Below are 57,671 nucleotides of genomic sequence, written 5' to 3'. Positions count from 1 at the left end.
GGCCGTCAGCAGCGGTGTGATTGCTGATACCAAAATCGGTCACCGAGATTGCTTCATGCAGTCCGCTGGCCATTCCCAGCAGCATGCAGGGTGACTGGGTGGGTTCAGCAAAGAAACAATGGACATGATCGCCAAAGGCCAGTTTCAGCCCGAAAGCGATACCGCCAGGGCCACCACCCACACCGCAAGGCAGGTAAACACATAATGGGTGTTGTGCATCGATGGTGATTTGCAGAGCATCCAGTTGAGCTTTCAACCTCTCTCCGGCGACTGCATAACCCAGGAACAGTGTGGATGAGTTTTCATCGTCAATAAAATGGCAGCGAGGATCGGCTTCTGCCTGTCGGCGTCCTTCCTCAACGGCCAGCCCATAATCCCCTGCATATTCAATGACGGTGACGCCATGGCTGCGGAGTTTGTCTTTCTTCCACTGCCGGGCATCTGCAGACATATGCACGGTGGTCGCAAATCCCAGTCTGGCAGCAGCAATGCCAATAGACAGCCCCAGATTTCCGGTACTGCCAACGGCAATTTTATGCTGGCTGAACAACTGGCGGCACGTTTCATCGGCCAGTCGCCGGTAGTCATCCGTCACGCTAAGCAGACCATGCCGGATAGCCAGCTGTTCAGCATTGAATAATACTTCATAGATACCACCACGCGCCTTCACTGAGCCGGAAATGGGTAAATGGCTGTCTTTTTTCAGCCACAGTTGTGGGATATCTGCCAGTGAATAGCGTTGGGTCAATGCGGCGGCGAATTCCGGTACCCTGACCAGTTCAGATTCAATAATTCCCTGCGCAGCAGCAACTTCAGGAAACAGTTGCGCCAGCAGGGGAGCAAAACGTTTCAGCCGGGCGCTGGCCGCTTCCACATCACTCGCCGTAAGTGGTATATCGGCGAGAGCCTCCCTGAACGGGGCCAGGGCAGGGTTGGCCCAGACCACCGGCTCTCCTGCCATCAATGGGGTAAGTAACGGCAGGCTTTGCTGCCAGTCAGCCAGAGTTTTACCGTACAGCGTTTTTTCCACAACCATCTCCTTTTCCCGGGGGGATTAAACTGCCGGGGCACTGTCCGTGACTGTAGCATAATGGGCATCACTCAGTGGTGGATGTGTCACCGGGCTGAGTAAATTGACCTGGCTGGATAGCAGAGCCTGCAAATCCGCCCGCGGGCGTTTAAGTTCCGGGTGGGCCTCACAGTAATTCTCAATTTCCTGCGCAGCCAGCATTAGTTCCAGATCGCCACGGAACCGACCAATCACCTGCATGCCGAAAGGCATTCCCTGATGATCCATTCCCATAGGTAACGACAGCGCCGGATTCGTCGCCAGGGTAACCACATAAGTCAGTGCCAGCCAGCGATAATAATTATCCAGCGGCACGCCGTTTACCGACTCCAGATAAGGCTGTTCCCAGGGAAACGCGGACACCGGCGTGACCGGGGACAAAATCAGGTCATAGCGGCTAAACAGTTTCTGGAAGTCCCGAAAAATCCGGGTCTGCTCTGCATTTCCCTGCACACAATCTTTGAGGGTCATTTTGATGCCCATTTCATAATTGGCCCGTGGATTCGGACCCAGTAATTCCGGATCTTTGTCGTAGGCGGCCTGCAGGCTGGCAACAAATGCTTCGGCACGCAGCACATCAAAACAGTGGTGCGCTTTTTCCATACTGACTTCCACTTCCTCGCAGCAGGCAAAGACTCCTTTCAGTTTCTCTATTTTGCTTCTGAACACCTGGCGGATATTGTCGTCCACTTCGCAGACGCCAAAATCTTCGGTATAGCCAATGCGCAGGGAAGATAAGCTGACCGGCGGCTGACCGGTAAGGCTGGATGGAAATGCTGTCTCATAGCTTAACGGGTCATTACTGGCAAGCCCGGTAGTGGCTGCCAGTTGCAACCAGGTGTCTGCAACCGTCCTGCCCATAGGACCCACCACCGAAATCGGGGTCCAGCCCAGTAACTTTCGTTCACTGGGCACCAGTCCGGGAGAGGTTCTCAGCCCGACAACACCACATTTTGCGGCAGGGATGCGTAATGACCCACCGGTATCTGATCCACTACACAGCGGAACCATGTTCGTCGCCAGCGCAGCGGCTGAACCCCCGGACGAGCCTCCTGCGTTGAGTAACGGATTAAACGGATTACCGGTGGCTCCCCATACAGGATTACGGGTATTTGCTCCGGCTCCCATTTCAGGCACATTCGTTTTGCCGACCATAATTGCTCCGGCTCCCCGTAAGCGGCGAACCAGCTCATTATCCTTGTCTGGCAGATTATTACGGAACAAAGGGGAACCGTAGGTCGTCAGTAAACCACCGGTTTCTTCCAGATCTTTGATTCCGATAGGTAAACCACGTAACAATCCTCCCTGCTCGCCCCGCATTATCGATTTTTCTGCCTGACGAGCTTCTTCGCGGGCCTGACTGAAGGAGGTGGCGCAAAATGCGTTCACCTTCGGGTTCAGCATCTCTATACGCCGGATGCAGGATTCAAGGACTTCCGTCGGTGCCACCTGACGGGTATCCATCAGTTGCTTCAGCTCGGTAGCGCTTTTATCTGCCAGTTCGTCAAAATCGGACATAATGGGTTCTCCCTGATACGTAGCGTTGATGCTCACAGTCACGGGCAAAGCTGCCCTCTGAGCGTTAAAAATGCGGTTCAGCCGCTGGCAATGACTTTACTGATATGCTGAATAAACCGGCTGATTGCCTCGGGCAACGGCCTGCTGGCCAGCGTCTGAATTTCAATGATGCGGTGATTTTCTTTAAGCTCCGGAACGTTGAGTTCTGCCAGAGCGCCGCTTTTCAATAAATGGCGGACAAATAATTCGCCACCAAAGGTCACGGCAGCACCGGAGATGGCAAACTGAGCCAGAGTGTCCAGATTATCGGAGTCCAGAACACTGCGGTAATTAAGCCCCTGGCGACTGCAGTAAATGTCCAGCAACTGACGTAGCGTTGCATTAAATCCGGGTAATGCCAGTGGGTAGCTGACCAGTTCACGCAACGAGATTTCAGATCGTCCTGCCAGGGCGTGATCGGGCGCGACCAAGGCCAGCAAAGGAGCGGGCTGGCTGTAAACCACATTAATATCCCGTGTTGCGCCCAGGCTAAAACTGAAACCAATATCGACTTCACCCTCCCGCACCTGTCGGGTGACTTCGCGGGCAGAAGCAACCTGCAGCAGGAAAGTGCTTTGCGGTACTGTCTGGCGAAATCCGGCGATGGCAAACGGCAGAAAATGTGAGGCAAACCCCTGAGTACAGGCCAGTTTTATCCGTAGTTCAGAGGCATGGCGTAGCGACTGTATCTCATTGGTGACCTGTGCGGCGTCCAGTAATGTCCGGCGGGCGTACCCCGCCAGTAACTCCCCGGCCGCAGTCAGTGTCACACCACGTGGCTGGCGATCAAATAACGGTGTCGCCAGCTGATTTTCCAGCCGGCTAATTTGCCGGCTGACCGCAGAAGGAACCACGTGCATCCGCGCGGCAGCTTCGCTGATCGATCCGCTGTTCACTACCTGCATAAAGTACAGTACGGCAGTGTCACTAAGAATTCTGGCATTCATAAGTGAGAGGCTCTCCTGATGAGGAAAACGACAGTGTAACGGAACGGACGGTGTAATATTCATCTCAGTATTGCCTGTATGCATCAGGCTTCATGGGCATTAGCCAGCTGTACTTCACGGATTTTGCTCCCGCTCAGGGTCATGCCAGTAGCTATCGCAATAGCAATTGCCCCCAGCAGGAACAGGAATACATTCTGATAACTGTGGGTGGCTGAGACTATTAACCCGATGACCAGTGGAGAGACAAATCCTGCCGCCTGTCCGCCAAAGTTAACCATGCCGATGCCGGTGCCGATTAAGCGTTGTGAAAGAATTTTGGCTGGCAGGGCAAAAGCGACTGAGAACACAAAAGATTTAAAGAAGTAAGCAATGGTCTGGAAAACAATGACTTCGGTAGTGGTATGAGCCTGGTACATACCGAAAATAAAGATGCCGGTAAGTACACAGCTCAGTGTCATCAGTACCTTTTCCCGCCCGTCAAACCAGCGAGTCATCAGCCAGCCGCCCATCGCAGTGGCAATACTGGCCGAGATAAACGGCAGTGGTAACAGAAAGCCAACGGTCTTTAAGTCCAGCCCTCGCGCAGTCAGCAGATACATTGGCATCCAGGCGTCCAGGCCTTTATTCACCATGCTCAGACAGAACCAGACAATCACAATCTTCCATAGCAATGGCATACGCAGTAGCTCTGCGGCTCCGACCCGCTGGCGGGCGATGGCCGGTTGAGCGGATGTCGCACTGCGCGGGACAGCCAGCAGGTAGATGACTGCAAATACAATGCCTGCGATACCGATGGCAAAAAATGCATTCCTCCATCCCAGGCCAATAATCAGTGGCGCGATAATCAGAGGGGCAACAAAACTTCCCACATAATTTGACGACATCAGAAAACCCGACATTTTAGGCCGGCCATCACGTGGGAACAGCTCTGCAATGCCTTTCATTGCTGAAGAGGGATATCCACCTTCTCCCAGACCAAACAGGAAACGAATCAACAACAGTGAGGTAAGCGACCAGGCAAAGCCAGTCATCACGGTAAACAGTGACCATAAACCAATGGAAATAATAATGACGGCTTTACTGCCGAAACGATCAGCCAGCCAGCCCCCCGGAATCTGCATGACCGCATATCCCAGATAAAATGCACTCAGTACCACCCCCAGCTCCGCCGGGCCCATATGAAAATCTTTACCAATGTGCGCCAGTGATAAAGAGATGGCGCTACGATCAACATAGGAGATCATAAAACCAAGGTAGAGCAGGATAAATGCGAACAGCGGATGATTCAGGAATGTTCTGTGCTTCATCTGTTTAGCCTCCGGGTGATTGACCGTCTCAGGGCATCCTGTGCGGCGCAGACCGGGGCAACAAGTGATTAATTCAGAGTGCTGATTTGCCGGAAAATCATAGCACTAAGGTAGTGCGGGTGCGCTGAGACGGGGCGCAGCTGATCCCAGTCTCCACGTAGGTTTTGTCGTGGATTGGTGCAAAATTTGGCAGCAGGTGGCGGACATTGAGTATCGCCAGTCGGTTAAGACATTTTTCTTATTACCGCCCTGAATCTGAGGATCAACCTCGTTTCTGGCCTTGATCCTCAGTTATGCTCAGGATCAGTATTCAGAGTCGGTGATCACTTCTTCTCCAAGATCACCTGCTTTCGGCAACGGCAAATAAGAAGAATTACTGGCACGTAACACACGGATACCACGCGCACCGGCTTCGCGGGCCGCAGTGATATCGCTGTCAGCATCACCGTAGTAAATCCGGATGTTTTTCTGTTTAATCCAGCTGACTTTGGTATTTTGCCCCGGGCGGAATCCACTAAAAATAACCGGATTCATTTTGTCCTGCGGGATAGTAAAGTCCTGTTGCAGAATCCGGCTGACGGTTTCGGTTTTGGTCGGCGTGCGGGCGGTAATAAAGTACACCTGGTCTCCCCGCTGCAAATGCATAGAAATCAGTTGTCGGGCTACCTGTTTCGGTATGCTGAATTCATCCCAGCCATTGTTCATTTTTTCCCAAAACTGCGGGTTGTTCAGATAATCGTCGCTGCCGGGAGAGAACATTTTCTGGCCGCGATAAAATCCCGGGGTGGAATAGAGCACGGTGTCATCAATATCAAAGCCAACTGCGATCGGCGGGCGGCCTTGCAGGCTGTTTTTGATCTGAGCCACCGAGACCCAGTGAACAGGTTGCTGATGAGATAATTCAGCAGCAGTAATTCCCTGATACAACGTTGTGGCGGGAACCGTATCCTTAGCCTGTGCTATAGGCTGAAGTGCTACTACAGATGCAATACAGAGCGATAAGGCTAACAAGCGTAATTTCATTACAGAGACCCCGGTAGGTTATTTCGTCCATTAAAAAGATAAGTACCTGATACCATTAGGGTAATCTGTTGTAAAATAAATATTTGATTTTTATGACCTGACACGGGTCTGACCGACTGGCTCTGCCGGGTTAGCCAATCAGATAGGTTGCGGTTGCCGTAGCAATATAGTCCTGTTGCAGGTTATGCAATTCTACCCGGCCAACTGCGACTTTATTGCCTGCCCGCAGTAATCTGGCAGTGGCAATAAATTTGTCACCGCGTCCGGGGCGCAGGTAATCCACTCGCATATCAATGGTACCCATCCGCGAGATACGCTGGCGCAACTCTTCTTCACTGATCATATCCTGACGGGTCAGTGCATGATTGACGCATACCAGCCCTGCAGCAACATCCAGTACCGAAGCGATGACTCCGCCGTGCAGGATTTTTTGCAATGCATTACCCACCAGTGCCGGTTTATTCACCAGGGTCAGAATGGCCTCCTGATCATCAAGATGTTCAAGTTCGAGGCCCAGCGCCTGATTAAACGGCATACTGTTCACGAAAATATCGCTCACCAGGGCTCGAGCCTGGTGCTGTGTCAGATAACGGATGCTCATAATTTCCCTGTGGCAGATAATTCAGCAAGACCGGTTGGATAATAATCTAATATTATGCTGTTCTTAACTGGCTTTCCAGGTGAAGATTGGCGGCTATTTTCGGTGTTTTGCTGTGTGAATACATGGCTTTTTCTGGTGTTTTGCTACTTTGGGGTGAAGGTTATGCGTTTGTTTGGCTATGGGGCACTGGTGGCCCTGCTGTTACCTGCGCTGGCACAGGCAGATGAAGCGAAGATGGGTGATGTTCACGACTCACCTGAGGTCCGTGGCAGTATTATCGCTAACCTGCTGGAAAAACACGATAATGCGTTTCTGCTGTATCCCTATGAAAGCAATTACGTGCTTTATACCGATACCAGTAATATGAACACCTCAGCGATCTCCAGCTACAGTTGGGCTGACAGAGCAAAAAAAGATGAACTAAAATTTCAGTTGAGCCTGGCGTTTCCTATCTGGCGTGGAATTGCCGGTGATAACTCAGTGCTGGCTATGTCTTACACTCAGCGTTCCTGGTGGCAGATTTCCAATACCCGGGAATCTTCACCGTTTCGTGAAACTAACTACGAACCTCAGCTATTTATCGGCTGGGCCACAGATTACAGCCTGGGTGGCTGGACATTACGTGACGTTGAAACCGGTTTTAACCACCAGTCAAACGGTCGCAGCGATCCTACATCCCGTAGCTGGAACCGGCTGTATGCCCGCCTGATGGCAAAAAATGGTAATATGCTGGCTGAGATAAAACCCTGGTACCGGATACCTGAAAGTGCGAGCAGTGACGATAATCCGGATATTACTAAGTACATGGGCTATTACCAGGCGAAACTCGGGTATATGCTGGGCGACAGTGTGTACAGTGTGGAGTGGAACTATAACTGGAACAGTGGTTATGGCGGCGCAACATTGGGCTGGAGCTACCCGGTAACAGAGCATGTGCGTTTCTACACTCAGCTATTTAGCGGATATGGTGAATCGCTGATTGATTATAATCATCGTCAGACCAGAATCGGCGTCGGCTTTACTTTAAATGATTTAATGTGATTAAGAGCGCAGGACATTTGTGACAACATCGGCAGTGATTCCGCAGCAGGAACTGGCTCAACAGATCCTGCGGGATATTTTTGGTTATCAGCAGTTTCGCCCCGGCCAGCAGGCCATTATTCAGGCCGCGCTTGACGGACGGGACTGCCTGGTCGTCATGCCAACCGGCGGCGGAAAATCGCTGTGCTACCAGATCCCGGCACTGCTAAGTGACGGGCTGACGCTGGTGGTCTCTCCGTTGATTTCACTGATGAAAGATCAGGTAGATCAACTGCTGGCTAACGGCGTGGCGGCAGCCAGTCTGAATTCATCGCAGAGTCGTGAACAGCAACAGCAGATTTACAGTGACTGTCGGCAAGGCCGAATCAAGTTGCTGTATGTTGCTCCGGAACGCCTGATGATGGAAAGTTTTCTGGATGCGCTCAGCCAGTGGCAACCGGCGATGTTGGCGGTAGATGAAGCCCACTGTATTTCTCAGTGGGGTCATGATTTCCGCCCGGAATATGGTGCACTGGGTGCATTGCGCCTGCGCTTTCCTGACCTGAAAATGATGGCTCTGACCGCGACTGCAGATAACGCCACCCGCCACGACATCCTGCAGCAGTTGCAATTACACGATCCGCTAATTCAAATCAGTAGTTTTGACCGGCCAAATATTCGCTATACCCTGCTGGAAAAGTATAAACCCACCGAGCAATTACTGCGCTATGTTCAGGACCAACGGGGAAAAAGCGGCATTATCTATTGTAACAGTCGGGCCAAAGTAGAAGATACGGCAGCCCGGTTGCAGAGCCGTGGTATCAGTGCCGGGGCCTATCATGCAGGGCTGGATGTTCAACAGCGTGCACACGTGCAGGAAGCTTTTCAGCGTGATGACCTGCAACTGGTCGTGGCGACAGTGGCTTTTGGTATGGGAATCAATAAGCCTAATGTCCGCTTTGTGGTGCATTTTGATATTCCTCGTAATATCGAATCCTATTACCAGGAAACCGGTCGTGCCGGGCGTGACGGGTTACCTGCTGAAGCGATGATGTTGTATGACCCTGCCGATATGGCCTGGTTACGGCGTTGTCTGGAAGAGAAATCGCCGGGAGCGATGTTGGACATCGAACGGCATAAACTGAATGCCATGGGAGCATTTGCTGAAGCCCAAACCTGCCGCCGGCTGGTGTTACTTAACTATTTTGATGAAGGGCGGCAACAGCCGTGCGGTAACTGTGATATCTGTCTGGATCCGCCACGGCGTTATGACGGACTGGTGGATGCTCAGAAAGCACTGTCCGCAATTTACCGTGTTGGTCAACGCTTCGGCATGGGATATATCGTCGAAGTGATCCGTGGATCAGCTAATCAGAGAATCAAAGAGCTGGGGCACGATAAATTACCGGTATATGGTATCGGCCGTGATAACTCACATGAGCATTGGGTGAGTGTATTGCGTCAGTTAATTCATCTGGGGCTGGTTACCCAGAATATCAGTCAGCATTCAGCCTTGCAGCTGACAGAAGCGGCAAGACCAGTCTTACGTAGTGAGCACCCGTTAATGCTGGCAGTACCACGTGTCACAGCACTGAAACCTCGCCAGGCGATGAGTCGTTTGCCGGGCGGTAATTATGACCGGAAATTATTTGCCAAACTCAGAAAGTTGCGCAAAACGATTGCTGACGAAGAGAGTATTCCTCCTTACGTGGTATTTAATGATGCAACCCTGATTGAGCTGGCAGAGTTGTTGCCGGTGACGGCTTCTGAAATGCTCAGTGTTAACGGTATCGGGCAGCGCAAGCTGGAACGTTTTGGTCAACCGTTTATGCTGATGATAAAAGAGCACCTGAGCGACCTCTGATTGTTCCGGGTATTTTCAGTTTTTTGAGGAGTTACCGGCATGTTAATGTCATTTCTGACGCTGGCACTGGTGCATTTACTGGCACTGATGAGCCCGGGGCCTGATTTTTTCTTTATTTCCCAGACCGCTATCAGCCGTTCTTCCCGGGAAGCGCTAATGGGCGTGCTGGGTGTCACCCTGGGCGTTGCTGTGTGGGCTGCAGTCGCGTTACTTGGCCTGAATCTGTTACTGGAGAAAATGGCCTGGCTGCATCAGGTGATTATGCTGGGCGGCGGATTGTACCTGTTATGGATGGGGTACCAGTTGCTGCGTGCTGCAAGACGCCAACATTTGCAGCCACAAGAGCAGCAGATTCAGCCAGAGACCGGGCTGGCAAAGCAAGGGCGGACATTCCTGAAAGGATTGCTGACTAACCTGTCGAACCCGAAAGTGGTTATTTACTTCGGGAGTGTGTTTTCGCTGTTTGTTGGCAATGATGTCAGCAGCCTGCAACGCTGGGGGATTTATCTGTTGATCCTGCTCGAAACCCTGGGGTGGTTTATGCTGGTGGCGACGGTGTTTGCATTACCCTGGATGCGCAGGAAATATCAGCGGCTGGGAAAATGGCTGGATGGTGTGGGAGGTGTTCTGTTTACTGCTTTTGGTCTGCATCTTATTCTGTCGCGCTAAACCGAAGGGTCCGGCGTTATGGCCGGACCTTAGCCTTAGTGGCTATGTCGGGCGCTGGCTAAAACCACGCCAATAGCCATAAACACACCGCCAAAAATGCGATTCAGTAACTGCATTTGATGCGGACCGCGGATCCAGCGGGCAATGCGCGTCGAAAGCAAGGCATACCCCTGCATCACCAGAATATCAACAGTGATGGTGGTCAGGCCGAGTACCAGATACTGTGCCATCTGTGGCTGATGCGGGATGACGAATTGCGGGAACAGTGCAGCGAGAAATACGATGCTTTTCGGATTGGTCAGATTTACCAGCACCGCGCGTTTAAATACCCTGCCACGGGAAGTGGCTTTCGCGACAGCATTCAGGTCGATAGCACCTTTGGTTCTCCATTGCTGGATCCCTAACCAGATAAGATAAGCAGCACCGGCCCATTTGAGTATTTCAAAGGCCATTAATGAATGGGAAAACAAGGCGCCTAGTCCGATACCGACTAACACGATATGTGTGGCCAGGCCCACCTGCAATCCGGCGATAGAAATCTGGGCGCCACGGATGCCATGGCTGATTCCGGTACTCATGGTGTTAATAGCGCCAGAGCCAGGTGAAAGGCTCAGCAGGGTAGTGGTCAGCAGGTAAGTGATCCACCATTCAAAGGTCATTGATGTTGCTCCAGTCATCAGCAGATGAGCGACAGAATACGTTATAATTCTGGCTGACGATACCGGGATTTTAGTCGTTTTTCGGGTGACGAAAAATGCCGAAGGAAGAGTGATGAAACAGTTTACGCAACGCTGGTTGCACCGTGAAAAAGAATTTTCGGCGTTTGTTACCGGGCCTCTGCTCCATTTCTGGCGCAGACGCCAGGAAAAATCATTTACCGGCACTGACGGGCTCAGGATCCGTTATGTCAGTTTCACTTCATCGCAGCACACCAAAGCCGTCCTGATTGCTCCAGGACGTATCGAAAGTTATGTGAAATATCCTGAAGTTGCCTACGATCTGTTTCAGTGTGGATATGATGTTTTTATCATTGATCACCGGGGGCAGGGCTTATCTGACCGGATGCTGGAAGATACCCATCTCGGTCACGTTGAGCATTTTTCTGACTATGTGGATGATCTCTACCGCTTCTGGCAGATCACTTTATCCGGCGATCGTTATCAGCAAAAGTTTGCTTTAGCGCATTCAATGGGTGGTGCAATTCTTACATTGTTGTTGCGGCGGGAGCCCTGGTTGGTGGATGCGGCAGCTCTACTGGCGCCGATGTTTGGGATTGTCCTGCCGATGCCTGAGTGGATGGCCGAGCGGATACTTAACTGGACTGAAACCCGTTCCGGACTGCGGGAAGGGTTTGCTTTAGGTACCGGACGATGGCATGCGCCGCCGTTTGCGGTAAATACGCTGACTCACAGTCGTGTACGTTATCAGCGTAATCTGCGGTTCTATGCCGATGATCCTGCTTTGCAGGTTGGGGGGCCGACAGCCCACTGGGTACGGGAGAGTCTTAACGCAGGGCATGAGATTCTGCGTGATGCTGCTCAGGTGTCCACCCCCATGCTTATCCTGCAGGCTGAAGACGATCAGGTTGTTGAAAATCAGGCCCAGGACCAGTTTTGTGAATTACGACAACAGGCGGGAATCGCCTGTGAAGGAGGAAAACCACAGGTTATCCCGGGTGCACGCCACGAAATATTATTCGAAAAAGACGAAATGCGGGCGCAGGCACTTAATTTAGTGGTCAGCTATTTTGGCCGCTTTGAAGTTCAGGAACATTTATCAACTTTTACCTTACCTCCGGAATTTCCGGTCTGACGTTAAATAAAGAGGTTTTCATGTATCATATCGTCGCCTCCGACCTGGATGGAACGTTACTTTTACCCGACCACTCTTTGTCTGCTTATACCCGTGAAACCCTGCAGAAACTCACCCGTAAAGGGATCAGTTTTGTATTTGCGACCGGCCGCCACCATATCGATGTGGCGCAAATGCGGCAGTCTCTGGGTATCGAAGCCTATATGATCACCTCTAACGGTGCCCGGGTTCATGACTTTTCCGGTAAGCTGATTTTCGAACATAATCTTGACGCGGACATCGCGGCAGAACTGTATGAGATAAAGTATACCTCGAAGCAGATTCTGACTCAGGTATACCGTAATGATGACTGGTACGTCAGCCGCCATAGTGAACGGGAAGCGGAATTCTTCCGTGAGTCTGATTTTCAGTATCAGGTTTTTCAGCCTGGCGGGCTGGCGACTGATGGTATCAGTAAAGTGTTTTTCACCTGCGATGATCATCAGGTTCTGGCCGAACTGGAACTGGCGATAGTTGCTCGCTGGGGTGACCGGGTAAATGTCAGTTTCTCATTACCCACTTGCCTGGAAGTGATGGCGGGTGGTGTTTCCAAAGGACATGCGCTGGATGAAGTTGCCCGTCGTCTGGGTTATTCCCTGCAGGACTGTATTGCTTTTGGTGACGGGATGAATGACAAAGAGATGCTGAGTATGGCCGGCAAAGGCTGCATTATGAAAAATGCCCATCAGCGCCTGACCGCTTTACTGCCGGAACTGGAAGTGATTGGCAGTAATGCAGAGGACGCCGTTCCCCATTATCTGCAAAAACTGTTTGGCTGAATGTAGCAACAACCAGCACAGAGTGTTGCTGTGCTGGTGTTGTGGGTCGGGAGAAGAAGATTATGACTGCAGGCTGAGTTGCTGCTTATGTTTCTTTTCACTGAAGGTAGTCAACAGAAGCAGTACTACCGCCAGCACACAACCGACAAGCATCACAATAAATCCGCCATCCCAGCCAAAGAAGTCAACGGTATATCCGACAATGGCGCTGGCGGCAACCGAACCGCCCAGATACCCAAACAGCCCTGTAAAGCCTGCAGCAGTTCCGGCGGCTTTCTTCGGGGCCAGTTCCAACGCATGCAGACCTATTAGCATTACCGGGCCATAGATAAGAAAACCAATTACCACCATGCAGGCCATATCAATGCCGGGATGGCCTGGCGGGTTCATCCAGTAAATCAGGGTGGCAATGGTGACCAGTGTCATGAAAAATACCCCGGTCAGTCCCCGATTGCCGCGAAACACTTTGTCGGACATCCAGCCACACAATAACGTGCCCGGAATCCCCGCATATTCATACAAGAAATAGGCCCAGGACGATTTATCCAGAGCAAAGTGTTTCACTTCTTTCAGGTAGGTTGGTGACCAGTCAAGAATCCCGTAACGCAGCAAATAGACGAACACATTGGCCAGAGCGATGTACCACAGTAAGCGATTGGGCAGAATGTACTGCATAAAGATTTGCCGCGCAGTTAACTCGACCTCATGTTGTTCATCGTAATCTACCGGATAATCATTTTTCCAGGCTTCAATCGGCGGTAACCCGCAGGATTGTGGGGTATCACGCATCAATCCATAGGCCAGTAATGCCACGAGAATAGCAACAATGGCTGGCATATAGAGTGCAGCTTTCCAGTCGTTGAACCAGGCCATGCCGAGTAAAAATAGCAGTGGTGGAATTCCACCTCCGACGTTATGTGCACAGTTCCACACCGACACAATTCCGCCGCGCTCTTTCTGTGACCACCAGTGGACCATAGTCCGTCCGCACGGCGGCCAGCCCATTCCCTGGAACCAGCCGCAGAGAAAGAGCAGTACAAACATCACCATAATTCCTGAGGTAGCCAGCGGGACAAAGCCCATTACCAGCATGACCAGCGCCGCCATAATCAGCCCGACGGGCAGAAAGACCCGGGGGTTAGAACGGTCAGAGACCGATCCCATAATAAATTTAGAAAACCCGTAAGCAATCGAAATTCCGGATAACGCAAAGCCCAGGTCTCCACGGGAAAATCCCTGCTCAATCAGATAGGGCATAGCCAGGGTAAAGTTTTTGCGCACCAGATAATAGGCGGCATAGCCGAAGAAGATTCCGATAAAGATTTGCCAGCGCAGGCGGCGATATAATGCATCTGCCTTTGCCGGATCGGCAGGCGAGATATGGGGCGCGGGTTTAAAAATACTCAGCATGAAAGTCCCTCCGGGAGATGATTTCCTTTAAATGCGTCACCGGGACTGAATGCCGGATCAGCTCCCGGGGCTTGATACCGGGCATAGAGTAGCGTTCATGAGAGTAATTACTTTGACTGAGTGCACATATGTTACAAATTTATGACAATTTATGTTTATTTATGAATTTTACGCAGGAAGAGTGTTGCCGGTGCAGAACTGTCAGCAGGCTCTGCGACAGAACAGAAGAAACCGCAGACCCGCGGCTGTCAGTAATTGTCGTGTCGCAGTAAGAACGGAGCAGTTAACCGGAAATATTTTTCTGAGCCGCTGGCCGTGAAGCATCGCGGACAAACGGTAGCTGATCACAGGCATGCTGGCGTGCAGAGCGGATAAAGGCATCAATCACCGGCTGGCGTTGTTCACCGTCACGCACGGCTGCATACAACCGGGACCATAATCCTTCGCCGGGGGTTTTGGTCACAATAAGCTGCTGACGCTCAAAACTTTCCACTACCCAGTGCGGCAGGGCAGCAATACCCATTTTCGCGGCCACCATCTGTATCAACAACAGCGTATTATCCACACTCTTCAGTTCCGGGTTGATACCCGCAGGCTGTAAAAAATGCCGCCATATATCAAGGCGTTGTCTCTGAACGGGATAAATCAACAGTGTTTCGCCAGCCAGATCTTCCGGAGTAATCAGCGCTTTTGTTGCCAACGGATGATCTGGTGCCATCACCAGCCGCACCTCAAAATCGAAGAGTGGTGAGTAATGTAAACCGCTACGTGGCAGGATATCGGAAGTTAAAACAATATCCAGTTCACCTTGCTGCAGTCCTGGCTGAGGATCAAACGTCACTCCGGATTTAAAATCAACCGACACCTGAGGCCAGTTGCTGCGGAAAATATTCAGTGCCGGGGTCAGCCACTGAATACAGCTATGGCATTCAATGGCAATCCGCAGATTGGTCTGATGAGGTTCATGGCAGGACTGTAATGCCTGTTGGATCTGCGGCAGGATCTGTTCGGCCAGTTGCAATAAAATTTCACCCTGCGGAGTAAATTGCAGTGGCTGGCTTTTACGGACAAATAAGCGGAAACCTAGGCGCTGCTCAAGATCACTGAACTGATGAGAGAGCGCGGATTGCGTCTGATGTAATTGTGCTGCTGCACCTGCCAGTGATCCCGTAGTCCTGAGAGCCTGTAGCGTCTTCAGGTGCTTAATCTCGATCATGAGAGACCTTCATAGTGATATTGAATAATTTGCGCTTGTGGATAGTACACTACCTGCTGAATATAGATGTGTAAACATCTGGACGGCTAAACATCTGAAAAAACCTTTTCAGAAAGCCGTGAGTGCTGGCAGGCCACATGATGATTTTCCCCGTTGCACGCCAGGATTGAGGCAGATGTCCCTTAGGTCTTTTTACTGAAAGGAATTGAATGCCATGACCATTCTGAATCATACATTAGGATTTCCTCGTGTCGGTCTGCAGCGTGAACTGAAGAAGGCTCTGGAAAGTTACTGGGCAGGTAAGTGCGGGGTGCAGGAATTGCTGGATACTGGCCGCCGGTTACGTGCCAGGCACTGGCAACAGCAGAAAGAAGCAGGAGTCGACCTGGTGCCGGTCGGTGATTTCGCCTGGTATGACCATATACTGACTACCAGCCTGATGCTTGGAAATATCCCCGCCCGGCATCGTAATGCCGATGATTCAGTAGACCTGGATACTCTGTTTCGGATTGGCAGGGGACGCGCACCCACCGGAGAGCCTGCTGCGGCAGCGGAAATGACCAAGTGGTTTAATACCAATTATCACTATATTGTACCCGAATTCAGCCAGGGTCAGACCTTCAGCCTGGCCTGGACACAGTTGCTTGATGAGGTGGATGAAGCGCTGGCACTGGGTCATCGCGTCAAACCGGTGCTGACGGGACCGGTGACTTATCTGTGGCTCGGGAAAGTCAAAGGGGCGACCTTTGACCGGTTAACTCTGCTTCCGGAAATAGTGCCTGTGTATCAGCAACTGCTGGCTGAGCTGGCAAAACGGGGTATTGAATGGGTGCAGATTGATGAGCCGGTTTTGTCTCTGGAGCTGCCTGCAGAGTGGCTGAATGCCTTTAAGTTCACCTACCAGGCTCTGCAGGGAGCTCCGCGACTGTTACTCACCAGCTATTTTGACAGCATTGGTCAGAATTTGTCGGTAATCAGGGAGTTGCCGGTCCAGGGGCTGCATGTCGATCTGGTCCACGGGCATGATGATATTTTGCGACTGAATGAGCAATTACCTGAGGAGTGGTTACTGTCAGTCGGGGTGATTAATGGTCGCAATGTATGGCGGGCTGATCTCAGTCGTTGGTATCAAAGGTTGCAGCCGTTGGTAGCGCAGCGTCAGCAGCTATGGATTGGGACATCCTGCTCTTTACTGCATAGCCCGATAGATTTGTGCAGTGAAACCCGGCTGGATGATGAAGTAAAAAGCTGGTTCTCGTTTGCTTTGCAAAAATGTGGCGAGTTGTCACTGTTGCGCGACGCGCTGAATCATCAGGATCCGGCTTCTCTGGAAGCATGGAGTGCGCCAATCCGCGCCCGTGAGCAATCTTCCCGCGTTCATAACAGTCAGGTCTCTGCCAGACTCAGGGCGGTCACGGCGAATGACAGCCAGCGGCAGCATGACTACCTGACACGTGCCAAAGCACAACAGGCCAGGTTTTCTCTCCCAGCCTGGCCAACCACAACCATTGGCTCCTTCCCGCAGACCAGTGAAATTCGTGGGTTGCGTCTGAACTTTAAACAGGGGCGGCTGGACGGAACCAGCTATCGCACAGGGATTGCTGGCCATATCCGCCAGGCTATCGCTGAGCAGGAACGGCTGGGGCTGGATGTCCTGGTGCATGGCGAAGCTGAACGCAACGATATGGTGGAATATTTTGGCGAGCATCTGGATGGATTTGTTTTTACTCAGAACGGCTGGGTACAGAGCTACGGTTCGAGATGTGTGAAGCCTCCGGTTATTATCGGGGACATTAGTCGTCCACAACCCATTACGGTCGAATGGGCAAAGTACGCGCAATCGCTGACCGACAAGCCGGTGAAAGGAATGTTGACCGGCCCGGTAACTATTCTTTGCTGGTCATTCCCGCGTGAAGATGTGAGCCGCGAGACAATTGCGCGACAGATAGCACTGGCACTGCGCGACGAAGTGTCTGACCTGGAAAATGCCGGTATTGGCATCATCCAGATAGATGAACCAGCGTTGCGCGAAGGTTTGCCACTCCATCAGTCGGAGTGGGATGAGTATCTGGCGTGGGCGGTAGAAGCATTCCGTCTGAATGCCGCCATTGCCAGTGATGCCACCCAGATTCATACCCATATGTGTTACTGCGAATTCAACGATATTATGGATGCTATCGCAGCACTGGACGCAGATGTTATTACCATCGAAACTTCACGTTCAGATATGGAGTTGCTGGAATCATTTGAACAGTTTGAATATCCGAATGAGATAGGCCCGGGGGTTTATGATATTCATTCTCCGAATGTCCCTGCGGTCGCTGATATCGAGCACCTGCTACGTAAGGCAGCCCGACATATCCCTGCCAGCCGGCTATGGGTCAACCCTGACTGTGGTCTGAAAACCCGGGGCTGGAGTGAAACCCGACAGGCTCTGGCGAATATGGTGGAAGCGGCGAAAAAACTCCGGACAGAGACAGTATAAATCTGAAGATATCGGTGATAACTGCGAGGCGGGGAGTATGATGCACCCCGCCTCGCAGGCAGAACAGGACGATCAGCGTCCCTTTTTCTTTCTGCCTGGCTGGTTAAAGCGCTTACGTGCCGGCGGCGGCGTAGCTGGTTTATCTGCCGGTCTGTTTGCTGACGGGCTTTTCTTCGCTGCGGTTTTAGGTTTATTTTTTTTCTCGGCCGGGTCCAGTGATGTAGAGTTTTCCAGTAGCCGGAATAATTCGATCAACTCATCGTCGGTAAAATCACGCCATTCGCCAGGAGGTAACCCTTTCAGGCTGACATTCATGATACGAACCCGTTCGAGTTTTGTGACTTCAAATCCAAAGTGCTGACACATACGTCGAATTTGACGGTTTAGCCCCTGTACCAGAGTAATGCGAAACACCATCGGTGCTTCTTTCTTTACCTTGCACTTTTTCGTCACTGTACCCAGCATGGGTACTCCGGCAGACATTCCCTGGATGAACTCATCGGTGATCGGTTTATTTACCGTAACCACGTACTCTTTTTCGTGGTCATTCCCGGCCCGCAGGATCTTATTGACCAGATCACCATGATTGGTCAGAAAAATCAGTCCCTGTGAGTCTTTATCCAGACGACCAATCGGGAACACACGTTTGCTGTGATTGACGAAATCAACAATATTGTCTTTTTCGCTGTCTTCGGTGGTACTGATAATTCCAACTGGTTTATTCAGGGCAATAAGTACTAAGTCTTCTTCATTCCTTGGCTCAATCAGCTGGCCATTGACCTTTACCACATCACCGGCATACACCTGATCACCGACGGCAGCACGTTTGCCATTAATAAACACGTTGCCTTGTTCGATATAGCGATCAGCATCACGGCGGGAGCAAATACCGCTTTCACTAATGTATTTGTTCAGGCGGGTCGATGAATTGGTCAGCATGAATTCTCCGGAAAAAAGCGGACTATACCTCAGCAGGACGATGCTTAAAACTGTCTGTTAATCTATTACCAGCCCCCGGAAGCCATTCAGGGGCTTCCGGAACAGCAATGACTCAGGAATGTGCCGCATTTACTCCGGCTTTCATACTGGCGAACGGGAGTAAATTTTATTTTTTTGCTGCGGGTTTCAGCAGCTGTTTTTGTGCGGCACAGGCCAGAATATTACCTTTTTTGCATCCCATCCGTGCATATTCAAGTGCTTTGCGTCGGTCTTTGCTGACTCCATAACCGTAGCGGTACATGTTCGACAGATACAGCATCGCATTACCATCTCCGGCATCTGCCCCTTGCTGATACCATTTGCGAGCCTCAGTGTAATTTTGTGTCACACCGTAGCCATTCTCAAACAGGTGGCCTATTGCCTGATAAGCATCGGGTGAATGCAGGGCCAGGCCTTTTTGATAAAAATCCATGGCCAGACCATAGTTGTCACCGCCGCGCAGTTCATACATCGACCCTGCAGCAATACAATCATCGGCGACCTTAGCGGTATCACACTGTTCAACATGGGCCTGCAGGACTTTCTCATCGCCACGAACCGGAGTGTTATCACTTCCGGAGAACATGCCACCGAAGAAATTGTTTATCGAACTACACCCGCTAAGGGTGAGAGAGATGACTACAAGACTCACAGAGAGCGTTTTTTTCATAAGGCTTTTCCTGTCCATGACCGAAACTAACAGCCCCTGGCTGCTGTATCACAGGGGCCGGGTCTGTGCTCAGTAAAGCCTGATTTTATCCCGGATAATTTTTTGTGCCTTCGGAGTCCGTCTGAATTTTCACCGCAACAGGACAGAACAGGCAGAACTATGCTAAGGCTTTGGGGTGTCGGGAATCACCCCGTGGCGGCTGAACCATTCCAGCATACGCTGCCAGCCATCCTGTGCTGACTCTGCGTGATAATTTGGCCGATAATCAGCATGAAAAGCGTGCCCTGCATCAGGGTACGTAATAATTTCAGAGTCAGAATTGGCTGCTCGTAATGCCTGTTGCATCAGTGCGACGTTGTCTGCGGTAATCATCGGGTCCAGTGCGCCATACAGGCCAAGAACAGGGGCTGTCAGGCTGGCAGCAGCATCAACCGGAGTGACCGGCTGACGCAGAGTAATTTGCGGATGCAGGTGGCCATACCAGGCTACAGCAGCCTGTAATTGCGGATTATGGGCTGCGTACAACCAGGCAATTCGCCCTCCCCAACAGAAACCGGTCAGGCCCAGTCGTCGCAGATCACCTCCATGGGTCGCAGCCCAGTTAGCTGCATGGTCAAGATCGGCCAACACTTCACGGTCAGCGACTTTGCCGACCAGTTCACTTTTGAGTTGTTGCGGGGAGCTGAAACTGGCGGGATCGCCATGACGGAAGAAAAGATCAGGAGCGATCGCCAGATAACCGGCAGCAGCCAGACGGCGGCAGATATCGCGGATATAATCGTTGATACCAAAAATTTCGTGTATCACCAGGATAACAGGAAACGGGGCAGCCGCAGAATGTGAGGGTTTCGCCAGAAAAGCCGGTAATAAATCACCACGGCTCGGGAGCGTTGTTTCTGTGCAGTGAACTGCCTCTCCGGTGTTGCCATGATTGCCGATTGAACTATTCATTAAGGACTCCCGTAAAGTTGTTAATTCCCGAACAGAACGCCGACTTACTAAAAGATCTTATCCCGCTGCCTGCGCATACTCCTGGCTGTTTACAAAATGTGGTTCAGTATTGCCCCGGTGATCGGGAAAAAATCGGCTTTGCCGAAAGATTTGCGATCTACATCTATATTTTGCTGCCGTGGTATGTAATGTCACATTTTAATGTTGATTTTTGTCACATAAAAAACCGGTGCTTAACGTACAATCAAATCATTATTCACTAGCTACTGATTGAGGTACTTATGTCGCAATCCGACGTTTTCCATCTTGGACTGGTTAAAGCCGATCTTCAGGGTGCCACACTGGCGATTGTACCCGGTGACCCGGAGCGGGTGAAAAAAATTGCGGAGCTGATGGATAATCCGCGCCAGCTGGCATCTCATCGTGAGTTTAGCAGCTGTATTGCATTTATTGAGGGTAAACCAGTCATTGTCTGTTCCACCGGGATTGGCGGGCCTTCCACCTCTATTGCGGTAGAAGAGTTAGCTCAACTGGGAGTGAGGACATTTTTAAGGGTTGGAACGACCGGGGCGATACAGCCACACATTAATGTGGGCGATGTGCTGGTGACGACTGCGTCGGTGCGGCTGGACGGAGCCAGTCTGCATTTTGCGCCGCTTGAATTTCCGGCTGTCGCTGATTTTACCTGCACCACTGCTCTGGCAGACGCAGCCCGTCGGGCAGGAGCTACCACTCATATAGGGATAACTGCTTCCTCAGATACGTTTTATCCGGGCCAGGAACGTTATGACACGTTTTCCGGCAGGGTGGTCAAAGCATTCAGAGGCTCTATGGAAGAGTGGCAGTCGATGGGGGTGCTGAATTATGAAATGGAGTCAGCGACTTTGTTGACGATGTGTGCCAGCCAGGGATTACGGGCGGGTATGATAGCGGGAGTGATTGTTAATCGTACCCAGAAAGAGATTCCGGACAGCGCAACCATGAAACAGACCGAAAGCCAGGCTGTGAAAATTGTGGTTGAGGCAGCCAAAGCATTGTTATAACGCCTCTTATATTCCGGCGGAAGAGTTCAGTCGTTACCTCTGCCGGAAAATCCTCTGCAGTAAAAATATCTGGACATCTATACAGTGCCACTCTACCTTTCCTTTGACAAAGTGTTAAGCGGAGAAGCGGGTGGACACGCAATTCATTATTTCAGGATGCCTGTTACTGGGCGGTGCTGTTGTGGGATGGCTGATATCGGCACTGCGTGCCGGTCATCAACTGGCACGTTACCAGGCAGAGCAACAGGCGGGGCAGGCGACGATTGAACGACTGCAACAGGAACTCGATACCGGGTTGCAGAGCGCGCGCCAAAAAGAGAATGAACTGCGCCAGTTGCATGCCGAACTGGCGGCACAGCAAGAGAAACTGCAACAACTGGCCTACTGGCGTGAACAGACGGAGCAACTGAACCAGGAACTGCGCCATCAGGGTGATATCCATCGTGTTCAGGAATCAGAATTACGTGAAGTGACCACCCGGTTAGAAGAAACCCGCCTGGCTGCTGAAGAGAAACAGCGGCTGCTGATTAACAGTGAACAGCGGCTGGCAGCACAATTTGAAAATCTCGCCGGACGGATCTTTGAAAACAGCGGGCGGCGTTTTGACGAGCAAAACCGTCAGAGCATGAACGGGATACTGACGCCGTTACGGGAACAGCTGGAAGGTTTTCGCCGGCAAATCAATGAAAGTTTCAGCAGTGAAGCCCGTGAGCGGCATACGCTTACACATGAAATCCGTCAGTTACAAAAACTGAATAGCCAAATGGCCCGTGAAGCCGTTAACCTCACCCGCGCTCTGAAAGGAGATAATAAAACCCAGGGCAACTGGGGAGAAGTGATCCTTAGCCGGGTGCTGGAAGCCTCGGGGTTACGTGAAGGTTATGAATATGAGACCCAGGTAAGTATTCAGCGCAATGACGGGCGTTATCAGCCGGATGTAATTGTACATTTGCCGCAAAAGAAAGATGTGGTTATTGACGCGAAAATGACGTTGGTTGCTTATGAACGTTATTTTAATGCAGAAGAGGACCTGTTGCGTGAACAGGCAGCCCGGGAGCATATTGCCGCGGTACGCAGCCATCTTCGTTTACTCAGCCGGAAAGATTACCAGCAGTTGCCCGGAGTACGTTCTCTCGATTACGTGCTGATGTTTATTCCGATAGAACCGGCCTTTTTGCTGGCACTCGACAGAGAGCCCGAACTGATAAATGAGGCTTTACAGCAAAATATTATGCTGGTCAGCCCGACGACCCTGCTGGTGGCATTGCGGACTATCAGTAATCTGTGGCGTTATGAACATCAAAGCCAGAATGCCCAGCAAATTGCTGATAAGGCAGGGCGCCTGTATGACAAGATGCGATTATTTGTCGATGATATGCAGACAATGGGAAGCCATCTGGATAAAGCGCGGGACAGTTATCAGCAGTCGATGAAAAAACTGACCGAAGGCCGCGGTAATCTGATTGCCCGCACGGAAGCGTTTCGCCAGTTGGGCGTTGAAGTCCGCCGACCGATTGATCCAAAAATCAGTGAAAAGGCACTCTCTTTTGATTCAGAACTGACGGATTTTGAAAGCGAAAACGAAAGCTCTCTGGTCGCTCCCGGGAATCCGTGGGACAATAGCGAAAACCCCCGGGGAAATGCTGAATAGTGGCGCGGTAACGTGCCTGGCCTCCGGGAGTCTGGTACACTTCAGACAGAATTGATTACATAGCAGGTAATACCGATGGCAGATGAATCTCAGGAAACTCAGGAAACAACTCATTTTGGTTTTCAGACCGTAGCAAAAAATGAAAAGGCTGAAAAAGTCGCCGATGTTTTCCATTCCGTGGCAGCAAAATATGACCTGATGAACGATTTAATGTCGATGGGCATCCATCGCATCTGGAAGCGTTTTACCATTGATTGCAGTGGTGTCCGTCGCGGTCAACGGGTACTTGACCTGGCCGGAGGTACCGGTGATTTGACGGCAAAATTCTCCCGTCTGGTGGGTGAAACAGGTCAGGTCGTGCTGGCCGATATCAACAGCTCTATGCTTAAGATGGGTCGTGAAAAGCTGCGCAACCGCGGTATTTCCGGTAATGTCAGCTATGTCCAGGCAAACGCTGAAGCCCTGCCATTCCCTGATAACTATTTTGACTGCATTACTATCTCTTTTGGTCTGAGAAATGTCACCGAGAAAGAGAAAGCTCTGGCGTCAATGTTCCGGGTACTGAAACCAGGCGGTCGCCTGCTGGTCCTTGAATTTTCCAAACCGCTGCTTGAGCCGCTCAGTAAAGCCTACGATGCTTATTCTTTCCATATTCTGCCGCGGATTGGTCAGATTGTTGCGGGTGATGCTGAAAGCTATCGTTATCTGGCGGAATCTATCCGTATGCACCCGGACCAGGAAACGCTGAAAGGGATGATGAACGATGTCGGGTTCGAAAATACATCGTACTACAACCTGACCGGAGGCATTGTTGCCCTCCATCGCGGATATAAATTCTGATGTCCACAGCGATGACGGCGATGCCACTGCTGACGGCGGCGATTGAGAATGTACTTAACCGCGTTCTCTATCAGGACCGGGGGCTGAAACCGGCGCGTCAGCGACTGAAAGGTAAAGTTCTGACACTGAAATTCAGTGAATTTTCCCGGCCACTGGTGCTGGTTTTCAGTGAGCAGCAACTGGATGTTGTGGGTGACTGGCAGGACAGTAGCGATTGTACTGTCTCGCTGGCCTTAGCGGTGCTGCCAGAGTTGCGGGACCGTCAGAACCTGACTTCACTGATTCGCCAGGGGAAACTGGATGTGCAGGGGGATTTGCAGGTTATTCAGCAGTTCTCGGCACTGATGGACCTGGCAGAACTGGACCCGGCTGAGTATCTGGCACCGTTTGTTGGCGATATTGCGGCCCAGGGAATCAGTCGGGCAGGACAACGATTGTTTTCCTTTGTCCGGCAGGAAATTGGCAGCAGACAGCGGCAACTGGGAGAAATACTGACCGAAGAGTGGCGCGCAGCACCTGGTGCACTTGAGGTTGCGTGGTTTTGTGAAGAAACTACAGCTCTGGACAAACAGCTGGCAGCGCTGGATGCGCGGCTGGCGCAATGGGAGAAGAAATGACTGTTGGAGAAATTCGGCGACTCTATTTCATTATTCGTATTTTCTTGTCTCATGGCCTGGATGAACTGATCCCGAAGACCCGCCTGACTTTGCTGGTCCGTTTCTGGCGGCGATGCATCTTCTGGATCCCTAACCGTTACCCGCAGGAAGAATTAGGTGTGCGTTTGCGGATGGCACTGGAACAACTTGGTCCGGTCTGGATTAAGTTTGGTCAGATGCTGTCAACCCGACGAGATTTATTCCCGCCGGAGATTGCAGATCAACTGTCGGCGTTACAGGATAAGGTTCCTCCTTTCGACGGTGTCAGGGCTAAAGCACAAATTGAAAAGTCCCTCGGCGGCCCCGTGGAACAATGGTTTGACGATTTCGAGATCACTCCACTGGCATCGGCCTCGATTGCTCAGGTCCACACGGCGACCCTGAAAGAGAATGGCCAGCATATTGTTATTAAGGTCATTCGTCCGGATATTCGCCCGGTAATCAAAGCGGATATGCGGCTGATTTACCGGCTGGCGCGTTGGGTTCCGCGATTACTACCTGATGGCAGAAGGTTACGACCGGTCGAAGTGGTCAGAGACTATGAAAAAACGTTGATAGATGAGCTGAATTTATTGCGGGAAGCCGCGAATGCCATTCAGTTACGACGTAATTTCGAAAACAATAAAATGCTGTATGTCCCGTTGATATATTCGGACTATTGCAGCGAAACTATGCTGGTTATGGAACGGATCTACGGCATTCCGATTTCCGACACTGCCACCCTGAAAGCACATGGCGTGAATATGCAACTGCTGGCTGAACGCGGTGTGCAGGTATTTTTCACCCAGGTGTTTCGTGACAGCTTTTTCCATGCGGATATGCATCCCGGTAATATCTTTGTCAGTTATGAGCACCCGGAAGATCCACAATATATCGGTATTGACTGCGGGATTGTGGGCTCCCTGAACAAAGACGATAAACGCTATCTGGCGGAAAACTTTATTGCCTTCTTTAACCGTGATTATCGGCGGGTTGCTGAATTGCATGTCGATTCCGGCTGGGTTCCTCCGGATACCAATGTTGAAGACTTTGAATTTTCTATCCGTACGGTATGCGAGCCTATTTTTGAAAAACCGCTGGCCGAAATCTCGTTTGGCCATGTGTTGCTGAACCTGTTTAATACTGCGCGCCGGTTTAATATGGAAGTTCAGCCACAACTGGTTCTGTTGCAGAAAACATTGTTGTATGTTGAAGGAATAGGTCGTCAGCTTTATCCGCAACTGGACCTGTGGAAAACCGCAAAACCTTTCCTTGAAGACTGGATTAAAGATCAGGTTGGCTTGCCTGCTATCTGGCGGGCAGTAAAATCAAAAGCACCTTCCTGGGCCGAAAAGTTACCTGAGCTGCCTGAGCTATTTTATGACGGAATGCGTCAGCATAAATTACTGAAACACAGTGTTGATAAGCTGGCCAGTGAAATGAATGCTCAGCGCGTCCGGCACAGCCAGGCTCGTTATTTGTTAGGGATTGGCGCAGTATTTATGCTGAGTGGTACAGCGATTGCCATCGGCAGGCCGCTGTGGGATATAACTTCAGCAGTACTGATTGTTGCTGGTGTGTTAACATGGGTCATTGGCTGGCGTAAGACAAACTGATTGTCAGCCTTATCCCAAACGCGCTACTGTCAGGGAAATGAGGTGTTTTTACACGCTGTGTTTTATTGGATCATAGATCTCAGAGGTTAAGAAATGGGCGGCATTAGTATCTGGAAGTTACTTATCATTGTAGTCATTCTGGTGCTGTTGTTTGGTACCAAAAAACTGCGTGGTCTGGGCTCAGATTTAGGTTCTTCTATCAAAGGCTTCAAAAAAGCCATGAGCGATGAAGATAATAAGAAGAGCAATGATGCGGATTTCCCCGCAAAACCACTCTCCGACGAATTACCGACGTCTTCTAAGAAAGAAGAATCCCGTAAAGACAACGATCAGGTATAACCCGTGTTCGATATAGGTTTTAGTGAGCTCGTACTGATATTCGTGATTGGCCTGATTGTTCTCGGACCTCAACGGTTACCTGTGGCAGTGAAAACTGTCGTCGGTTGGATCCGTGCTATGCGTTCTCTGGCAGCCAATGTACAGAATGAACTGGCTCAGGAGTTAAAACTGCAGGAGCTACAGGATAGCCTGAAGAAAGTGGAAGAGGCCGGTAAAGGGACTCTCTCGCCAGAGCTTAAAGAGTCGATGGACGAACTGCGTAAAACTGCCGAATCGATGAAGCGCACTTACCGGGATGCTACAGACCTGGAAGGTGCGGATGATAAGGCAAACGCCGGGACTCCCGCTGAATCGCATACCATTCATCAGCCTGCAACAACTGTGGTCCCGGAACCGGTAAATCCGCCAGCTCCGGTTCAGACAGGGGCTGCGGCCGAAGTGCCTCAGCACCCGACACACTCTTCTGCGGAAACGACAGTGACAGCAGAACATCAGACAGCCAGCAGTGTTAAATCGGATTCTGTGCCCGATACCAAACCTGCCTCATCGGTAAGCGAAGAACGATAACCATGGAAGTACAAGATACTCAACCGCTGATCAGCCATCTGATTGAGCTACGTAAGCGCTTGCTTTATTGCATTGTCTCGGTGCTGGTGATATTCCTCTGTCTGGTGTATTTTTCCAATGACATCTATCAACTGGTCGCTGCACCGCTGATTCGTCAGATGCCTACCGGCGCCAGCATGATTGCTACGGATGTTGCATCACCATTTTTTACACCGATTAAACTCACCATCATTGTCTCGATTTTTCTGGCTGTACCGGTAATTCTTTACCAGCTGTGGGCATTTGTTGCTCCTGCGCTCTACCGGCATGAGCGTAAGCTTATCATGCCGTTACTGTTCTCCAGCTCACTACTGTTCTACATCGGCGTCTGTTTTGCCTATTTTGTGGTGTTCCCGCTGGCGTTTGGCTTTTTTGCCAAAACAGTGCCGCATGGAGTGCAGATTGCCACCGATATCAGTAATTACCTCGATTTTGTTATGGCGCTGTTCCTCGCGTTTGGGGTGGCATTTGAGGTTCCGGTGGCAATTGTTTTACTGTGCTGGACTGGGATTACTTCACCGGAAGATCTGAAAAAGAAACGTCCTTATATGCTGGTAGGCGCATTTGTGGTGGGAATGTTATTAACCCCGCCGGACGTTTTTTCCCAAACTTTGCTCGCTATTCCGATGTACTGCCTGTTTGAAGTCGGCGTATTCTTCTCACGTTACTATGTAGGAAAAGGACGTTGGGATAAGAACCAGGATCAGGATCAGGATACAGAGTCCTGAGATCCCAACTCAGGTCCCGTCACTACGTGAAGGGTTAACTAAAACCACCCGTCAGGGTGGTTGAGCTTTTTGGGAAAAATTATGTTTGATATTGGTGTCAACCTGACCAGTACGCAGTTTGCTAAGGATCGTAAGCAGGTGGTTGCCCGGGCGCGGGCTGCAGGGGTATCCGGAATGCTTATCACCGGAACTAATGCGCTGGAAAGCCAGCAGGCATTATCGCTGGCGAAACAACATCCCGGATACTGCTGGTCTACTGCCGGCGTTCATCCCCACCATGCCAGTGAATGGTCACAGGAAACAGCAGGAACTCTGCGTCGCCTGGCCAGCCAACCCGAAGTCGTTGCTATTGGTGAATGCGGGCTCGACTTCAACCGTAATCTCTCCGACCATAATCAACAGGAATACGCTTTCGATGCGCAACTGGCGTTAGCCGCTGAGTTGCAGTTACCGGTTTTCCTGCATTGCCGTGAGGCCCATCAGCGTTTTATGGCCGTGTTATCCCCCTGGCTTGATAAAATACCAGCAGCGATTGTGCATTGCTTCACCGGTAACCGGCAGGAGCTGGAAGAGTGTCTGGCTGCTGGCATGTCTGTGGGAATTACCGGTTGGGTATGTGACGAACGCAGAGGGTTAGGATTAAGAGAGTTACTGACGTTAATCCCGGGGGATCGTTTGCTGCTGGAAACTGATGCACCTTATCTTATTCCGAGAGATATGCATCCCCGGCCACCTTCACGCCGCAATGAACCTTGTTTCCTGCCACACATAGTGCAGCAGGTTGCTGGCTGGCGAAATGAAGAAGCAGAGCAACTGGCCCGGCAGACGGAACATAATGCGCGGCAGTTATTCCATCTGAGCTAATCAGATTTTCCGGAATTGCTGATTGCTGATACTACGGACAACCTGCTTGTTCAGCAGATTCAGTAGCAATATTGAGCGGGTTTCACCTTCAGGTTCGGCAAAAATCGCCCGTAAGCCCTCAAATGTCCCGGCGATAATCTCGACTTCATCTCCCTGCCGGGGCAACTCTTCTGTCAGCAGAGCCTGATAATCGTGGCTGGCGATACTCTCAATCACGTCTTCAGGGACTGTCGCAGGTAGCGCACCAAACCGGACAAAATGGCTGACGCCACGGGTAGCGCCAATAGTTGTGGTGTGAATAACTTCAGGAGAGAAGCGGATAAACAAATAATTGGGAAACAACGGCTCACTCACTTTACTGAGTTTTCCGCGAACTGTTTTGTCTACCTCGATCATCGGGCTCATACAGGCAACGCCCTGACGTTCCAGATGTTCCTGTGCTCTTAACAGCTGACCACGTTTGCAAAAAAGTAAATACCACGATTCCATAACAGCTCCAAATAGCAGGCAGCCAAGAATAGCAAAACCGATAACAGAGTTATAGGCCATTCAGTCAGGCAAATCTGTGGTGTAACCCTTGCTATCAGCGGGACGGTGATTATTTTACCCCCGAACTTAACTTTGTCACTTGCCGTAAAAAATTATCCGGCGCAGAGAGCGGATAATTTTCCGCTTACCCGCACAGCGGGTTAATAAACTGCAGCATCCTGATGCGAACATCCCTATAATGACCAGATTATCTCCGGCAACAAAGTAAAAACCTCATGAAATATCAGGACTTAAGAGACTTTCTGCAACAACTTGAGCAACGTGGCGAGTTAAAAAGAATTAGTTATCCTGTTGATCCTGCGTTAGAAATGACTGAGATCGCAGACCGGACGCTACGGGCCGGTGGGCCAGCCCTGTTGTTTGAAAATCCTAAAGGCTATGACATGCCGGTGCTTTGTAATCTGTTCGGTACGGCCAAACGGGTAGCGATGGGGATGGGGCAGGAAGATGTCAGTGCGTTACGGGATGTAGGCGAATTACTGGCATTCCTTAAAGAGCCCAGCCCGCCAAAAGGTTTCCGTGACCTGTTTGAGCAGATGCCGCGTTTTAAACAAGTACTGAATATGCCAACCAAACGCCGCAGTAATGCTCCCTGCCAGGAGATAGTATTACAGGGTGATGAGGTTGATTTGTCATCGATTCCTGTGATGACCTGCTGGCCGGAAGATGCCGCCCCGCTGATTACCTGGGGCCTGACGGTCACCCGCGGACCTCATAAAGAACGGCAAAACCTTGGCATCTATCGTATGCAGGTGATTGGCAGGAACCGGCTAATTATGCGCTGGCTGTCACATCGTGGTGGTGCACTTGATTTTCAGGAATGGTGTAAAGCCCATCCGGGGGAGCGCTTCCCTGTATCCGTGGCTTTAGGTGCGGATCCGGCGACTATTCTTGCGGCGGTCACCCCCATCCCCGACACTTTATCGGAGTATGCCTTTGCCGGATTGCTCAGGGGCACTAAAACAGAGGTTGTAAAATCGCTGTCGAATGATCTGGAAGTACCGGCCAGTGCTGAAATTATCCTCGAAGGCTATATTGAACAGGGTGATATGGCTCCCGAAGGACCTTACGGGGATCATACCGGTTATTATAATGAAGTGGATAACTTCCCGGTATTTACGGTAACTCATATCACTAAACGGCAGCAGGCCATTTATCATTCAACCTACACCGGCCGTCCGCCAGATGAGCCTGCAGCTCTCGGGGTGGCTCTGAATGAGGTGCTGGTCCCGATTCTGATTAAGCAGTTTCCTGAAATCGTCGATTTTTATCTGCCGCCAGAAGGATGTTCTTACCGGCTTGCGGTAGTAACGATGAAGAAACAATATGCCGGACATGCGAAACGCGTTATGTTTGGGGTATGGTCGTTCCTGCGACAATTTATGTACACTAAGTTTGTCATTGTCTGCGATGATGATGTCAATGCCCGTGACTGGAATGATGTCATCTGGGCGATTACCACCCGGATGGACCCGGCCAGAGATACGGTGATTGTTGAAAATACACCTATCGACTATCTGGATTTTGCTTCACCGGTGTCCGGGCTGGGATCAAAAATGGGTATGGATGCCACGAATAAATGGCCGGGAGAAACGGATCGTGAATGGGGACGTCCAATCGTTAAAGATCCCCGTGTAACGGCAAGAATTGATGAAATCTGGGATGAGCTGGCGATTTTCGAACCTCAGCCCAAACGTTAACCGACAACCACCCAATTTAGCTGATGACCCGACAGAGGGAATGCATGACAAGATTAAGCTGTAAAGTAATTTCTGTAGAAACTATTACCGACACTGTCTATCGGGTCCGGTTAGTTCCTGAAGCCGACTATAACTTCCGTGCCGGCCAGTATCTGATGGTCGTAATGGAGGAGAACGACAAGCGTCCGTTCTCACTGGCATCAACGCCAATGGAAAAAGATATTATCGAGCTGCATATCGGGGCTTCTGATCATAACCTGTATGCAATGGCTGTCATGGACCGCATTCGTGAACAGCGGAAAATTACTGTTGATATGCCACACGGTAATGCCGGATTACGGGATGACAGTGATCGGCCGATTATCCTGGTCGCTGGTGGTACTGGGTTCTCATACGCGCGTTCTATTCTGTTGACTGCTCTGTCAGAGAATCCAGAACGTGAAATCGCTATTTACTGGGGCGGACGTGAACCTCAGCATATCTATGATCTGGAAGAGCTGAATGCCCTGGCCGTACGCCATCCTAATCTGAAAGTGGTTCCGGTGGTTGAACAGCCTGACGACAGCTGGCAGGGTCGGACCGGGACAGTCTTACCGGCAGTTATTCAGGATTATCCTTCTCTGAAAAACTACGATATCTATATTGCCGGCCGTTTCGAAATGGCTAAAGTGGCGCGCGATCGTTTCTGCGCAGAAAGAGAAGCTGTCAGCAGCCAGATCTATGGTGATGCATTCGCCTTTATCTGATGCTTTCAGTCTGATATGAGAACAGGCGTGGCGGCTTTTTAGCGTCACGCCTGTTGCATTTTATACCCGCTCAAAAACCGTGGTTATCCCCTGACCGAGACCGATACACATGCTGGCGACACCAAATTCCACATCATGCTCCTGCATCTGATGAATCAGTGTGGTGCAGATTCGGCTACCTGAGCACCCGAGCGGATGTCCCAACGCAATCGCACCTCCCCGCAGATTCACCTTCTCATCCAGTTGTTCCGCCAGACCCAGGTCATTAATACACGGCAGTGTCTGTGCGGCAAAAGCTTCGTTAAGCTCAAACAGCCCGATATCGGCAATGCTCAGTCCGGCACGCTGCAATGCCAGACGTGTTGCCGGAACAGGGCCATAACCCATCAGTGACGGATCGCAACCGGTAACCGCCATGCTGCGTACCCGTGCCAGCATAGGCAACCCAAGGCTGCGGGCACGGCTTTCACTCATTATCAGCATGCCTGATGCACCGTCAGAAAGTGCCGAAGAGTTTCCGGCAGTAACGCTGCCACTGACGGGATCAAAGGCAGGTGGCAGGGCTGCCAGGCTTTCCATACTGGTGTCATGACGGATAACTTCATCACAACTCATTCTGAACAGTACTCCTTCTGCATCATGGGCATAGATAGGGGTAATTTCCCGCAGAAATTGTCCGCTAACGGTTGCCTGCCATGCCCGTTGGTGAGAACGAAGTGCAAAACTGTCCTGCTGTTCACGGCTGATACCGTGCATCCGGGCCAGCATCTCTGCGGTCAGTCCCATCATACCGGCCGCTTTTGCTACTGTTTTACTGAGTTGCGGATGAAAATCGACCCCGTGGGACATTGGCACGTGCCCCATATGCTCAACACCACCAATCAGGCAGCTGTCGGCGTCACCGACCATAATTGCCCGACTGGCATCATGCAGTGCCTGCATAGATGAGCCACATAACCGGTTGACGGTAGTGGCTGGTACCTTTACCGGGATTTCGGCCAGCAGCGCCGCATTACGTGCAATGTTGAACCCTTGCTCAAGGGTTTGCTGTACACATCCCCAGACAATATCACTCAGCGATGCCGGTTCCAGTGCCGGATGGCGCAACAGAATTTGCTGCATAACGTGCGCGGAGAGATCTTCTGCCCGTAAATGGCGGAAAGCTCCACCTTTTGAACGGCCCATCGGGGTTCGCAACGCTTCTACAATCACAACGTTTTCCATTTACGCTCTCCCTTGGTCAGAATTCAGGGGGCCTGCTATCGGCGCCGGAGGGGCATACCAGCTTTGCTGCTGACGACCTTTTTCTGTTAGTAATGCCGGAGCCTGATACAGTGGTGATAATTCGGTAAACTGTAAGGACTGTTGCAGGAATTTATCTGAGCCCTGACTGTCCAGATAACGGAAAACACCGCCGCGAAACGCCGGGAACCCGAGACCATAAACCAGCGCCATATCAGCTTCTTCCGGAGAGGCGATGATGTTCTCTTCCAGACATCTCACAACTTCATTGATCATCGGAATCATCATCCGTTGCAGTATTTCTTCATCAGTAAACAGGCGTGAAGGGGCACAGACCTCTGCCAGTAATTGGTTAACTTGCGGATCGGCACTCTTTTTCATCTTGCCTTTGCGGTCTGTTTCCCATAACCAGAATCCCTGGCGATTTTTTTGTCCGTAGCGTCCGGCATGAAACAGTGCACTAATGACATCCTTATCAGGAATTTGCATTCTTTCCGGATAACCTTTCGCCATTACTTGCTGAGCATGGAACGCTGTGTCAATTCCCACGACATCCAGTAACCAGGAAGGGCCCATCGGCCAGCCAAACTCTGATTCCATCACCTTATCAATATGCCTGTAGTCTGCACCGTCCAGCAGCAACAGGTTAAAGGCGGCGAAATAGGGGAACAGCACGCGGTTTACAAAAAATCCCGGACAATCATTAACGACAATCGGCGTTTTTCCGAGGGCAGTAGCCCAGGCAATGACTCTGTCAATAGTCGGTTCAGCTGTCTGTTCACCGCGGATAATTTCAACCAGTGGCATTTTGGGTACCGGATTAAAAAAATGCATACCGCAAAACTGCTGCGGCCGGCTTAGCTGACGGGCCAACAGGCTGATGGGAATCGTTGAAGTATTGGAGGTCAGCAGTGCATCTTCTGAAAGATGCTGCTCAGTTTCTGCCAACACTTTTATCTTAATTTGTGGATTCTCTGTAACGGCCTCAACCACAATATCCACCTGATCAAAACCGGCATAATCCAGTGTCGGATGAATCGCCGATAAAATACCGGCAAACTGCAGGGGGGTAATTTTCCCGCGCTGCTGTTGTTCGCTTAATAACCGGGTGGCTTCGGTGATTCCTGAATCCAGCGCCTGCTGATTAAGGTCTTTCATTTTTACCGGAATACCTTGTCGCGCAGATTGCCAGGCAATACCGCCACCCATAATCCCTGCACCCAGCACTGCTGCCTGTGTGGGTGGAGTCGCGTGAGCTGCTTTTTTACGGGTCAGGCCTTTGACATACTGATCATTCAGAAAAATGCCAATTAACGCTCGTGCGGTTTCCGATTTTGCCAGCGGGATAAAAGCAGCTCTTTCTGCGGTTAATGCATCGTCGCGGGTCATACCCGCAGCGGCCTCGATAGTTTTGACCGCCGTAACCGGAGCCGGGTAGTGGGGACCCGCCTTTTGCCGGACCAGCGCTTTGGCTGTGGTGAAACTCATGGCTGCCTCGACCGGGCTCAGTTTCAATGCTGCCAGTTTTTGACGGCGACGAGCCTGCCAGTAATTATCCGTACTGACTTCATTTAGTATGGTGATAGCTGCGGTCCGCAGCTTATCTGCAGGGACGACAGCATCGGCAAGACCTAGTTGCAGTGCAGTTTGGGCATCAACATCTTTACCTGCAGTGATGATTTCCAGAGCACTGTCAGCGCCGATGAGTCTGGGAAGCCGCACCGTACCACCAAACCCGGGGATAATTCCCAGCCGGGTTTCCGGCAAACCGATTCTGGCATCCGGAGCCACCAGACGAAAATCGGTTGCCAGTACACATTCACAACCACCGCCAAGGGCGTAACCGTTAATTGCTGAAAGGGTAGGAACTGGCAGGTCTTCCAGGCGACAAAATGTCTGGTTGGCGAATATCAGCCATTGGTGAATCTGTTGATCAGCGGCTGCAAACAGAGACAAAAACTCATTAATATCTGCGCCAACAATAAACGCAGGTTTTGCAGAAGCCAAAACCAGGCCCCTGAGATCAGGCAGGGCTTCGAGTGTGTCGAGCGCGGCACTTAAACTGAGGATAGTTCCGGTATCCAGGGTATTGACTGAACCCCGGGCATTAAATTCCAGCATGGCGATGCCATCATCAAGCCAGCTTAGGGTAAGGGTATCGCCCTGATAGAGCATGTCAGCCTCCTGCACTTGCGAAAGGGATCTGGTCGTACCAGATGATTTAGTGTGAAATTTTGGTGGTTTATTTGCAAATGGATTGAGTTTTTTTGTTATCAGGATCACACCACTGGCAGGCACGGCATCAGGATAAGAGCTGTGTTAAAATAATCCTAAATACGAATGGCGAAGAGGCTTGGGATGTATTCACTGAATGAATTGTATAAAACGCATCTGATGACATTGCAGCAGTATGCTCAGCAGGTTCTGGCAGCCGGTAATCTGGAAGCCTTACTTATCCATTCCGGAGAATTGCAGAATGTATTCCTTGACGATCACCCCTATCCTTTTAAGGTAAACCCGCAATTTAAAGCCTGGCTGCCTGTCACTCAGAATCCTAACTGCTGGCTATGGATTGACGGGGTAAATAAACCCGGGCTGTGGTTTTACTCGCCGGTAGATTACTGGCATAAACCGGAACAGGTCCCGGACAGTTTCTGGACCCATGAATTTGAGATCACTGAATTGCGGGACAAATCGCATATTGACCGGCTTTTACCCGCAGACCGTTCCCGGGTAGCTTATATTGGTCCGGTGAGTGAGCGTGCCCGGCAATTAGGCATTACCGAATCGCATATCAATCCTCAGTCAGTCATCGTTTATCTTCATTACTACCGCAGTTTTAAAACCGACTATGAGCTGTTTTGTATGCGGGAGGCGCAGAAAATTGCTGTGGCTGGTCACCGTGCTGCCCGCCAGGCTTTTTTCTCTGGTCAGAGTGAGTTTCAGATTAATTCGGCCTATTTGCTGGCGACAGGGCAGCGTGATACCGATGTCCCTTATGGCAATATTGTGGCACTGAACGAACACGCTTCATATCTTCATTACACTCAACTGGATTTCCAGGCTCCTCAGGTTTCCCGTAGTTTTCTGCTGGATGCTGGTGCCGAATATAATGGTTATGCCGCCGACCTGACCCGCAGTTATGCCGGCGATGCGGATTCAGATTACGCAGCTCTGGTTGCCCGAATGGATGAACATCAGCAGGCTTTGATCAGCACACTGCAGGCAGGTACCAATTATGCAGACTATCATCTGCAGATGAATCAGAGAATTGCCAGCCTATTGTGTGAGTTTGATCTGGTGGCCGGACTGAGCGAAGAGGCTTTGGTCAGTGAGAATATCACCTCAGTCTTTATGCCGCATGGTGTTGGTCATCCGTTGGGTTTACAGGTACACGATGTTGCCGGGTTTATGCAGGATGATCAGGGAACACATCTGCCGCCTCCGTCTCACTATCCGTGGCTGCGTTGTACCCGCACCCTGGCACCCGGAATGGTGATGACCATAGAACCCGGGATCTATTTTATTGATTCATTGCTATCCCCCTGGCGGCAGGGAAGTTTCAGTAAGCACTTTAACTGGCAGCGTATTGATCAACTGAAACCGTATGGGGGTATCCGCATTGAAGATAATGTTGTTATCCGTGATGATGGTATTGAGAATATGACCCGCGACCTGCAGTTAGCCTGATGAATGCTTATGAAATTCCGTCGTCTGACTCCTGTGTCACGGAAGAGACGATTAAAAAAAGCCGCTTCATTACTTACCTGGCGCATACCGAAGGAGCTGAAGCGGCCCGGTTATTTGTCCGGGAGATTAAAGAACTGCACCCGGATGCCCGACACCATTGCTGGGCATGGGTAGCCGGTGCCCCTGATGATTCACAGCAGTTAGGTTTTTCGGATGATGGCGAGCCTTCCGGAACGGCGGGAAAACCTATGCTCGCCCAGCTAATGGGAAGCGGGCTGGGTGAAGTGACTGCAGTAGTAGTTCGTTATTACGGTGGTATTATGCTGGGCACGGGAGGGCTGGTAAAAGCCTATGGCGGTGGAGTACGGATGGGGCTTGCCGCGCTTATTCGCCAGACGAAAGTCCCGATGCAGGAATTCAGTTTATGTTGTGATTACGGACAGCTGTCTGAGATTGAACGAATGCTTGAACTGTACCAGGGGAAAATCATCCGTAGTGAATATCAGCAAGATATTGCTCTGATGCTGGCGTTACCCTACGGCCAGGTCGATGAATTTGAAAAACATCTCACGGATTTCAGCCGGGGCAAATTAGTGCTTCAGCGGGTAAATCAACCACCTTTATCGAGTTAAGGACAGGCAAATGCACTTTCGTGCTATTACCCGCATCGTGGGTTTATTAATTATTATTTTCTCGGTCACCATGATTTTACCAGGCCTGGTTGCCCTGATTTATCGTGATGGTGCCGGCAGGGCGTTCAGTCAGACATTTATTATGGCATTGCTGATTGGTTCAGTACTGTGGTGGCCGAACCGTAAGCAGAAGAGAGAGCTGAAACCCCGCGAAGGCTTTCTTATCGTTGTATTGTTCTGGACGGTACTGGGTAGTGTCGGGGCCATGCCGTTTATTTTTGCCGAACAACCTCATCTTTCGATTACCGACGCATTTTTCGAGTCGTTTTCTGGTCTGACAACGACCGGAGCGACAACGCTGGTGGGTCTGGACTCCCTGCCGAAGGCCATCTTATTTTACCGGCAGATGCTACAGTGGCTGGGAGGCATGGGGATTATCGTGCTGGCAGTGGCTATCTTACCTATTCTTGGCGTCGGCGGGATGCAGCTGTATCGTGCCGAAATGCCCGGGCCACTGAAAGATCATAAGATGCGGCCAAGAATTGCCGAAACTGCAAAAACACTGTGGCTCATTTATGTCTTACTGACAGTAGCTTGTGCTCTGGCACTCTGGCTGGCGGGAATGCCGCTGTTTGATGCCATCGGCCACAGTTTTTCTACCATCGCTATCGGTGGTTTTTCGACCCATGATGCGAGTATTGGCTATTTTCACAGTTCGACCATTAACACCATCATTGCAATCTTCCTGCTGATATCAGGCTGTAACTACGGTCTGCACTTTTCTTTACTGAGTGGCCGTAGTTTGCGCGGCTACTGGCGAGACCCTGAGTTCAGAGTATTTATCGGAGTGCAATTTACTTTGGTGCTGATAGCGACTCTGATTCTCTGGATACACCACACCTACAATAGTTTGTGGCAGACATTTAATCAGGCCTTTTTCCAGGTAGTCTCTATGGCGACTACCGCCGGATTTACTACTGACAGTATTTCCCACTGGCCTTCTTTCCTGCCAATACTGCTGTTGTGTTCTGCATTTATCGGCGGTTGTGCAGGCTCGACAGGCGGTGGACTGAAAGTCATTCGTATTTTGCTGTTATGCAAACAAGGATCGCGGGAATTAAAACGCCTGGTTCACCCGAATGCGGTTTATACCATTAAGCTGGGTAATCGTGCTTTGCCGGAACGGATACTTGAAGCGGTATGGGGATTCTTCTCCGCTTATGCGTTAGTTTTTCTTGTCAGTATGCTGGCAATCATCGCCACCGGAGTTGATAACTTCTCTGCATTTGCCGCTGTCGCAGCTACCCTGAACAATCTTGGTCCCGGGCTGGGTGTGGTTGCCGACAACTTTGCCTCTATGAATGATGAAGCAAAGTGGATCCTGATATCGACGATGTTATTTGGCCGACTGGAAGTATTCACCTTATTAGTGCTGTTCACGCCGACATTCTGGCGAGAGTAAGGAATATAAAAGAATGAAGATGTTGATATTGTTTTCCAGCCGGGATGGACAAACTGAACGTATTGCCCGTTTTATTGCTGATGAAGTCCGGCCGTTAACTGAATGCGATGTGGTGAATATCCGGGATGTTGCCACTGTTAACTGGCAGGGCTATGACCGGTTGCTGATCGCCGCATCAATTCGTTACGGACGTTTCGCTCAGGAACTGCATAGTTGTATTGTCGGACATCTGCCGGAATTGCAGGCTCGTATCAGCGGTTTTATCTCGGTCAACCTTACAGCGCGTAAAGCGGATAAATGCACACCGGAAACGAACGTCTATACCCGTAAATTTCTGGAGCAGTCTCCCTGGACACCAGATCGTTGTCTGGTAGCTGCCGGAGCATTACGTTATCCACGTTATCGTTGGTTCGACAAAATGATGATCCGCCTGATTATGAAGATCACGGGTGGAGAAACCGATACTTCGAAAGAGATTGAATACACCGACTGGGCGCAGGTGGCTGAATTTGCCAGGAATTTTGTACAGATTACCGGCAGATCGTTGTAAAAATATCAGTTTTGCTGAAAAAAACGCCATTCAGTAATTATTTTAAAATAAACCCTTGTCAGAAAAAATTATCTCCCTATAATGCGCTCCCACTGACACGGTAAAGCGCGATGCGCCAAGGCGTGACAGGGACTGAAGCGATTCGGTCCGGAGAAAAAATCACGAAATAGTGGTTGACTCCTGAGGTGAAAAGCGTAATATACGCCACCTCGCAGCGACAACCTAAGCGGTTGAGTTGCAACGCTCTTTAACAATTTATCAGACAATCTGTGTGGGCACTCGCAGGATTGATATCAGCGTCTCCGGACGTAAAAAATATCAAGTCTTAAGAGTGAACACATAATGAAATTCATTATGAGTGTTTTACACTTGAGCATCGCTTAACTCGTTTAAGCAAATCAAACTTTAAATTGAAGAGTTTGATCATGGCTCAGATTGAACGCTGGCGGCAGGCCTAACACATGCAAGTCGAACGGTAGCACAGAGGAGCTTGCTCCTTGGGTGACGAGTGGCGGACGGGTGAGTAATGTCTGGGAAACTGCCTGATGGAGGGGGATAACTACTGGAAACGGTAGCTAATACCGCATAACGTCGCAAGACCAAAGTGGGGGACCTTCGGGCCTCACACCATCGGATGTGCCCAGATGGGATTAGCTAGTAGGTGGGGTAACGGCTCACCTAGGCGACGATCCCTAGCTGGTCTGAGAGGATGACCAGCCACACTGGAACTGAGACACGGTCCAGACTCCTACGGGAGGCAGCAGTGGGGAATATTGCACAATGGGCGCAAGCCTGATGCAGCCATGCCGCGTGTATGAAGAAGGCCTTCGGGTTGTAAAGTACTTTCAGTCAGGAGGAAGGGTGTAGTCTTAATACGGCTATGCATTGACGTTACTGACAGAAGAAGCACCGGCTAACTCCGTGCCAGCAGCCGCGGTAATACGGAGGGTGCAAGCGTTAATCGGAATTACTGGGCGTAAAGCGCACGCAGGCGGTCTGTCAAGTCGGATGTGAAATCCCCGGGCTCAACCCGGGAACTGCATTCGAAACTGGCAGGCTAGAGTCTTGTAGAGGGGGGTAGAATTCCAGGTGTAGCGGTGAAATGCGTAGAGATCTGGAGGAATACCGGTGGCGAAGGCGGCCCCCTGGACAAAGACTGACGCTCAGGTGCGAAAGCGTGGGGAGCAAACAGGATTAGATACCCTGGTAGTCCACGCCGTAAACGATGTCGACTTGGAGGTTGTGCCCTTGAGGCGTGGCTTCCGGAGCTAACGCGTTAAGTCGACCGCCTGGGGAGTACGGCCGCAAGGTTAAAACTCAAATGAATTGACGGGGGCCCGCACAAGCGGTGGAGCATGTGGTTTAATTCGATGCAACGCGAAGAACCTTACCTACTCTTGACATCCAGAGAACTTAGCAGAGATGCTTTGGTGCCTTCGGGAACTCTGAGACAGGTGCTGCATGGCTGTCGTCAGCTCGTGTTGTGAAATGTTGGGTTAAGTCCCGCAACGAGCGCAACCCCTATCCTTTGTTGCCAGCGATTCGGTCGGGAACTCAAAGGAGACTGCCGGTGATAAACCGGAGGAAGGTGGGGATGACGTCAAGTCATCATGGCCCTTACGAGTAGGGCTACACACGTGCTACAATGGCGCATACAAAGAGAAGCGACCTCGCGAGAGCAAGCGGACCTCATAAAGTGCGTCGTAGTCCGGATTGGAGTCTGCAACTCGACTCCATGAAGTCGGAATCGCTAGTAATCGTAGATCAGAATGCTACGGTGAATACGTTCCCGGGCCTTGTACACACCGCCCGTCACACCATGGGAGTGGGTTGCAAAAGAAGTAGATAGCTTAACCTTCGGGAGGGCGTTTACCACTTTGTGATTCATGACTGGGGTGAAGTCGTAACAAGGTAACCGTAGGGGAACCTGCGGTTGGATCACCTCCTTACCTGAAGATACGTTCCCGTGAAGTGTCCACAACAGATTGTCTGATAGAAAGTATGAGCAAGGCGTCTTGCCGAAGCAGACTTCAGTGTCCCCTTCGTCTAGAGGCCCAGGACACCGCCCTTTCACGGCGGTAACAGGGGTTCGAATCCCCTAGGGGACGCCACTTGCTGGTATGTGAGTGAAAGTCACCGACCGAATTATCTTAAAGATGACTTACGAGTCATGTTTAAGATATTGCTCTTTAACAATCCGGAACAAGCTGAAAATTTGAAAACAATGAATGACGAAAGTTATTCAGAGTCTCTCAAAAACTTTTACGATTCATAGTCGTTGCAAGACGTCTGTGGGTTGTGAGGTTAAGCGAATAAGCGTACACGGTGGATGCCCTGGCAGTCAGAGGCGATGAAGGACGTGCTAATCTGCGAAAAGCGCCGGTAAGGTGATATGAACCGATACAGCCGGCGATGTCCGAATGGGGAAACCCGGTGCACTCAGTGCATCATCGTTAACTGAATTCATAGGTTAACGAGGCGAACCTGGGGAACTGAAACATCTAAGTACCCAGAGGAAAAGAAATCAACCGAGATTCCCCCAGTAGCGGCGAGCGAACGGGGAGCAGCCCTGAACCATCATCAGTGTGTGTGTTAGTGGAAGCGTCTGGAATGTCGCGCGATACAGGGTGAAAGTCCCGTACATGAAAATGCACACATCGTGAGTTCGAAGAGTAGGGCGGGACACGTGGTATCCTGTCTGAATATGGGGGGACCATCCTCCAAGGCTAAATACTCCTGACTGACCGATAGTGAACCAGTACCGTGAGGGAAAGGCGAAAAGAACCCCGGCGAGGGGAGTGAAAAGAACCTGAAACCGTGTACGTACAAGCAGTGGGAGCACCTTTATGGTGTGACTGCGTACCTTTTGTATAATGGGTCAGCGACTTATATTCTGTAGCAAGGTTAACCGTATAGGGGAGCCGCAGGGAAACCGAGTCTTAACTGGGCGTTAAGTTGCAGGGTATAGACCCGAAACCCGGTGATCTAGCCATGGGCAGGTTGAAGGTTGGGTAACACTAACTGGAGGACCGAACCGACTAATGTTGAAAAATTAGCGGATGACCTGTGGCTGGGGGTGAAAGGCCAATCAAACCGGGAGATAGCTGGTTCTCCCCGAAAGCTATTTAGGTAGCGCCTCGTGAATTCATCTCCGGGGGTAGAGCACTGTTTCGGCTAGGGGGCCATCCCGGCTTACCAACCCGATGCAAACTGCGAATACCGGAGAATGTTATCACGGGAGACACACGGCGGGTGCTAACGTCCGTCGTGAAGAGGGAAACAACCCAGACCGCCAGCTAAGGTCCCAAAGTCATGGTTAAGTGGGAAACGATGTGGGAAGGCTCAGACAGCCAGGATGTTGGCTTAGAAGCAGCCATCATTTAAAGAAAGCGTAATAGCTCACTGGTCGAGTCGGCCTGCGCGGAAGATGTAACGGGGCTAAACCATGCACCGAAGCTGCGGCAGCGACACTATGTGTTGTTGGGTAGGGGAGCGTTCTGTAAGCCGTTGAAGGTGGGCTGTGAGGTCTGCTGGAGGTATCAGAAGTGCGAATGCTGACATAAGTAACGATAAAGCGGGTGAAAAGCCCGCTCGCCGGAAGACCAAGGGTTCCTGTCCAACGTTAATCGGGGCAGGGTGAGTCGACCCCTAAGGCGAGGCTGAAAAGCGTAGTCGATGGGAAACAGGTTAATATTCCTGTACTTGGTGTTACTGCGAAGGGGGGACGGAGAAGGCTATGTCATCCGGGCGACGGTTGTCCCGGTTTAAGCGTGTAGGCTGAGGTTCCAGGCAAATCCGGAACTTCTTAAGGCTGAGGCGTGATGACGAGGTACTACGGTACTGAAGTGACAAATGCCCTGCTTCCGGGAAAAGCCTCTAAGCTCCAGGTAACACGAAATCGTACCCCAAACCGACACAGGTGGTCAGGTAGAGAATACCAAGGCGCTTGAGAGAACTCGGGTGAAGGAACTAGGCAAAATGGTGCCGTAACTTCGGGAGAAGGCACGCTGGCGCGTAGGTGAAGGGACTTGCTCCCGGAGCTGAAGCCAGTCGAAGATACCAGCTGGCTGCAACTGTTTATTAAAAACACAGCACTGTGCAAACACGAAAGTGGACGTATACGGTGTGACGCCTGCCCGGTGCCGGAAGGTTAATTGATGGGGTTATCCGCAAGGAGAAGCTCTTGATCGAAGCCCCGGTAAACGGCGGCCGTAACTATAACGGTCCTAAGGTAGCGAAATTCCTTGTCGGGTAAGTTCCGACCTGCACGAATGGCGTAATGATGGCCAGGCTGTCTCCACCCGAGACTCAGTGAAATTGAAATCGCTGTGAAGATGCAGTGTACCCGCGGCAAGACGGAAAGACCCCGTGAACCTTTACTATAGCTTGACACTGAATATTGAGCCTTGATGTGCAGGATAGGTGGGAGGCACTGAAGTACGGACGCCAGTTCGTACGGAGCCATCCTTGAAATACCACCCTTTAATGTTTGATATTCTAACGTAGACCCGTCATCCGGGTTGCGGACAGTGTCTGGTGGGTAGTTTGACTGGGGCGGTCTCCTCCCAAAGAGTAACGGAGGAGCACGAAGGTTAGCTAATCACGGTCGGACATCGTGAGGTTAGTGCAAAGGCATAAGCTAGCTTGACTGCGAGAGTGACGGTTCGAGCAGGTGCGAAAGCAGGTCTTAGTGATCCGGTGGTTCTGAATGGAAGGGCCATCGCTCAACGGATAAAAGGTACTCCGGGGATAACAGGCTGATACCGCCCAAGAGTTCATATCGACGGCGGTGTTTGGCACCTCGATGTCGGCTCATCACATCCTGGGGCTGAAGTAGGTCCCAAGGGTACGGCTGTTCGCCGTTTAAAGTGGTACGCGAGCTGGGTTTAGAACGTCGTGAGACAGTTCGGTCCCTATCTGCCGTGGGCGCTGGAGAATTGAGGGGGGTTGCTCCTAGTACGAGAGGACCGGAGTGAACGCACCACTGGTGTTCGGGTTGTCATGCCAATGGCATTGCCCGGTAGCTAAGTGCGGAAAAGATAAGTGCTGAAAGCATCTAAGCACGAAACTTGCCCCGAGATGAGTTCTCCCTGACTCCTTGAGAGTCCTGAAGGGACGTTGAAGACGACGACGTTGATAGGCCGGATGTGTAAGTGCAGCGATGCATTGAGCTAACCGGTACTAATGACCCGTGAGGCTTAACCTTACAACGCCAGAGGCGTTTTGCAGAGACGCAAAAGAATTTTCAGCGAGTTCCTGATAGTTAAATTAAAAAATTAGCAGTGTTCTGCGGACGAACGTCCGAAGGATTTTGCGCTGAGACAAGGCGGCAACTGCGTGATGAGAAGGAGCATACATGAGTATGTGACTGAACAGCACAAAGGCAGTCAACGCAGTATCAGTGAAAAAGACACAGGACACGGCACCAAGATTTGCCTGGCGGCTAGAGCGCGGTGGTCCCACCTGACCCCATGCCGAACTCAGAAGTGAAACGCCGTAGCGCCGATGGTAGTGTGGGGTCTCCCCATGCGAGAGTAGGGAACTGCCAGGCATCCAATAAGACAGAAAGGCCATCCTGACGGATGGCCTTTTTGCATTTGTACCTATCAAACATGCTATAAATCTCCCTGTATAACCGTCTCTTCCTGTCTGTTTATCCCCACCATCCGGTCATAAAACAGTGATAGCGTCAGCCGGAACAGATCTTTACGGCTGTAAAATTCTTAAGTCTGCGAAAATCATCGTCGTTTCTGATCCTTCCGCCAGTGTCACTGTACGAAAATCATCATTCTGTGGCCTGGATCGGGTAAACTATCTGTCTAATTATTTTGTTAAGGTCAGGATATGCTAAGCCCCACTCATTCACTCAAACCTTTCAATACACTTGGCCTTGAGATCAGTGCTGACGAAATTGTTCTTGCAGCGTCGGCAGAGGAGTTGCTGCAGGCCTGGCAACACAGCCAGGCTTTGGAAAAACCGTTTTTGTTATTGGGTGGTGGAAGCAACGTATTATTTCTTGATGATTTTAAAGGAATAATTGCGGTAAATCAGATCAAAGGAATTACCGTCACCGGATATGACACTGGCTATGAGTTACATGTAGGTGCCGGGGAAAACTGGCACGGGCTGGTGCAATACTGCCTGCAAAACAATATTCCCGGGCTGGAAAATCTGGCCCTGATCCCGGGAGTTGCCGGCTCAGCACCAATTCAGAATATCGGTGCTTACGGAATAGAATTCAAAGATGTATGCCACTATGTGGATGTCCTGAATCTGCGTAGCGGAGAGACGTTCCGTTTAAATTCTCAGGAATGCCTGTTTGGATACCGGGACAGTATCTTTAAACATCAATATCGTGAAGGCTATGCCGTAGTTGCTGTCGGGCTACGTCTCAATAAACAATGGCAACCGGTACTGACTTACGGTGATCTCGTGCGCCTGGATGCTGAAAAAGTTACACCATCAGAGGTGTTTAATTCGGTTTGCAGTATGCGAAAAAGTAAATTACCGGACCCTGCGATTCAGGGAAATGTGGGGAGTTTCTTTAAGAACCCATTGATTAGTGCTGAGCAAGGCGAGCACTTGCTGGGAATATATCCGTCATTACCTCATTATCCGCAGGCTGACGGCACGATAAAACTTGCCGCAGGCTGGCTGATCGATCAGTGCCAGCTCAAAGGCTATGAAATTGGTGGGGCGGCCGTGCATCGCATGCAGGCACTGGTGTTGATTAATCAAAATCATGCACAACCACAAGATATTGTTAAACTTGCGGGATATGTACGGCAAACTGTCGGTGAGAAATTTGATGTTTGGCTGGAACCTGAGGTGAGATTTATTGATGAACTCGGGGAATGCGATGCGGTGGGAGCAATATCATGAAAGATTACACAGTACCGTTAAAAGTCGCAGGCATACTCGCAGACGGAGAGTTTCATTCAGGTGAACAGCTGGGCGACACCTGTGGAATGAGCAGGGCCGCAATAAATCAGCACATCAACACCCTGAAAGGGTGGGGGCTGGATATTTATACCGTAACGGGTAAAGGTTATTGCCTCTCTGCCCCGCTGCAATTACTGAATGCGGAAACTATCCGGCAGAATGTCACAGGTAGCGGTGAAGTGAATGTTATACCGGTCATTGATTCGACTAACCAATATCTGATGGACCGGATGGCTGTGCTTTCTCCGGGAGATACCTGTATTGCCGAGTACCAACAGTCTGGTCGTGGCAGGCGCGGGCGTCAGTGGTTTTCTCCTTTCGGTGCCAATTTATATATGTCTATGTACTGGCGCCTGGAACAAGGTCCTGCAGCTGCAATGGGGCTGAGCCTGGTGGTGGGGATTGTCATGGCTGAGGCACTACAGTCGCTGGGTGCAAAAGATGTCCGGGTTAAATGGCCGAATGACCTGTACCTGAATGATAAAAAACTTGCTGGCATCCTGGTAGAACTGAGTGGGAAAACAGGTGATGTGGCGCATATCGTGATCGGCGCGGGAATAAATCTGATGATGCGTCAGGTGGATGACAGCGTGGTGGGCCAGCAATGGATAAGTTTGCAGGAAGCTGCAATCGATATTGACCGCAATGCCCTGACTGTAGAACTGATTAATACGTTACGTGCAGCATTACAATTGTTTGAAGCTGAAGGTTTAGCTCCATTTATCAGTCGCTGGGCAGCTCTGGATAATTTTATAAACCGGCCGGTGAAATTGATTATCGGTGAAAGGGAAGTTCATGGTATCGCCAGGGGAATTGATAATCGTGGCGGATTGCTACTGGAACAGGATGGTCAGGTAAAACCGTGGGTGGGTGGTGAAATATCGCTACGCGGGCAGTGAATTTTTGATTTTTGTAATTACGGCCGGAAATATTCTGGCCGTAATCAGTGTAAGCACAACTTATTTGCGTAAACGTACTGCATCAACTGCATGATCTTCACTTTTAGTCAGGATCAGGCTTGCCCGCTCACGGGTGGGTAGAATATTTTGCTTCAGATTCTCCCAGTTGATCTCCTTCCATAAATTTCCGGCAATTTCAGTGGCCTCTGAGACCGGTAATTTGGCGTAATTGTGGAAGTAAGAATCCGGATCGGTAAATGCACCTTCACGGAATTTCAGGAAGCGGTTGATATACCAGCGTTCCAGGAGTTGTTCCGGTGCATCTACATAGATTGAGAAATCAACGAAGTCTGAAACAAATACACGATGAGGATCATGCGGATAATCCATCCCGCTCTGAAGAACATTCAGCCCTTCCAGAATTAAAATATCCGGCTGCGATATATGCTTATCACCATCTGGTATCACATCATAAATCAGATGAGAGTAAACCGGTGCGGTGACCTGCTTCTCTCCGGATTTAAGATCAGAAACGAAGCGCACCAGTCTGTGCATATCATAAGACTCAGGGAACCCCTTCCTTTTCATTAAACCCCGTTCTTTGAGAACAGAATTTGGATGCAAAAAGCCATCAGTAGTAATCAGTTCAACTTTCCGGTGCTCGGGCCAGCGACTGAGCAGGGCCTGCAATACACGGGCTGTGGTACTTTTGCCCACAGCAACGCTTCCCGCAATGCTAATGATATAAGGGATTTTCTGCTCATTTTTTCCAAGGAACTGCTCAAGTACAGCCTGACGGCGCAGGTTAGAACTGATATAGAAATTCAGCAAACGTGATAAGGGTAAATAAATCTCTGCAACTTCCTCGAGTGACAGGTCTTCATTTATACCTTTCAGCCTGGCAATGTCCTGGCTGGTTAATGTCATAGGCACCGAGTCACGCAGGGTTGCCCATTGCTCACGAGTGAACTGCAGGTAGGGGGAGGTGGCCAGTGACAAATTGTTTTTATTCATATTCAGGCATCTGACAACAGAGTGATTCGGTTCATCATCGGTACCGGTTGAATGCCATCAGTTGGCCGCAGAACCGTGGTGAAATGTAATAGTTATAAAATAACAGGCTGGAGGTTAACACCAGTGGGCATCAGTAAAAAGTAAAAGATGATCCCTCAGGATTTTTTTGCGTACCAGCCCGGGTAATCTGACATTGTCTGCTAATTTTGGAACAACCGAACTCTGAATATTTGTCGGGTTCCGGAGATTCCTGAGTCAGGGGTTGTTGTCTTTTTAAGCAGTTGATTCAGTGGAAGTAAATAAAACGGCATTTTTATAAAAAATGTTATCTCCGGAGCTGCCGCAAAGAAGCGCTTTCGGCAGGGCTAACGGGTAGTCGTCGGATGGCAGATACAGTCTGTCGGGTAAAATACCACCATTATTTGTTGCTGATTTAAACAGTTATGCCGCGAAAACCCTCATTTTGGGTGAATAGTAAGCGAAGAGAAAAAAAATTAAAATTTGTTGTTGCATCCTGGCGCGGTGCCCCCTAAAATGCGCCTCAACTTGATGCCGACTTAGCTCAGTAGGTAGAGCAACTGACTTGTAATCAGTAGGTCACCAGTTCGATTCCGGTAGTCGGCACCATCAAGTTAAGGTGGGATTCCCGAGCGGCCAAAGGGAGCAGACTGTAAATCTGCCGTCACAGACTTCGAAGGTTCGAATCCTTCTCCCACCACCATCTCAACGCTGTTTGTTGAGTGGGTGTGAAGCAAAAATGCTATCACAGCCTGGTGAAGCAGTAGTGTCACCCCGAGTGTAGACCGGTAGTATTGGTCGAAAGTCGGTCAGTTTATCTGGCAGACTCGAATAATAAGAGAGCCATCTTATTGTTCAAAAGCTACAGAAATATCAGGTAGCAGAGTTCCAGGATGCGGGCATCGTATAATGGCTATTACCTCAGCCTTCCAAGCTGATGATGCGGGTTCGATTCCCGCTGCCCGCTCCAGATGTGCTGATATGGCTCAGTTGGTAGAGCGCACCCTTGGTAAGGGTGAGGTCCCCAGTTCGACTCTGGGTATCAGCACCACTTCTTATATCTCCTCCCTGAAATTTCTGTTATCTAATAAATTCATTTTTTATCAGGCAATCAAACACCTGGTTGATGTGATCATATCACCGACTTATCCGTGTTTTAAAAGGGTTATTATCTAATGGCTAAAGAGCAATTTCAACGTAACAAACCACACGTTAACGTCGGTACTATCGGCCACGTTGACCACGGTAAAACCACTCTGACTGCTGCAATCACTACCGTACTGGCTAAAACCTACGGCGGTGCTGCTCGTGCATTCGACCAGATCGATAACGCACCAGAAGAAAAAGCTCGTGGTATTACCATCAATACTTCACACGTAGAATACGAAACCCCAAGCCGTCACTATGCACACGTTGACTGCCCGGGCCACGCCGACTACGTTAAAAACATGATCACCGGTGCTGCTCAGATGGACGGCGCTATCCTGGTTGTTGCTGCTACTGACGGCCCTATGCCTCAGACCCGTGAGCACATCCTGCTGGGCCGCCAGGTTGGCGTTCCTTACATCATCGTGTTCCTGAACAAGTGTGACATGGTTGATGATGAAGAGCTGCTGGAGCTGGTAGAAATGGAAGTCCGTGACCTGCTGTCACAGTACGATTTCCCAGGCGACGACACTCCAATCGTTCGTGGTTCAGCGCTGAAAGCACTGGAAGGCGACGCAGAGTGGGAAGCTAAAGTTGTTGAACTGGCTGGATTCCTGGATTCTTACATCCCGGAACCACAGCGTGCGATTGACCTGCCATTCCTGCTGCCAATCGAAGACGTATTCTCAATCTCTGGCCGTGGTACTGTTGTTACCGGTCGTGTAGAGCGCGGAATCATCAAAGTTGGTGAAGAAGTTGAAATCGTAGGTATCAAAGATACTGCGAAATCAACCTGTACCGGTGTTGAAATGTTCCGTAAACTGCTTGACCAGGGTCAGGCGGGTGAGAACGTTGGTGTTCTGCTGCGTGGTATCAAACGCGAAGAAATCGAACGTGGTCAGGTCCTGGCAAAACCAGGTTCAATCAAGCCACACACCAAGTTCGAGTCAGAAGTTTATATTCTGTCTAAAGACGAAGGCGGCCGTCATACTCCGTTCTTCAAAGGCTACCGTCCACAGTTCTACTTCCGTACAACTGACGTGACCGGAACCATCGAACTGCCAGAAGGCGTTGAGATGGTAATGCCTGGTGACAACATCAAAATGGTTGTTACCCTGATCCACCCAATCGCGATGGATGACGGTCTGCGTTTCGCAATCCGTGAAGGTGGTCGTACTGTAGGTGCTGGTGTTGTTGCTAAAGTTATCGCTTAATCATCGATAATATTTGACGGCATATACATGAAAAGGGCATCATCTGATGCCCTTTTTGCACGCCGAAACATAGAACCTGACTCATCAGTGATTTTTTTGTGTAAATCATTGCTGAGACAGGCTCTGGTTTGGCGTAAGATATCAGAGGTGCTGTAAAGTATTTCTGGTTTGGATACCTCGCCGAGCGGGGTTTAATGGTTTCTGGATTATTCTGGCAGGTTGGTTTATGAGTGCAAATACCGAAGCTCAGAGGAGCGGGCGCGGCCTGGAAGCAGTTAAGTGGGTGGTCGTTGCTCTCCTGATAATTGTGGCAGTTGCCGGCAATTACTATTATCGCAATGTGAACTTACCTTTACGTGCTCTTGCTGTGGTTGTCATTATCGCGGTAGCCGGAGCAATTGCTCTGCTGACCACGAAAGGGAAGGCTGCGGTAGCGTTTGCTCGTGAAGCCAGAACTGAAGTACGTAAGGTCATCTGGCCTACTCGTCAGGAAACGTTGCAGACCACGTTAATCGTAGCTGCGGTTACCGCCGTAATGTCACTGATTTTGTGGGGGCTGGATGGTATTCTGGTCCGTCTGGTATCGTTTATCACTGGACTGAGGTTCTGAAATGTCTGAAGCTCCAAAAAAACGCTGGTACGTCGTGCAGGCGTTTTCCGGTTTCGAAGGCCGCGTAGCAGTTTCACTGCGTGAGCACATTAAACTGCACAATATGGAAGAACTGTTCGGCGAAGTTATGGTACCGACCGAGGAGATCGTTGAGATCCGTGGTGGTCAGCGCCGTAAGAGTGAGCGTAAATTCTTCCCGGGCTACGTGCTGGTTCAAATGGTGATGGAAGATGCGAGCTGGCACCTGGTGCGTAGCGTACCTCGTGTAATGGGCTTCATTGGCGGGACTTCTGACCGCCCTGCGCCAATCAGCGATAAAGAAGTTGATGCGATTATGAATCGCCTGCAACAGGCTGGTGATAAGCCACGGCCGAAAACCATGTTTGAACCTGGTGAAATGGTCCGCGTTAGCGATGGTCCGTTTGCTGACTTCAACGGTGTGGTGGAAGAGGTGGATTACGAGAAGAGCCGCCTGAAAGTGTCTGTTTCTATCTTCGGCCGTGCAACTCCGGTTGAACTTGACTTTGGTCAGGTAGAAAAAGGCTAATCACGACAGCAACAGATGTCTTGCACAAGGCGCGAAATTAACCTATAATTTCGCGCCTTTTGTTTTTACGCACAGTGTGCGTGGAATAATTATCACGGGAAGCCTTATTTAAGGCGCTATACCCAATTGAGGAAATATCATGGCTAAGAAAGTACAAGCCTATGTCAAACTGCAGGTTGCAGCAGGCATGGCTAACCCAAGTCCACCGGTTGGTCCGGCACTGGGTCAGCAGGGTGTTAACATCATGGAATTCTGTAAAGCGTTCAACGCAAAAACAGAAAGCCTGGAAAAAGGTCTGCCTACTCCGGTTGTTATCACCGTATACAGCGACCGTTCTTTCACCTTCGTTACCAAAACGCCTCCGGCAGCAGTTCTGCTGAAAAAAGCGGCTGGTATCAAGTCTGGTTCCGGTAAGCCGAACAAAGACAAAGTAGGTAAAGTGACGCGTGCTCAGTTGCATGAAATTGCAACGACTAAAGCTGCGGACATGACTGGTGCAGACGTAGATGCGATGGCTCGCTCTATCGAAGGTACTGCGATCTCCATGGGCCTGGTAGTAGAGGATTAATCAATGGCTAAGCTTACCAAGCGCATGCGCGTTATCCGTGACAAAGTAGATGTCACCAAGCAGTACGAAATCAACGAAGCCGTAGCTCTGCTGAAAGAACTGGCAACTGCTAAATTTGTTGAAAGTGTTGATGTTTCTGTAAACCTCGGCATCGATGCTCGTAAATCAGATCAGAACGTGCGTGGCGCGACTGTTCTTCCACATGGTACTGGCCGTAGCGTTCGCGTTGCTGTCTTCGCTCAGGGTGCAAACGCTGAAGCTGCCAAAGCTGCTGGTGCTGAACTGGTAGGTATGGAAGATCTGGCTGATCAGATCAAAAAAGGCGAAATGAACTTTGACGTTGTTATTGCTTCTCCTGATGCAATGCGCGTTGTTGGCCAGTTAGGTCAGGTTCTGGGCCCACGCGGTCTGATGCCTAACCCGAAAGTTGGTACTGTAACTCCTAACGTTGCTGAAGCAGTGAAAAACGCTAAAGCTGGTCAGGTTCGTTACCGTAACGACAAAAACGGCATCATCCACACCACTATCGGTAAAGTTGACTTCGACGCTGACAAACTGAAAGAAAACCTGGAATCTCTGCTGGTTGCGCTGAAAAAAGCTAAACCATCTGCAGCTAAAGGCGTGTACATCAAGAAAGTTAGCCTGTCTACTACCATGGGTGCAGGTGTTGCAGTTGATCAGGCTGGTCTGAACGCTGCTGCGTCTTAAGACCTTGCTTGACGTGGGCGAAAAATTCACCTAGAATTTTCGCCCATTCTTCCTAAAGGAAGAGACCGCGGGAGAGTGTTATCCTCCCGGGTAAGAATTTTCGGTTGGAGCCTGGCCTTATCCAGGCCTCCGTCCAAGACCGCAGGTGTCACTGATAAAACAACCGATTTATCTGTTGTTCTGTCAGAAACTTAATTTCCTGCGTAGACGGTGAGAGAGCCTGAAGAACCTATTCTTTTCTGGATTCTACTCACCGTGTTAGCGTCTGCCAGCTTCGGCTGAAAGACGATGTGAGTTCCGGAGGGGCAACTCTCCGGACTAAAATAATCCAGGAGCAAAAGCTAATGGCATTAAATCTTCAAGACAAACAAGCGATTGTTGCTGAAGTCAGCGAAGTAGCCAAAGGCGCGCTGTCTGCGGTTGTTGCGGATTCCCGTGGCGTTACCGTAGATAAAATGACTGAACTGCGTAAAGCAGGTCGTGAAGCTGGCGTATACATGCGTGTTGTTCGTAACACCCTGCTGCGTCGCGTAGTTGAAGGTACTCCTTTCGAGTGCCTGAAAGACACGTTTGTTGGTCCAACCTTGATTGCATATTCTATGGAACACCCGGGCGCTGCTGCTCGTCTGTTCAAAGATTTCGCGAAAGCGAATGCAAAATTCGAGGTTAAAGCTGCAGCCTTTGAAGGTGAGCTGATCCCAGCCGCTCAAATTGACCGTCTGGCAACGCTGCCGACTTACGAAGAAGCACTGGCACGTCTGATGTCGACCATGAAAGAAGCCGCTGCCGGCAAACTGGTTCGTACTCTGGCCGCTGTACGCGATGCGAAAGAAGCTGCTTAATCGCACTTCACACATCGTTGCTTACGTATAAACTTATTCTGATTCTTAGGAACAATTGTTATGTCTATCACTAAAGACCAAATCCTGGAAGCTGTTGCAGCTATGTCCGTAATGGAAGTAGTTGAGCTGGTTTCTGCAATGGAAGAAAAATTCGGTGTTTCTGCTGCTGCTGCTGTAGCTGTTGCTGCTGGCCCTGCTGAAGCTGCTGAAGAGCAAACTGAATTCGACGTAGTACTGAAAGCTGTTGGCGCTAACAAAGTCGCAGTAATCAAAGCCGTTCGTGGCGCAACTGGTCTGGGCCTGAAAGAAGCTAAAGATCTGGTTGAATCTGCACCGGCTGCAATCAAAGAAGGCATCAGCAAAGACGACGCAGCTGCTCTGGAAGCTGCTCTGAAAGAAGCTGGCGCTGAAGTTGAAATCAAATAAGACAACCCTTTGGGTTGCAGTCTGAGAAGGTTGCAGACTGATGGCTGGTGACTATAATAGTCACCAGCCTTTTTGCGCTAAAAGAGACTCTGTGGGGTTTCGCATTGTTTGTCCACAGCGGTTTCTTCAATATCTTTTTCTATCGACGCCTTAATATACTGCTTTCCCGCGGGGTTCCCTGTCCTGCCAGAGCAATGAAATGATTTAAGAGTGATAGAAAGACGTATTGCACCGTGGGCTCATCTCACGGTCAAAACAGAATAATGTTGCATGATGAACTGTCCTTCAGAACGGACAGCGTGGTTCGACTTGTCAGCGAGCTGAGGAACCCTGATGGTTTACTCCTATACCGAGAAAAAACGTATTCGTAAGGATTTTGGTAAACGTCCACAAGTACTGGACATTCCATATCTCCTGTCTATCCAGCTTGACTCGTTTCAGAAGTTTATCGAGCAAGATCCGGAAGGCCAGTATGGACTGGAAGCTGCATTCCGTTCCGTATTCCCAATTCAGAGCTACAGTGGTAACTCTGAGCTGCAATATGTCAGCTACCGTTTGGGCGAGCCTGTTTTCGATGTTAAAGAATGTCAGATCCGTGGTGTGACGTTCTCTGCACCGCTGCGTGTTAAACTACGTCTGGTCATCTACGAGCGCGAAGCGCCGGAAGGGACCGTAAAAGACATTAAAGAACAAGAAGTCTACATGGGTGAAATTCCACTCATGACAGACAACGGTACCTTTGTTATCAATGGTACTGAGCGCGTTATCGTTTCTCAGCTGCACCGTAGTCCGGGCGTCTTCTTTGACAGCGACAAGGGTAAAACGCACTCTTCCGGTAAAGTGCTGTATAACGCACGTATCATTCCTTACCGTGGTTCATGGCTCGACTTTGAGTTTGACCCGAAAGACAACCTGTTTGTCCGTATCGACCGCCGTCGTAAGCTGCCGGCCACTATTATCCTGCGTGCATTAAACTACACCACTGAACAAATCATCGATCTGTTCTTTGAGAAAGTTGTTTATGAAATTCGCGATAATAAACTGCAGATGGCGCTGGTACCTGAGCGTCTGCGCGGTGAGACTGCCTCTTTTGACCTTGAGTCAAACGGGACTGTCTATGTCGAGAAAGGCCGTCGTATTACTGCCCGTCATATCCGCCAGCTGGAAAAAGATAATGTCCAGCACATCGAAGTTCCGGTTGAATATATTGCCGGTAAAGTCGTTGCGCGTGATTACATTGATGAGAGCACCGGCGAGCTGATCATTGCGGCTAACATGGAATTGTCCATGGATCTGCTGGCCAAACTGAGCCAGGCAGGCCACAAACGTATTGAAACGCTGTTCACCAATGATCTGGACCACGGTCCATACATTTCAGAAACGCTGCGTGTTGACCCAACCAATGACCGTCTGAGTGCACTGGTTGAGATCTACCGCATGATGCGTCCTGGTGAGCCGCCAACGCGTGAAGCTGCAGAGAACCTGTTCGAAAATCTGTTCTTCTCTGAAGATCGTTATGATCTGTCAGCGGTTGGTCGTATGAAGTTCAACCGTTCACTGCTGCGTGATGAAATCGAAGGTGCAGGTATCCTGAGCCACGACGACATCATCCAGGTCATGAAGAAACTGATCGATATCCGTAACGGTATCGGCGAAGTGGATGATATCGACCACCTCGGCAACCGTCGTATTCGTTCTGTCGGTGAAATGGCTGAGAACCAGTTCCGTGTTGGTCTGGTCCGTGTTGAGCGTGCGGTGAAAGAACGTCTGTCTTTAGGCGATCTGGATACCCTGATGCCTCAGGATATGATCAATGCCAAGCCGATTTCTGCAGCAGTAAAAGAGTTCTTTGGTTCAAGCCAGCTGTCACAGTTTATGGACCAGAACAACCCGCTGTCTGAAATTACGCACAAACGTCGTATTTCTGCACTGGGCCCGGGCGGTCTGACACGTGAACGTGCAGGCTTCGAAGTTCGAGACGTACACCCGACTCACTATGGTCGTGTTTGTCCTATCGAAACTCCGGAAGGTCCAAACATCGGTCTGATTAACTCATTGTCTGTTTATGCTCAGACTAACGAGTATGGTTTCCTTGAAACCCCATATCGCCGTGTGATTGACAGCCAGGTAACTGACGAAATTCATTATCTGTCAGCGATTGAAGAAGGTAACTTCGTTATCGCTCAGGCAAACACCAACCTCGACGATAATGGTCTGTTTGTTGATGATCTGGTGACCTGCCGTAACAAAGGCGAGTCTAGCCTGTTCAGCCGTGATCAGGTTGACTACATGGACGTTTCTACTCAACAGGTTGTTTCTGTCGGTGCGTCTCTGATTCCATTCCTGGAACACGATGATGCTAACCGTGCTCTGATGGGTGCGAACATGCAACGTCAGGCTGTACCAACTCTGCGTGCTGATAAGCCGCTGGTAGGTACCGGTATGGAACGTGCTGTAGCGGTTGACTCCGGTGTTACTGCAGTAGCTAAACGTGGCGGTACTGTTCAGTACGTCGATGCATCACGTATCGTTATCAAAGTTAACGAAGACGAAATGTATGCCGGCGAAGCAGGTATCGACATTTATAACCTGACCAAATATACCCGTTCTAACCAGAACACCTGTATCAACCAGATGCCGTGTGTCAACCTGGGCGAGCCTATTGAACGTGGTGATGTGCTGGCTGATGGCCCGTCTACCGATTTAGGTGAACTGGCGTTGGGTCAGAACATGCGCGTGGCATTCATGCCATGGAATGGTTATAACTTCGAAGACTCCATCCTCGTTTCTGAGCGTGTTGTCCAGGAAGACCGTTTCACTACCATCCATATCCAGGAACTGGCCTGTGTGTCCCGTGACACCAAGCTGGGGCCGGAAGAGATTACCGCTGATATCCCTAACGTGGGTGAAGCTGCACTCTCTAAACTGGATGAATCCGGTATTGTTTACATCGGTGCGGAAGTGACCGGTGGCGATATCCTGGTCGGTAAAGTGACACCTAAAGGTGAAACTCAGCTGACTCCGGAAGAAAAACTGTTGCGTGCTATCTTCGGTGAGAAAGCCTCTGACGTTAAAGATTCTTCTCTGCGTGTACCTAACGGTGTATCAGGGACAGTTATCGATGTTCAGGTCTTTACCCGTGATGGCGTAGAAAAAGACAAACGTGCGCTGGAAATTGAAGAGATGCAGCTGAAGCAGGCTAAGAAAGACCTGACTGAAGAACTGCAGATCCTCGAAGCTGGCCTGTTCACTCGTATTCATAGCGTCCTGATCGCAGGCGGTATTGAAGCTGAGAAACTGGACAAGCTGTCACGTGAACGCTGGCTGGAACTGGGCCTGACTGATGAAGAGAAACAGAATCAGTTAGAGCAGTTGGCTGAACAGTACGACGAGCTGAAGCACGAGTTTGAGAAAAAACTTGAAGCTAAGCGCCGTAAAATCACTCAG

General features: G+C 50.4%; 47 protein-coding genes, 5 tRNA genes and 3 rRNA genes (2 of these 55 cut by a window edge). 39 read left to right on the top strand and 16 right to left on the bottom strand.

Annotated features, from left to right (window positions below):
• The 6 genes from A7K98_RS18825 to A7K98_RS18800 form a co-directional block, all read right to left on the bottom strand.
• Positions 1 to 1,036: the 5' portion of a D-serine ammonia-lyase gene (locus A7K98_RS18825; RefSeq protein ID WP_087489923.1), read on the bottom strand. It extends 299 nt beyond the left edge of the window; the window shows 1,036 of its 1,335 coding nt (coding positions 1-1,036); it begins with the start codon at positions 1,034 to 1,036; the stop codon falls past the left edge of the window.
• A gap of 18 nt (positions 1,037 to 1,054) precedes the next feature.
• Positions 1,055 to 2,587: an amidase gene (locus tag A7K98_RS18820; protein WP_087489922.1), complete on the bottom strand. Its 1,533-nt coding sequence runs from the start codon at positions 2,585 to 2,587 to the stop codon at positions 1,055 to 1,057.
• Between the two features lie 77 nt (positions 2,588 to 2,664).
• On the bottom strand, positions 2,665 to 3,573 hold the full coding sequence (locus tag A7K98_RS18815; protein ID WP_087490591.1) for a LysR family transcriptional regulator: 909 nt from the start codon (positions 3,571 to 3,573) through the stop codon (positions 2,665 to 2,667).
• An 83-nt stretch (positions 3,574 to 3,656) separates the two neighbouring features.
• Positions 3,657 to 4,880, bottom strand: coding sequence for an MFS transporter (locus A7K98_RS18810; protein ID WP_087489921.1), 1,224 nt, complete (start codon positions 4,878 to 4,880; stop codon positions 3,657 to 3,659).
• 303 nt (positions 4,881 to 5,183) lie between these two features.
• Entirely contained in the window at positions 5,184 to 5,903 is a 720-nt protein-coding gene (aphA, locus tag A7K98_RS18805) for an acid phosphatase AphA (protein ID WP_087489920.1), read from the bottom strand.
• A gap of 130 nt (positions 5,904 to 6,033) precedes the next feature.
• The gene (locus A7K98_RS18800) at positions 6,034 to 6,504 is read right to left on the bottom strand and encodes a thioesterase family protein (RefSeq protein ID WP_087489919.1); all 471 of its coding nucleotides are present in this window, start codon (positions 6,502 to 6,504) and stop codon (positions 6,034 to 6,036) included.
• Positions 6,505 to 6,666: 162 nt separating this feature from the next.
• Between A7K98_RS18800 and pldA the strand changes: the two genes are divergently transcribed.
• The 3 genes from pldA to rhtC are packed head-to-tail and all read left to right on the top strand — an operon-like array spanning position 6,667 to position 10,057.
• Positions 6,667 to 7,545 (top strand): phospholipase A, encoded by an 879-nt coding sequence (gene pldA / locus A7K98_RS18795; protein ID WP_087490590.1) that lies wholly within the window; start codon positions 6,667 to 6,669, stop codon positions 7,543 to 7,545.
• A 19-nt stretch (positions 7,546 to 7,564) separates the two neighbouring features.
• Complete coding sequence (recQ, locus tag A7K98_RS18790; RefSeq protein ID WP_087489918.1) at positions 7,565 to 9,388, top strand: ATP-dependent DNA helicase RecQ; 1,824 nt, start codon at positions 7,565 to 7,567, stop codon at positions 9,386 to 9,388.
• 39 nt (positions 9,389 to 9,427) lie between these two features.
• Positions 9,428 to 10,057, top strand: a complete 630-nt coding sequence (gene rhtC / locus A7K98_RS18785) for a threonine export protein RhtC (protein ID WP_087489917.1) — start codon at positions 9,428 to 9,430, stop codon at positions 10,055 to 10,057.
• A gap of 35 nt (positions 10,058 to 10,092) precedes the next feature.
• Here the strand turns inward: rhtC and rhtB are convergent, their stop codons facing one another.
• On the bottom strand, positions 10,093 to 10,716 hold the full coding sequence (gene rhtB / locus A7K98_RS18780) for a homoserine/homoserine lactone efflux protein (RefSeq protein WP_087489916.1): 624 nt from the start codon (positions 10,714 to 10,716) through the stop codon (positions 10,093 to 10,095).
• 112 nt (positions 10,717 to 10,828) lie between these two features.
• On the opposite strand from rhtB, the gene pldB reads away from it, so the two are divergent.
• Positions 10,829 to 11,869, top strand: coding sequence for a lysophospholipase L2 (pldB, locus tag A7K98_RS18775; protein WP_087489915.1), 1,041 nt, complete (start codon positions 10,829 to 10,831; stop codon positions 11,867 to 11,869).
• Positions 11,870 to 11,889: 20 nt separating this feature from the next.
• Complete coding sequence (gene yigL, locus A7K98_RS18770; protein WP_087489914.1) at positions 11,890 to 12,687, top strand: sugar/pyridoxal phosphate phosphatase YigL; 798 nt, start codon at positions 11,890 to 11,892, stop codon at positions 12,685 to 12,687.
• A gap of 60 nt (positions 12,688 to 12,747) precedes the next feature.
• On the opposite strand, the gene glpT is transcribed toward yigL, so the two are convergent.
• Positions 12,748 to 14,097: a glycerol-3-phosphate transporter gene (gene glpT, locus A7K98_RS18765; RefSeq protein WP_087489913.1), complete on the bottom strand. Its 1,350-nt coding sequence runs from the start codon at positions 14,095 to 14,097 to the stop codon at positions 12,748 to 12,750.
• A gap of 283 nt (positions 14,098 to 14,380) precedes the next feature.
• Positions 14,381 to 15,313 (bottom strand): HTH-type transcriptional regulator MetR, encoded by a 933-nt coding sequence (metR, locus tag A7K98_RS18760; RefSeq protein WP_087489912.1) that lies wholly within the window; start codon positions 15,311 to 15,313, stop codon positions 14,381 to 14,383.
• Between the two features lie 214 nt (positions 15,314 to 15,527).
• Between metR and metE the strand changes: the two genes are divergently transcribed.
• On the top strand, positions 15,528 to 17,798 hold the full coding sequence (gene metE / locus A7K98_RS18755) for a 5-methyltetrahydropteroyltriglutamate--homocysteine S-methyltransferase (protein ID WP_087489911.1): 2,271 nt from the start codon (positions 15,528 to 15,530) through the stop codon (positions 17,796 to 17,798).
• 72 nt (positions 17,799 to 17,870) lie between these two features.
• On the opposite strand, the gene rluF is transcribed toward metE, so the two are convergent.
• The 3 genes from rluF to A7K98_RS18740 form a co-directional block, all read right to left on the bottom strand.
• Complete coding sequence (gene rluF / locus A7K98_RS18750; RefSeq protein ID WP_087489910.1) at positions 17,871 to 18,737, bottom strand: 23S rRNA pseudouridine(2604) synthase RluF; 867 nt, start codon at positions 18,735 to 18,737, stop codon at positions 17,871 to 17,873.
• A gap of 166 nt (positions 18,738 to 18,903) precedes the next feature.
• Entirely contained in the window at positions 18,904 to 19,446 is a 543-nt protein-coding gene (locus tag A7K98_RS18745; protein WP_169715420.1) for a tetratricopeptide repeat protein, read from the bottom strand.
• Positions 19,447 to 19,608: 162 nt separating this feature from the next.
• A complete protein-coding gene (locus A7K98_RS18740; protein ID WP_087489908.1) occupies positions 19,609 to 20,397 on the bottom strand; it encodes a dienelactone hydrolase family protein in 789 nt (262 codons plus the stop codon).
• A gap of 281 nt (positions 20,398 to 20,678) precedes the next feature.
• On the opposite strand from A7K98_RS18740, the gene udp reads away from it, so the two are divergent.
• From udp to tatD, 9 genes are all read left to right on the top strand, one after another.
• Complete coding sequence (gene udp, locus A7K98_RS18735) at positions 20,679 to 21,440, top strand: uridine phosphorylase (protein ID WP_087489907.1); 762 nt, start codon at positions 20,679 to 20,681, stop codon at positions 21,438 to 21,440.
• A 130-nt stretch (positions 21,441 to 21,570) separates the two neighbouring features.
• On the top strand, positions 21,571 to 23,091 hold the full coding sequence (rmuC, locus tag A7K98_RS18730) for a DNA recombination protein RmuC (RefSeq protein ID WP_087489906.1): 1,521 nt from the start codon (positions 21,571 to 21,573) through the stop codon (positions 23,089 to 23,091).
• A 75-nt stretch (positions 23,092 to 23,166) separates the two neighbouring features.
• Positions 23,167 to 23,931, top strand: a complete 765-nt coding sequence (gene ubiE, locus A7K98_RS18725) for a bifunctional demethylmenaquinone methyltransferase/2-methoxy-6-polyprenyl-1,4-benzoquinol methylase UbiE (RefSeq protein ID WP_087489905.1) — start codon at positions 23,167 to 23,169, stop codon at positions 23,929 to 23,931.
• Positions 23,932 to 23,942: 11 nt separating this feature from the next.
• A complete protein-coding gene (gene ubiJ, locus A7K98_RS18720) occupies positions 23,943 to 24,548 on the top strand; it encodes a ubiquinone biosynthesis protein UbiJ (RefSeq protein WP_087490589.1) in 606 nt (201 codons plus the stop codon).
• Entirely contained in the window at positions 24,545 to 26,182 is a 1,638-nt protein-coding gene (ubiB, locus tag A7K98_RS18715; protein WP_087490588.1) for a ubiquinone biosynthesis regulatory protein kinase UbiB, read from the top strand. The genes ubiJ and ubiB overlap by 4 nt, the downstream gene beginning before the upstream one ends.
• 93 nt (positions 26,183 to 26,275) lie before the next feature.
• Positions 26,276 to 26,521: a twin-arginine translocase TatA/TatE family subunit gene (tatA, locus tag A7K98_RS18710; protein ID WP_087489904.1), complete on the top strand. Its 246-nt coding sequence runs from the start codon at positions 26,276 to 26,278 to the stop codon at positions 26,519 to 26,521.
• Positions 26,522 to 26,524: 3 nt separating this feature from the next.
• Entirely contained in the window at positions 26,525 to 27,088 is a 564-nt protein-coding gene (tatB, locus tag A7K98_RS18705; RefSeq protein ID WP_087489903.1) for a Sec-independent protein translocase protein TatB, read from the top strand.
• Between the two features lie 2 nt (positions 27,089 to 27,090).
• Entirely contained in the window at positions 27,091 to 27,855 is a 765-nt protein-coding gene (tatC, locus tag A7K98_RS18700; RefSeq protein ID WP_087489902.1) for a Sec-independent protein translocase subunit TatC, read from the top strand.
• Between the two features lie 81 nt (positions 27,856 to 27,936).
• Positions 27,937 to 28,719 (top strand): 3'-5' ssDNA/RNA exonuclease TatD, encoded by a 783-nt coding sequence (tatD, locus tag A7K98_RS18695; RefSeq protein WP_087489901.1) that lies wholly within the window; start codon positions 27,937 to 27,939, stop codon positions 28,717 to 28,719.
• Here tatD and rfaH read toward each other — a convergent pair whose 3' ends face one another.
• Positions 28,720 to 29,208, bottom strand: a complete 489-nt coding sequence (rfaH, locus tag A7K98_RS18690) for a transcription/translation regulatory transformer protein RfaH (RefSeq protein WP_087490587.1) — start codon at positions 29,206 to 29,208, stop codon at positions 28,720 to 28,722.
• Between the two features lie 275 nt (positions 29,209 to 29,483).
• Here rfaH and ubiD point away from each other — a divergent pair, with 275 nt between their 5' ends.
• A complete protein-coding gene (ubiD, locus tag A7K98_RS18685; protein WP_087489900.1) occupies positions 29,484 to 30,968 on the top strand; it encodes a 4-hydroxy-3-polyprenylbenzoate decarboxylase in 1,485 nt (494 codons plus the stop codon).
• A 44-nt stretch (positions 30,969 to 31,012) separates the two neighbouring features.
• Positions 31,013 to 31,714: an NAD(P)H-flavin reductase gene (gene fre / locus A7K98_RS18680; RefSeq protein ID WP_087489899.1), complete on the top strand. Its 702-nt coding sequence runs from the start codon at positions 31,013 to 31,015 to the stop codon at positions 31,712 to 31,714.
• Positions 31,715 to 31,774: 60 nt separating this feature from the next.
• On the opposite strand, the gene fadA is transcribed toward fre, so the two are convergent.
• Both fadA and fadB read right to left on the bottom strand, forming a co-directional pair.
• Entirely contained in the window at positions 31,775 to 32,938 is a 1,164-nt protein-coding gene (gene fadA, locus A7K98_RS18675; protein ID WP_087489898.1) for an acetyl-CoA C-acyltransferase FadA, read from the bottom strand.
• A complete protein-coding gene (gene fadB / locus A7K98_RS18670; RefSeq protein ID WP_087489897.1) occupies positions 32,939 to 35,131 on the bottom strand; it encodes a fatty acid oxidation complex subunit alpha FadB in 2,193 nt (730 codons plus the stop codon).
• Positions 35,132 to 35,314: 183 nt separating this feature from the next.
• Here fadB and pepQ point away from each other — a divergent pair, with 183 nt between their 5' ends.
• From pepQ to birA, 10 genes are all read left to right on the top strand, one after another.
• Positions 35,315 to 36,646, top strand: a complete 1,332-nt coding sequence (gene pepQ / locus A7K98_RS18665) for a Xaa-Pro dipeptidase (RefSeq protein ID WP_087489896.1) — start codon at positions 35,315 to 35,317, stop codon at positions 36,644 to 36,646.
• A complete protein-coding gene (locus A7K98_RS18660) occupies positions 36,646 to 37,278 on the top strand; it encodes an IMPACT family protein (protein ID WP_087489895.1) in 633 nt (210 codons plus the stop codon). Before pepQ ends, A7K98_RS18660 begins: the two co-directional genes overlap by 1 nt.
• A 10-nt stretch (positions 37,279 to 37,288) precedes the next feature.
• On the top strand, positions 37,289 to 38,740 hold the full coding sequence (gene trkH / locus A7K98_RS18655; RefSeq protein ID WP_087489894.1) for a Trk system potassium transporter TrkH: 1,452 nt from the start codon (positions 37,289 to 37,291) through the stop codon (positions 38,738 to 38,740).
• Positions 38,741 to 38,753: 13 nt separating this feature from the next.
• Complete coding sequence (gene hemG, locus A7K98_RS18650) at positions 38,754 to 39,290, top strand: menaquinone-dependent protoporphyrinogen IX dehydrogenase (RefSeq protein ID WP_087489893.1); 537 nt, start codon at positions 38,754 to 38,756, stop codon at positions 39,288 to 39,290.
• Between the two features lie 407 nt (positions 39,291 to 39,697).
• Positions 39,698 to 41,239: ribosomal RNA gene (locus tag A7K98_RS18645) — 16S ribosomal RNA — on the top strand.
• Between the two features lie 86 nt (positions 41,240 to 41,325).
• Positions 41,326 to 41,401, top strand: a tRNA-Glu gene (locus A7K98_RS18640).
• Positions 41,402 to 41,592: 191 nt separating this feature from the next.
• Positions 41,593 to 44,496, top strand: a 23S ribosomal RNA gene (locus A7K98_RS18635).
• A gap of 229 nt (positions 44,497 to 44,725) precedes the next feature.
• A 5S ribosomal RNA gene (rrf, locus tag A7K98_RS18630) occupies positions 44,726 to 44,841 on the top strand.
• Together the 16S, 23S and 5S rRNA genes with 1 tRNA gene alongside form the textbook arrangement of a ribosomal RNA operon.
• Positions 44,842 to 45,134: 293 nt before the next feature.
• Positions 45,135 to 46,172, top strand: a complete 1,038-nt coding sequence (murB, locus tag A7K98_RS18625) for a UDP-N-acetylmuramate dehydrogenase (protein ID WP_087489892.1) — start codon at positions 45,135 to 45,137, stop codon at positions 46,170 to 46,172.
• A complete protein-coding gene (gene birA / locus A7K98_RS18620; protein WP_087489891.1) occupies positions 46,169 to 47,131 on the top strand; it encodes a bifunctional biotin--[acetyl-CoA-carboxylase] ligase/biotin operon repressor BirA in 963 nt (320 codons plus the stop codon). Before murB ends, birA begins: the two co-directional genes overlap by 4 nt.
• A 60-nt stretch (positions 47,132 to 47,191) precedes the next feature.
• Here birA and coaA read toward each other — a convergent pair whose 3' ends face one another.
• Positions 47,192 to 48,145: a type I pantothenate kinase gene (coaA, locus tag A7K98_RS18615; protein ID WP_087489890.1), complete on the bottom strand. Its 954-nt coding sequence runs from the start codon at positions 48,143 to 48,145 to the stop codon at positions 47,192 to 47,194.
• A 551-nt stretch (positions 48,146 to 48,696) separates the two neighbouring features.
• Between coaA and A7K98_RS18610 the strand changes: the two genes are divergently transcribed.
• From A7K98_RS18610 to rpoB, 12 genes are all read left to right on the top strand, one after another.
• A tRNA-Thr gene (locus A7K98_RS18610) sits at positions 48,697 to 48,772 on the top strand.
• 9 nt (positions 48,773 to 48,781) lie between these two features.
• Positions 48,782 to 48,866 (top strand) — tRNA-Tyr (locus tag A7K98_RS18605).
• 192 nt (positions 48,867 to 49,058) lie between these two features.
• Positions 49,059 to 49,133, top strand: a tRNA-Gly gene (locus A7K98_RS18600).
• A gap of 5 nt (positions 49,134 to 49,138) precedes the next feature.
• A tRNA-Thr gene (locus A7K98_RS18595) sits at positions 49,139 to 49,214 on the top strand.
• A gap of 124 nt (positions 49,215 to 49,338) precedes the next feature.
• Positions 49,339 to 50,523 carry an elongation factor Tu gene (gene tuf / locus A7K98_RS18590; protein WP_087486823.1) on the top strand — a complete coding sequence of 395 codons (1,185 nt, stop codon included), beginning with the start codon at positions 49,339 to 49,341 and terminating at the stop codon, positions 50,521 to 50,523.
• A gap of 226 nt (positions 50,524 to 50,749) precedes the next feature.
• Positions 50,750 to 51,133 (top strand): preprotein translocase subunit SecE, encoded by a 384-nt coding sequence (gene secE / locus A7K98_RS18585; RefSeq protein WP_038024040.1) that lies wholly within the window; start codon positions 50,750 to 50,752, stop codon positions 51,131 to 51,133.
• A 1-nt stretch (position 51,134) separates the two neighbouring features.
• Positions 51,135 to 51,680 (top strand): transcription termination/antitermination protein NusG, encoded by a 546-nt coding sequence (gene nusG / locus A7K98_RS18580; protein WP_038024038.1) that lies wholly within the window; start codon positions 51,135 to 51,137, stop codon positions 51,678 to 51,680.
• Between the two features lie 139 nt (positions 51,681 to 51,819).
• Positions 51,820 to 52,248, top strand: a complete 429-nt coding sequence (rplK, locus tag A7K98_RS18575; RefSeq protein WP_038024035.1) for a 50S ribosomal protein L11 — start codon at positions 51,820 to 51,822, stop codon at positions 52,246 to 52,248.
• A gap of 3 nt (positions 52,249 to 52,251) precedes the next feature.
• Positions 52,252 to 52,956 (top strand): 50S ribosomal protein L1, encoded by a 705-nt coding sequence (rplA, locus tag A7K98_RS18570; RefSeq protein WP_087489889.1) that lies wholly within the window; start codon positions 52,252 to 52,254, stop codon positions 52,954 to 52,956.
• A 344-nt stretch (positions 52,957 to 53,300) separates the two neighbouring features.
• Positions 53,301 to 53,798: a 50S ribosomal protein L10 gene (gene rplJ, locus A7K98_RS18565; protein WP_025902281.1), complete on the top strand. Its 498-nt coding sequence runs from the start codon at positions 53,301 to 53,303 to the stop codon at positions 53,796 to 53,798.
• Positions 53,799 to 53,858: 60 nt separating this feature from the next.
• Positions 53,859 to 54,224, top strand: a complete 366-nt coding sequence (gene rplL, locus A7K98_RS18560) for a 50S ribosomal protein L7/L12 (RefSeq protein WP_038024029.1) — start codon at positions 53,859 to 53,861, stop codon at positions 54,222 to 54,224.
• 333 nt (positions 54,225 to 54,557) lie between these two features.
• Positions 54,558 to 57,671, top strand: the 5' portion of a protein-coding gene (rpoB, locus tag A7K98_RS18555; RefSeq protein ID WP_087489888.1) for a DNA-directed RNA polymerase subunit beta. The gene runs 915 nt beyond the window's last position; 3,114 of the gene's 4,029 nt are visible here — the first part of the coding sequence; the start codon lies at positions 54,558 to 54,560; its stop codon lies off the right edge, out of view.

Source organism: Tatumella citrea (assembly GCF_002163585.1).
Lineage (GTDB): Bacteria > Pseudomonadota > Gammaproteobacteria > Enterobacterales > Enterobacteriaceae > Tatumella > Tatumella citrea.
This window is presented reverse-complemented; position numbering and strand designations above follow the sequence as displayed.

Excerpts from the sequence above, each read along its gene's own strand:
- birA (WP_087489891.1), top strand. The coding sequence starts at position 46,169 with ATGAAAGATTACACAGTACCGTTAAAAGTCGCAGGCATACTCGCAGAC.
- rplL (WP_038024029.1), top strand. The coding sequence starts at position 53,859 with ATGTCTATCACTAAAGACCAAATCCTGGAAGCTGTTGCAGCTATGTCC.
- rhtB (WP_087489916.1), bottom strand. The coding sequence starts at position 10,716 with ATGACCTTTGAATGGTGGATCACTTACCTGCTGACCACTACCCTGCTG.
- A7K98_RS18745 (WP_169715420.1), bottom strand. The coding sequence starts at position 19,446 with ATGAAAAAAACGCTCTCTGTGAGTCTTGTAGTCATCTCTCTCACCCTT.
- coaA (WP_087489890.1), bottom strand. The coding sequence starts at position 48,145 with ATGAATAAAAACAATTTGTCACTGGCCACCTCCCCCTACCTGCAGTTC.
- A7K98_RS18800 (WP_087489919.1), bottom strand. The coding sequence starts at position 6,504 with ATGAGCATCCGTTATCTGACACAGCACCAGGCTCGAGCCCTGGTGAGC.
- tatC (WP_087489902.1), top strand. The coding sequence starts at position 27,091 with ATGGAAGTACAAGATACTCAACCGCTGATCAGCCATCTGATTGAGCTA.
- rplJ (WP_025902281.1), top strand. The coding sequence starts at position 53,301 with ATGGCATTAAATCTTCAAGACAAACAAGCGATTGTTGCTGAAGTCAGC.
- ubiE (WP_087489905.1), top strand. The coding sequence starts at position 23,167 with ATGGCAGATGAATCTCAGGAAACTCAGGAAACAACTCATTTTGGTTTT.
- rplA (WP_087489889.1), top strand. The coding sequence starts at position 52,252 with ATGGCTAAGCTTACCAAGCGCATGCGCGTTATCCGTGACAAAGTAGAT.
- rfaH (WP_087490587.1), bottom strand. The coding sequence starts at position 29,208 with ATGGAATCGTGGTATTTACTTTTTTGCAAACGTGGTCAGCTGTTAAGA.
- rluF (WP_087489910.1), bottom strand. The coding sequence starts at position 18,737 with ATGCTGACCAATTCATCGACCCGCCTGAACAAATACATTAGTGAAAGC.
- trkH (WP_087489894.1), top strand. The coding sequence starts at position 37,289 with ATGCACTTTCGTGCTATTACCCGCATCGTGGGTTTATTAATTATTATT.
- ubiD (WP_087489900.1), top strand. The coding sequence starts at position 29,484 with ATGAAATATCAGGACTTAAGAGACTTTCTGCAACAACTTGAGCAACGT.
- secE (WP_038024040.1), top strand. The coding sequence starts at position 50,750 with ATGAGTGCAAATACCGAAGCTCAGAGGAGCGGGCGCGGCCTGGAAGCA.
- fadB (WP_087489897.1), bottom strand. The coding sequence starts at position 35,131 with ATGCTCTATCAGGGCGATACCCTTACCCTAAGCTGGCTTGATGATGGC.
- hemG (WP_087489893.1), top strand. The coding sequence starts at position 38,754 with ATGAAGATGTTGATATTGTTTTCCAGCCGGGATGGACAAACTGAACGT.
- fadA (WP_087489898.1), bottom strand. The coding sequence starts at position 32,938 with ATGGAAAACGTTGTGATTGTAGAAGCGTTGCGAACCCCGATGGGCCGT.
- aphA (WP_087489920.1), bottom strand. The coding sequence starts at position 5,903 with ATGAAATTACGCTTGTTAGCCTTATCGCTCTGTATTGCATCTGTAGTA.
- pldB (WP_087489915.1), top strand. The coding sequence starts at position 10,829 with ATGAAACAGTTTACGCAACGCTGGTTGCACCGTGAAAAAGAATTTTCG.
- A7K98_RS18815 (WP_087490591.1), bottom strand. The coding sequence starts at position 3,573 with ATGAATGCCAGAATTCTTAGTGACACTGCCGTACTGTACTTTATGCAG.
- pldA (WP_087490590.1), top strand. The coding sequence starts at position 6,667 with ATGCGTTTGTTTGGCTATGGGGCACTGGTGGCCCTGCTGTTACCTGCG.
- udp (WP_087489907.1), top strand. The coding sequence starts at position 20,679 with ATGTCGCAATCCGACGTTTTCCATCTTGGACTGGTTAAAGCCGATCTT.
- ubiJ (WP_087490589.1), top strand. The coding sequence starts at position 23,943 with ATGACGGCGATGCCACTGCTGACGGCGGCGATTGAGAATGTACTTAAC.
- pepQ (WP_087489896.1), top strand. The coding sequence starts at position 35,315 with ATGTATTCACTGAATGAATTGTATAAAACGCATCTGATGACATTGCAG.
- rhtC (WP_087489917.1), top strand. The coding sequence starts at position 9,428 with ATGTTAATGTCATTTCTGACGCTGGCACTGGTGCATTTACTGGCACTG.
- A7K98_RS18660 (WP_087489895.1), top strand. The coding sequence starts at position 36,646 with ATGAATGCTTATGAAATTCCGTCGTCTGACTCCTGTGTCACGGAAGAG.
- tatD (WP_087489901.1), top strand. The coding sequence starts at position 27,937 with ATGTTTGATATTGGTGTCAACCTGACCAGTACGCAGTTTGCTAAGGAT.
- A7K98_RS18820 (WP_087489922.1), bottom strand. The coding sequence starts at position 2,587 with ATGTCCGATTTTGACGAACTGGCAGATAAAAGCGCTACCGAGCTGAAG.
- tuf (WP_087486823.1), top strand. The coding sequence starts at position 49,339 with ATGGCTAAAGAGCAATTTCAACGTAACAAACCACACGTTAACGTCGGT.
- metE (WP_087489911.1), top strand. The coding sequence starts at position 15,528 with ATGACCATTCTGAATCATACATTAGGATTTCCTCGTGTCGGTCTGCAG.
- fre (WP_087489899.1), top strand. The coding sequence starts at position 31,013 with ATGACAAGATTAAGCTGTAAAGTAATTTCTGTAGAAACTATTACCGAC.
- A7K98_RS18740 (WP_087489908.1), bottom strand. The coding sequence starts at position 20,397 with ATGAATAGTTCAATCGGCAATCATGGCAACACCGGAGAGGCAGTTCAC.
- murB (WP_087489892.1), top strand. The coding sequence starts at position 45,135 with ATGCTAAGCCCCACTCATTCACTCAAACCTTTCAATACACTTGGCCTT.
- yigL (WP_087489914.1), top strand. The coding sequence starts at position 11,890 with ATGTATCATATCGTCGCCTCCGACCTGGATGGAACGTTACTTTTACCC.
- A7K98_RS18810 (WP_087489921.1), bottom strand. The coding sequence starts at position 4,880 with ATGAAGCACAGAACATTCCTGAATCATCCGCTGTTCGCATTTATCCTG.
- metR (WP_087489912.1), bottom strand. The coding sequence starts at position 15,313 with ATGATCGAGATTAAGCACCTGAAGACGCTACAGGCTCTCAGGACTACG.
- tatA (WP_087489904.1), top strand. The coding sequence starts at position 26,276 with ATGGGCGGCATTAGTATCTGGAAGTTACTTATCATTGTAGTCATTCTG.
- glpT (WP_087489913.1), bottom strand. The coding sequence starts at position 14,097 with ATGCTGAGTATTTTTAAACCCGCGCCCCATATCTCGCCTGCCGATCCG.
- ubiB (WP_087490588.1), top strand. The coding sequence starts at position 24,545 with ATGACTGTTGGAGAAATTCGGCGACTCTATTTCATTATTCGTATTTTC.
- nusG (WP_038024038.1), top strand. The coding sequence starts at position 51,135 with ATGTCTGAAGCTCCAAAAAAACGCTGGTACGTCGTGCAGGCGTTTTCC.
- rplK (WP_038024035.1), top strand. The coding sequence starts at position 51,820 with ATGGCTAAGAAAGTACAAGCCTATGTCAAACTGCAGGTTGCAGCAGGC.